Origin of the sequence: Stenotrophomonas sp. GD03877 (assembly GCF_029840555.1) — a bacterium.
In the GTDB taxonomy this organism is placed as follows: Bacteria; Pseudomonadota; Gammaproteobacteria; order Xanthomonadales; family Xanthomonadaceae; genus Stenotrophomonas; species Stenotrophomonas geniculata.
In genome coordinates, this window is sequence record NZ_JAOCCT010000002.1 from 57,672 (window position 1) to 113,643 (window position 55,972).

Sequence of the window (55,972 nt, forward strand, 5' to 3'; positions counted from 1 at the left end):
CGTCAACGCCGCGCTGATGGAACTGCGCGGGCGTGCCGGCGGGCAGGACCATGACAGCCTCGACGAAGTGGACGGAGGGTTGCAGGAACTGGCGGTACACGACCGCTGTGCCGGCACCGAACGCGACCTCGAACGGGCGCTGTCGACGCTGCCGCCACGGGCACGTGCGGTACTGGTACTGCACGACATCGAAGGCTGGAAACACCAGGAAATCGCCGAACAGCTGCAGATGGCCGTCGGCAGTTCCAAGGCACAGTTGCATCGTGCGCGCGGCCTGTTGCGCGCACGGCTGGGAGACATGACATGAATACACACGACCACGATTCCGACCACGATCTACTGGCACGGCTACGCGCGCTGCCAAGCGAGCGCGACGTACCTACCGATGGCTGGGCACGCCTTTCGGCCCAGCTGCCGCCGCGTGGGCCGCAGGCGGCACCTGCACCGGGCGACAACGTGGTGGCCCTGCCGATCCGTTCGCGTCGGCGTTGGTGGTTGCCGGCGGGTGCGGCGTTGGCGGCCAGCCTGGCGGTCTACGCCGTGGCGCCGTGGCGCCATGCGCAGCCGGAGGTACCGGTACCTTCAGCACTGCAGCTGCAGGCGGCGGCGATGACCGAGCAGTACCAGCAGGCCGTTGCTTCGCTGCCCGATGGACGGGCGCCGGAATGGCAGCCGGCCCTGCACGAACTGGATGAAAGCGCGGCGCAGATCCGTGCCGCCCTGGCGCAGGACCCGCGTGCGCCGCACCTGCTTGGCCAGCTCAAGCGCACCTATGCGCTGCGGCTGGAACTGACCCGGCAGGCGGCCTATGCCGCCGAGTCCGGCTTGACGACCTGAGGAGACCCCCATGACCCGAACCCTGATTTCCTGCTGTGTCGCGCTGCTGCTGGCCCCTGCCGTAGCGCTGGCCGACACCCGCATCGACGAGCGCCACACCCTGGCTGCGGGCGGTCGCATCGAGCTGAGCAACGTGGCCGGCAAGGTGACCGTGCGTGGCTGGGACCGCAATGACGTGCAGCTCACCGGCACGCTCAGCGACGGCCTGCAGCTGCGGCAGGAGAAAAGTGCCAACCGTGTGCGCTGGGAGATCGAATATCCGCGCCGCAGCAACAACGGCGGTGCAACTCTGGTGCTGAACGTGCCGCGCTCGGTGGAACTGTTGTTGAGCACGGTCAGCGCCAGCCAGGACATCAGCGGCATCGACGTGCGACGGCTGCAGGCCGATACGGTCAGCGGCAGCCTGAGCGCAGCTGGCCGCAGTGGCGACAGCAAGCTCAACACGGTCAGTGGCAGCGTCAGCGCACGCCTGCAGACGCCGAAGCTGGATGTGAACACCGTCAGTGGCCGGATCGAGGCCGGCGGTGGGGTATCCGGTGATATCGGTGCGCAGACGGTGTCCGGGCGGGTCGAGGTCGACGCCGGGCGCGTGCAGCGGCTGGCGGTGGAGACCGTCTCGGGCAGCATCGACCTGGCAGCAGCCGGATTGGCGCCCGGCGGCCGCATCAATGTCGAATCGGTCAGTGCCTCGGTCACGCTGAGCCTGCCGCGCACGGTGTCGGCACAGCTGTCGGTGAACAGCTTCAGCGGCTCGATCAACAGCGATGCCGGTCAGGTGGAGCGGCCGCGCTATGGGCCGGGCAGCCATCTCGATACGCGTCTGGGCGGCGGTGATGGAGACATCCGCATCCAGTCGCATTCGGGCAGTGTGCGGGTGCGGCTGGACCGTTGAGCACGGTCCTGCAGGCCGCGGCGGCAGCGCCGCCGCGGTCGGAGCTGGGTCAGCTGGCTTTCTTCAGCGCCCAGGTGGTGCCGAGGACTTCGATCTTGCCACCGGCCTTGCGGAACGCTGCCAGGTCCGAAGCGATCGAATCGCTGCTGACCACGGTGCTGGCGGCCGCGCCCTTGCGTTCGCTGCGGATGCTGTTGCTGGCCTTCGCGGGGGTCTTTGCCTTGCGGGGCATGGTTGCTCCTGTCAGGTGGAAGGGGAGGAAAGCGCCCAGGCATCGGCCTGGCGCAGGTAGTCCTGCCGCTCGCGGCGGCAGTCATCGCCGCCCATCGAAAACTGGCGGCAGATCGCCGGGCGCTGCGAATAGATCGTGCAGCGCAGGTGATAGGGATCGATCGCCGCGCACCAGCCTTCCTCGTTGCGCGCCATCACGGCACGGCCGTGGGTGTCGCGTGACAGGAACTGGCCAGGTACGTGGTCGCCGGGCTGCAGCAGCACGGGCAGCCGGCAACAGACCGCGTCACAACGGCGGCAGTCGATGGGTGCAGGTGCTGCGTCAGGTTGTAAGGCCACAGGGGCCTGGCGGGTGCCCAAAGCGGGTCTCGATGGCGGCTCAGGTGCAGCGCGGACCATGAACGAGCCAGGAAGGCATGGCCGCTAGGCCCGCAGGGCGGGCCAGGCTACACCGTGGACACACACCGGCGTGGCCGGTGGAAGGTGCAGCGGAGTTCTAGCCGACCAAGAGTAACTTAGACCGCGTAACGTTTTGTTAATCCTGGCTGGCTGCCGCCAAGGCCAGGCCCTGGACCACGCCCAGTGAGGGCTCGCCGTGGACCATGCGGGCGCCTGGGAAGGCCTCGGCCACGGCCTGGCGCAGGTAGCCGGCGCGGGACATGCCGCCGGTCAGGAACACCGCATCCGGGTCGCCCCCGATGTCGCTGCGGACCTGCGCCAGCAGTTCCCGGATCTGCTCCAGGTAGCTATGGGCGGCGGCGGCCAGGCCATCGGCGCTGCTGTCGGCATGCAGATCGCGGGCGATGTAGTCCAGCGTGCTGCGGTGCTCGCTGGCAGCGCTCAGGGCGATCTTGGCGCGTTCGACATCGCGGTACAGGCGGGCGGTATTGCCGGTGTCCTGCAGCGCCTGCAGGCGGTCGCCCCACGGTGCGTCCACATGGTCGTACTTGTGCAGGCGGAACTCGCGCTGGCGGGTCATGTCCTGCACAGTGGCCGCTTCCACATAGTGGTGGGCCGGCACGCGGGTGATGCCGCGGCCGAACAGCGGCATGTAGCTGGACAGGCTCAGCGCCAGGTCGATGTCGGTACCGCCGCGGGCGATACCCCAGGCACGGTGGATGCGCGGGGCATCGTCGCCGCCGACTTCGGCATGCGCGATGTCGGTGGTACCGCCACCGATGTCGACGATCACCGCCTGGTGCCGCTCGCGGCTTTCGGCGTGGTAATGCATGGCCGCCGCGGCCGGTTCCTCGAGGAAATCGATCTGGTCGAAGCCGGCCTGGGTGGCGGCCTCGCGCAGGATGTCCAGCGCCTGGTCGTTGCCGGCCGCACCGATCGAGCTGCGGAACTGCACCGGGCGGCCGAGCAGGGCGGCACGCAGCGGCTGGCCGAGCTGGGCGCTGGCGGTCAGGCGGATGTGTTCGAGGATGTGCGCGGCGATGCCGGTGATGGTCTGCTTCGCGCGCGGGTGCAGGTTGTAGCCCAGCATCGACTTCGGGCTCTGCACCAGGTTGCCTTCGTGTTCCTCGAAATAGGCTTCCAGCGCGTCATCGCCGTAGACCGCGTTCTGCAGCAGGTCGCTGGCGCTGCGTTCCTTGCCGGCGCGGGCTTCCATCCATTCCCGGCGCAGTGCGCGCAGGGCTTCGCGGCGCAGTGCCTGTGGCGTGCGTTCCTGGCCGGCGGCACGGGCTGCGCGCGCGGCACTGTCGATCATCTGCTGCAGCTGGTGTTCCTGGCCGTCATCGAGCTGGAAGTCGTCCGGATCGGGCACCACGCCGGGGAAGTACACGCTGGTGCGGAACTGCTCGGCATCGCCGAAGCGGATCGGCAGCAGTTTTCCCTCATGCACGATGGCGGCGGCGGAGTTGCTGGTACCGAAGTCGATGCCGAGGCGCATGGGGAGTTCCGGGGGCGATCAGGGGCCGCGCACTCTGCTGCAGTTCGCCGCCGACTGCAAGTTCCAGCGGGCGTGCTGTTCTGGTCCGGGTCCAGTGGGCAGCCGGAGCCTGCCCGGAAAAGGGCCGGGGAAGCCAGCCGGTTACAATGGCGGCTGTTGATTCACTTTGAGGTACTTGCTGATGTCTTCTGCCCCCGCCTGCCCGCAGTGCACCCTGGAAAACACCTACGCCGATGGTGCGCTGTGGATCTGCGCCGACTGCGGTTTCGAATGGACCGCCGAGGAAAGCGCCGGGTCCGCCCTGGTCGTGCGTGACAGCAACGGCAATACCCTGCAGGCCGGCGACACCGTCACCGTGATCAAGGACCTGAAGGTCAAGGGCTCCTCGATCCCGCTCAAGCAGGGCACCGTGATCCGCAACATCCGCCTGGTCGAGGATGATGCCGAGCACATCGAAGGCAACTCGGACAAGATCAAGGGCCTGGTCCTGAAGACCTGCTTCCTCAAGAAGGCCTGACCGCCTTCAGCGCCTGGCCTGCTGCTGCGCGCGCCAGCGGGCCAGGCTGTCCAGCTTGGCCTGGTAGCGCGCCTGCTCCGGCGCGCCCCCCAGTTCCTGTGCACGCAGCAGTTCGCGATCGGCGCGCTTGAGCTGGCCAGCCAGGAAATAGACCCGCGCCAGCCCGAAGTGGAACTGATGCGCGGTGTCATACAGGCGCACGGCCTGCCGGTAATAGCGGATCGCCTGGTCCAGCTGGCCGGCCCGTTCGGCCTTGGCGCCTAACATGTACTGCGCGAACGGGTCTTCCCGCTGCACCGACTTCAACCGGCGCTCAAGTGACTGCGCCTGCGCGGTCAAGCCCAGGCTGCGGAACAGCGCGGAGGCATTGGTCAGTGCGGCATCCTGGCGGCCGTCCAGCTGCAGCGATCGATCCAGCGCCTGCCGCGCCGCCTCGTTGTTGCCTTCGCGGTGGTCGAGCACGCCGAGGTTGTTCCACACCGGAGCGAATCCGCTGTCCTGAGCCAGGGACGCGTCGAAGAATGCACGGGCGCCGCCGAAGTCCCCGTCGGCGAGGCGCTCCGCACCCCGGTTGTTGTAGAAATGCGCCAATGCCCGCGCACGGCTGACGGGAACCGGCCCGCGGCGGTCATAGAGCACATTGCGATCCAGGTCGACGGTACCGAAGCGGCCGCCGACATCGACGCCGGCGTTGACGTGACCAACGCTGTAGACCACGCCCGCGTCCTGGTCCTGGTACCAGGACACCACCTGCCCCACTTCCTGCACGCGGGCCTGGATGCCCGCCTCCCGCGCAAGCGTTACGAACAGCAGGGTGAAGGCCAGGCAGTTGGCGCGGCGGTGCTGCCAGATATCGCTGACGGTGTAGGTCGCATTGGCGTCGTACTGCAGGTCCAGCCCGTGCTGGTCGAAGATCATCTCCACGAGCGCCTGCAGGCGCTGGTCGCGGGAGTAGCTGCGCTGGATCACCTGCTTCTGGAGCATCGCACGCAGGTCCGCGGGAATGGCGAACACTTCTTCCGGGGTCGGCACGCGTGCGGCCGACACGGTGATGGTCGGGGTCGTCACCACATCGGCGGGCGGTGCCTGGCCTGCGCCGAAGGCAGGAGCACAGAAGGCCAGCAGCGAAAGGGTGAGGCAATGGGCGGCAGAACGGTACATGACGGTTCCCGGCAGCGGCGGGCGCTCCCGCCTGTGGCGAGTGTATTCCCATGGATGTCCAGCTGCAGCGACCGTTGGTCGGCGCAGCGTTCATCCACAACCGATGTGGACCAGCGCGCGACAAAGCTGTGGACAACTGGCTCCGGGCCTCGCCTGGCAAGCGTTGTGAGTGCGTGGTGAAAAAACCGCCAGCTTGCCCGGCGCCGGCACAGGCGGGATGATCCGGGCATGGACTTCTCACCGCTGACGCTTGCCCCGGCGCAGTGGCAGGCGCTGCAGGACAGCTATGCCACGCCGCCACGCGCCTACCACCACTTCGGCCATGTGCGCGCGGTGCTGCAGCACTGCCAGGAGGTGGCCGATGGCCCCGGCTGGAAGCAGCCGGCCGAGATCTATCTGGCCGTGCTCTATCACGACGCGATCTACCAGGCGGGGCGCAAGGACAACGAGGCGCGTTCGGCGCAGCTGGCCCTGCAGGCGATCGCACAGGCGCCGGAGCTTGCCGGTGTCGACGCTGCTCGCGTGGAGCAGTTGATCCTGCTGACCGCCCGCCATGGCGCGCTGGGTCCGGAGGATGTGGATGCCGAGGCGGCGCTGTTCCTGGACTGCGACATGGCGATCCTGGCTGCACCGGAGCCGGTGTTCGCCGCCTATGACCGTGGCGTGGCCGAAGAATACAAGGGCGTGGTGCCCGGCTTCCTGTACCGTGCCGGCCGCCGCCGATTCCTGCAGGGCCTGCTGCGCGCACCGCGGATTTTCCTCAGTGAGTTCTTCCATCAGCGCCTGGACGCGGCCGCGCGTGACAACCTGCGTCGCCAACTGGGTGGTTGAGCTGGCCCGTTACACTGGTGGCCTGTTTCCAATGATTGTTGTTTCCGACCGTGTCCGTTCCTGATCCCGATCCCCGCCCGCTGCCACCGGAAGAGCCCGGTCCCAACGAATGCTGCGGCAGTGGCTGCCCGCTGTGCGTGCTGGACCTGTATTCCGATGAGCTGCAGCGCTACCGCAAGGCACTGGCCGAGTGGAAGGCGCGGCATCCCGAGGCCGCACCATGAGCCGTGCGCGCCCGGCGGCGGTGCTGGCACTGGTGGCGCTGCTGCTGTTCGTGGCCACCGCGCTGTGGACCCAGGTCGCGCGCAGTGATCTGGACTGGGTGCGGGCGACCTTGAGCCTGTACCTGCACGGGCCGTGGGGGCTTGCATTGCGTGCTGCCTACTGCCTGCTGGCGCTGGCCATTGCCGCACTTGGCATTGCGCTGTATCGCGGCAGCATCGGCCCGCGGCGCAGTGCGGCCGCCCCCTTGCTGTTCACGGTTTCCGCGCTGGGCCTGGCGACGGTGGCGATCGGCGACAGCTGGCTGCCTGAAGCGACGCCGCTGCTGGCACCGTTCATCCATGGACTGGCAGCCAACACGGCGTTCCTGTGTGCCAGCGTCGGCATGCTGCTGCAGGCCTGGTACCTGCGCCGCGAACCGGGTTGGCAGTCCGCCGCGGGCCTGCTCTGGGGCTGGGCATGGCTGGCCTTCGTGCTGCTGTGGCTGCATGTGCTGTGGCGTGGTGGACCACCGCGTGGGCTGGGACAGAAAGTGGTGATCGCGGTGATCGTTGGCTGGCTGCTGTATCTGGCGATGGCCCTGTACCGTCGCAGCCGCCAGGCCGCGGCCCACTGAATCCCCAACGGCCTGCGCCGGTACGTGCCGTGCACGCGGCGGCGGCGTATCGTGTGCGCATTCCATCGGGGATGCGATATGAAGCGTGCAGGGCTGGGCAGGGCAATGGGTGTGGTACTGGCGCTGGCCGCGCTGCCGGCGACGGCGGCAGTGACCCCGCAGCAGTTCAGCCATGGGCGGTTCGAGCAGATTCCGGTGCACATGCCGGCCGGCACGCCGCAACGGGTGGTGATCTGGTTCCATGAACCCACGGCTGGCGGTGACACCAGCCGCCTGCCGATCGAGGCCCTGCGTGCCGATGGCGCGCTGGTCGCGGCAGTGGACATTGCGCACCTGCGCGGTGTGCTCAAGCGCGAGGGGGACCCGACCTGTTCGTTCGGTTCCGGTGACGTCGAGAATTTCTCACGCTGGTTGCAGGCCTCGCTGCATCTGCCCGGCTACCACCTGCCGCTGGTCGGCGGTGATGGCGAAGGTGCCGAGATGGCCTATTCGCTCGCGGCGCAGGCCGATACCCAGGTGTTCGCCGGTGTACTCACCACCGGCTTCTGCCCGGACCACAACCACCAGCGCATGGTCTGCGGCGATGGTGTGAAGCACAACAAACTTCAGCCTACCGAGCTGAACTTCCCGTGGTTGAGTGCGGCCGGTGACCACGGCTGCAAGGTGGGGGAGGCCAGCCAGTTCGTGCAGCAGGTCGCCATGGCGCGCGAGTTCAAGCGTACAGCGCGCGGTGATGCGTCACCGGGCCTGGTGGCTGCGGCACGGGTGATCGGCGCGCAGGCCGGCGTCAGCCTGGCCCCCCCGCCTGCTGCACTGAAGGGCCTGCCGGTGGTGGAAATGCCGGCGACCGGCAACGGCGATACGCTGGCGGTGTTCGTCTCCGGCGACGGTGGCTGGGCTGGCCTGGACAAGAACGTGGCGTCGTCACTCAACGAGCATGGCGTGGCGGTAGTCGGCATCGATTCGCTGCGCTACTTCTGGAGCGAGCGCACACCGAAGGGCTTTGCGGGCGACCTGCAGAAGATCATCGACCACTACCGCCAGCAGTGGCACCGAGACAAGGTGATGCTGATTGGTTTCTCGCAGGGCGCCGACGTGCTGCCGGCCACGATCAACCAGCTCGACGCCGGTACCCGCGAGGCGCTGGAGCGCATCGTGCTGCTGTCGGTGGGCAGGAAGGCCGACTTCGAATTCCATGTCAGCAACTGGCTGGGCGGTGGCGGCGACGGCCTGCCGATCGCGCCGGAAGTGGCCAGGCTGCCGGCGGAGAAAACGCTGTGCGTGTACGGCGACAAGGATGAGGACGCACTGTGCCCGGACCTGCCGGCCAATGACGGCGTGAGGAAGGTGAAGCTGCCGGGCGATCACCATTTCGGGGGTGACTACGATCGCCTGGCTGAAGTGATCCTCAAGGGCGGCATGTAAACCGGAGCGCGTGCGAACCAACGGTTCGCACCCACCAGAACGAGCCGGGTAGCGTCGAGCCATGCCCGACGCATCGCGGCTTCAATTCCGCCGCGGATCCAGCGAGATCAGGCGCGTGGCATCCAGCAGCGCCGCCGGCAGGTGCATGCCACCCGGTGCGGCCAGGTAACGCGGCCGCCACTGCGGATCGAACTTCGATTTGAAGCGGCGCAGGCCACTGAAGCCATAGAAGCGCTCACCATGCCGCGCGAGCAGGCCGGCCAGCCGGTTCCAGCGACCGGCCAGGCGATGCTGGGCCAGCCCGGACAGCGGCGCCATGCCCAGCGAGAAACGCGCATAACCCTGCGCGCGGCCCCACAGGAACAGTTCGATGAAGAGGAAGTCCATCGTGCCCTTCGGTGCTTCGTTGACGTGGCGCATCAGGTCGACCGACAGCTCGGCGCCGGCCGGTGCCTGCCACAGGTTGGCGAACGCCACGATCTGGCCTTCGGCCTCGACCAGCGCTACCGGGAAGCGCACCAGGTAATCCGGGTCGTAGCTGCCCAGCGAGAAGCCCTTCTCATCGCCGGCCTTGTCTTCCAGCCATGCATTGGAAATTGCGTGCAGGCGCGGCAGCAGGCTGGGAATCTCCTCCACCGGTGCCACGCGGAAGGACAGGCCGCCGCGCTTGCCCCGGTTCCAGGCCTGGCGCAGGTCTGCACGTTCGCGACCTTCCAGGCCGAAGTCGTGCAGAGGCACCATCGCTTCTTCGCCCAGTTTGACCAGGCCCAGGCCCAGGTCGAGATAGGTCTGCCAGTACGTCTCGCCGACCTGGTAGAAGACCGGACGCAGGCCAAGCCGGTCGGCTTCCTCGCGGAAGCGCCAGATCAGTGCACGGGCGACGTCCGGCGGGCCGACTGGATCGCCCATTGCGATCAGCGAGCCACCATAGCGCTGCATCATCACGAAGCCCAGCCTGGCGTCGTCACGCAGCACTGCCTTGTCGGCGGTCAGTACCAGACAGGCCTGGGTGTCCGTAGCACCCGCCAGCACCGGTGCCAGCGATTGCAGCGTGGCTTCGTCGGCGGCCGGCAGTGGGCTGCGCGTGCTATGCAGCAGCCGCGCCAGGCCGAACATCACCAGCGCGATGGCCACCACCAGCAACGCGCGCAGCGCGCGTGGTGCGTTGCCCGACACCGCGAACTGCCACCACAACTCGTTCTGGTATTCGACATGACTGTAGGTGAAGAACAGCAGCCAGGTGACCGCCACCAGCACCAGGCCGAGGTTGCGCAGCCACGGCCACGACCAGGCTTCGTCCAGCAGCGCGCCCTGGCGGTAGAACTCGCGACGTGCGGCCCACAGTGCCATCGCCACCAGCACCGCCGAGAGGGCGATCAACAGTTGGCCACCACGCAGCCACAGCGGCAGCGGGGTGATCACGCACACCGCCATCGCCAGCATCCACGCGGCGTGGCTGCGCCGGGCGAGGCCCTGGCCGATCAGCAGCAGTGCGACGCCGCTGAGACTGCCGATCAGGTGCGAGGTTTCGAGGATCGGCAGCGAGGCGTTGACCAGATGACGGCGCGGCGTCGGCAGCGTGCCGTCGATGACCAGCGCGGCGCCGATGCTGAACACCGCCAGTGCGATGATCTGCGGCAGCCACGGGCGCAGCGCGTTCCAGCCGGCACGGGTTGCCCCGGCGCTGGCCTGCAGCGGCTGACGCAGGGCGGGCGCAAGGGCGAGCAGGGTGGCCAGCACCAGCGGCAGCACGTAGTAGGTGACGCGGTAGATCAGCGCTGCCGCCAGCACCGCTGCCGGTGCCACCTGCGGCAACAGCTTCAGCAGGCTCCACTCGAACACACCCAGGCCTGCGGGCACGGTGGAGACCAGGCCGGCCAGCACTGCCACGAGGTAGAGGCCGACGAAGCCCGGCAGGCCGGTCGGCGTGGAGTCCGGCAGCAGCACGTAGAACGCGGCACTGGCCAGCACCAGCTCGATGACGCTGAGTACGGTGACACCGATCATGGTGCGGCGGTCGGGCAGCCACAAGGCGTGACCGAACACGCTGAACTGCCGTCCCTCGCGGCCGACCAGCAGCACGGTGCCGAGATAGGCGAGCAGGGCGACGATGCCGACGATGCGCACGGCATCGGGATTCAAGGGCAATGCCAACGCTGCCGCCGCCGGTTCCATGCACAGGGCCACGCTGATCAACAGCCATGCACCGAATACGAAACCGAGCGTGCTCATCAGCACCACCTGGCCAATCTGCGCCAGGTCCAGGCCGGCGCTGCGGTAGCCGCGCAGGCGCACCGCGCCACCGGTCAACGCGGCAAAGCCCACGGTCTGGCCCAGCGTGTGCGCAAGGAAAGCGGTGATGCCGACGCGCGCGGGGTGCACACGGATGCCGCTGCGACGCAGGCCGATGGCATCGAAGCCGATCAGGCAGGCGTAACTGGCCAGGCCGAGTACCACGGTGAGCGCGATCTGCGTGCCGCTGAGCTGCCGGAACGCCTGGCGGATCGCACGATAGCCGTGCTCGTCGAACTCATTGGCCAGGCCGTGCAGGGCCAGGGCGAGGATCAGCAGCGGGATGACGATGGTGGCAACCCGCTTCCAGGTTGGCGTGGAAGGGGCAGTGGTGGAATCGACGGGGGCGGTCATCGGCGCAAGGGTGCGGCAGGAGGGGCGAGGGCGGTGTCAACGCGGGCGTGGCGCATCGTGCGCCTGTCATCGTCATTTGACCAGTGGGACCGTCGGAGCCCGGTAGTGACGTGTCGCGGAGGGTACCCGTGCACCCACCGTCGACCGGTTTGGAGGACAATGCAGGCCTGATCAACCGCAGGAGCCACGCCCATGATGGAGCGTTACGACGTCGGACCGCGCATGTCCGAAATGACCGTATACAACAAGGTCGCCTACCTCTCCGGCCAGATTCCGGAAGACACCAGCCAGGACATCACCGGCCAGACCCGGCAGGTGCTGGCGGAGATCGACAAGCTGCTGGCGCTGGTGGCCAGTGATCGCCAGCACGTGCTGCGTGCGGAAGTCTTCCTCGCCGACATCGCCGATTTCGACGGCATGAACAAGGCGTGGGACGAGTGGGTGGTTGAAGGCGCGACCCCGGCACGTGCCACAGTCGAGGCCAAGCTGGCCCACGCTGACTGGAAGGTCGAGATCGTGGTGACGGCGGCAGTACCGTAACGATTGAATGGGGTCAGATCCTTTTCGCTCAGGAAAGGGGATCTGACCCCGTTACAGCGGCACCAGCTCGATGCAGTCCACCGGGCATGGCGGGATGCACAGCTCGCAGCCGGTGCACAGATCGGCGATTACCGTGTGCATGTACTTGGCGCCGCCGACGATGGCGTCCACCGGGCAGGCCTGGATGCACTTGGTACAGCCGATGCAGTCGGCTTCCACGATCAACGCCACCTGCGGCGCCTTGTGCTCGCCGCGCGATCGATCGAAGGGAATGGCAGGTACTCCGAGCACCTGCGCCAGTGCGCGCGCACCGGTATCTCCGCCCGGCGGGCAGTGGTCCACGCCTGCTTCGCCGCGAGCCATGGCCTGCGCGTACGGGCGGCAGCCGTCGTAGCCGCATTGCCCGCATTGGGTCTGCGGCAGCAGGCGGTCGAGGCGTTCGGTCAGGGGCGGGATCAGGCTCATGCGTGGCGAAGGCTGCGCGTTGGGGTCATTTCAGGGGTTTGCCACGGAACCAGCGCTCGTGGGCCAGCGCCAGCATCGGCTTGTCTTCGGCACTGTCGCCGTAGGCGTGGATGCGCACGTAGCGCGACAGATCGAACTGGCGACGGATGTGCTCGACCTTGCGTGGGCCACAGTCGCCACCGGCGTAGCGACCGGTCAGGCGTCCGTCCTGGCTTTCCAGCCGGTTGCAGATCAACTGCAGGCCCAGCTGCTCGCACCACGGCCGCAGGTAGAGATCCAGCGAGCCGGATACGATCACCACGGTGTGCTGCTGCTCCTTGTGCCAGCGGATCTGCTCCAGCATTTCCGGGCGCACGACATCGGGCAGGAACTCACGCGAGAAGCCGGCGGCCAGCGTGGCGATGTCGTCACTGTGGCGGTCGCTGAAGGTCAGGCGGGTGACGCGTGCGCGGATGCGTTCGGCCGAGATCAGCTTCAGCTTGTACGCGAGCAGCCACGGGCCGACCTTCCACCAGGCCTGCGCCAGCTGTTCGGCGGTGGCCACGCGGCGCAGGAAACGGCCGTAGGTATCGCAGGTGGTCACGGTGTGGTCGAAGTCGAACAGCGCCAGTTCCATTCCGTTGCCTCCCATTGCGTTGCCTCCGGTGGCCGGTGCTGCCGGCGGGCGTGGCCGCAACCACGCCCGCTGCGGGCATCAGCGGACCGGCATGCCCGGCTGTGCGCCGCTGTCGGCGTCCAGCAGCGCCAGTGCGCCGCCGTCGAAACCGGCCGACAGGATCATGCCTTCGCTCAGGCCGAAGCGCATCTTGCGCGGGGCCAGGTTGGCGATGAACACCACGCTGCGGCCAACCAGCGTTTCCGGCTCGCCGTAGCTGCCGCGGATGCCGGAGAAGATCTGGCGCTTGCCCAGCTCGCCGGCGTCCAGTTCGAAGCGCAGCAGCTTGTCCGAACCTTCCACGAACTCGCAGACCAGCACCTTGCCGATGCGCAGGTCGAGCTTGGCGAAATCGTCGATGCCGATGTAGGCCGGGGCGTCGGCGCTCTTTGCGTCGTCCTTGGCCGGGGCCGAGGCGGCCGGCTTGACCGCTTCGGTCTTGGCGGCGGGGGCGGCGGCAGCGGCCGGCTGCAGGGTGTCCTTGGAGGCGTCGATCATGGCGTCAATCTTCTTCGGGTCGATACGGGTGAACAGCGGGGTGTAGTCGGTGATGCGGTGGCCCAGCAGCGGCTGCGCCAGTTCGGTCCAGTCGTTGACCGGCGCGGCCAGGAAGGCCTCGGCCTGCGCGGCGGTGGCCGGCAGCACCGGCTTCAATGCGGTGACCAGCACGCGGAACAGGTTCAGGCCCTGGCTGCACACGGCCTGCAGCTGCGCGTCGGCGCCTTCCTGCTTGGCGATGACCCACGGCTTGACGTCGTCGATGTAGCGGTTGGCTTCGTCGGCCAGGGTCATGGTCAGGCGGATCGCCGCGGCTGGGTCGTTGCGCTCGTAGGCCTCACGGATCGGCGCCAGGCCGTCGACGAAGCGCTGGTACTGCGCGGCATCAGGCAGCTGCGCGGCCAGCTGGCCGTCGAAGCGCTTGCTGATGAAGCCGGCGCAGCGGCTGGCCAGGTTGACGAACTTGCCGACCAGGTCGGCGTTGACGCGGGCGATGAAGTCACCCAGGTTCAGGTCGAGATCGTCGACGCCACCGCCGGACTTGGCGGCGTAGTAGTAGCGCAGCGCTTCCGGCTCGAGGCCGGCGTCGAGGAAGGTGCGGGCCATCACGAAGGTGCCGCGCGACTTGCTCATCTTGGCGCCGTCCACGGTCAGGTAGCCGTTGACGTGCAGGCGGGTCGGCGCGCGGTGGCCGGTACCGTGCAGCACCGCCGGCCAGAACAGGCCGTGGAAGTTGACGATGTCCTTGCCGATGAAGTGGTGCAGCTCGGTGGCGGTACCGGCGCGCAGATGCGCTTCGAAGTCCTCGCCGATCCTGCCGCACAGAGTCTGGAAGCTGGACAGGTAGCCGATCGGCGCGTCCAGCCAGACGTAGAAGTACTTGCCCGGCTGGCCGGGAATCTGGAAACCGAAGTACGGTGCATCGCGCGAGATGTCCCACGCGCGCAGGCCACCTTCGGCATTGAGCCACTCACCGAGCTTGGCCTTCACGCCTGGCAGGGCGACGTCGCCGGCCAACCATTCGCGCAGGAACGCGTCGAAGTGGCCCACCTCGAAGAAGAAGTGCTCCGAATCGCGCATTTCCGGCGTGGCACCGGAGATCACCGAACGCGGTTCCTTCAGGTCGGTCGGCGCATAGGTGGCGCCGCAGACTTCGCAGTTGTCGCCGTACTGGTCGGGGCTGCCGCAGTTCGGGCAGATGCCCTTGACGTAGCGGTCGGGCAGGAACATGCCCTTGGCCGGGTCGTAGAACTGCGCCACCGAACGGCGGCTGATGTGGCCGGCCGCTTCCAGCTTCAGGTAGAACTGCTCGGTCAGCGCCTTGTTGGCCGCCGAATTGGTCGAGTCGTAGTGGTCGAAGGCCACGCCGAAGGCGGCGAAGTCACGTTCGTGGCTGGCCTGGATGTTGGCGATGAAGGTTTCCGGGGTGACCCCGGCCTTCTCCGCGGCCAGCATGATCGGCGTGCCGTGGGTGTCGTCGGCGCAGACGAACCAGGCCTTGCCGCCGCTCATTCGCCGTGCACGCACCCAGATGTCGGCCTGGATGTAGCCGACCAGGTGGCCCAGGTGCAGCGGGCCGTTGGCGTAGGGCAGGGCGGTGGTGACGAGCGCGGTACGGGTCATGGTCGCGGGGTGAAGCCGAGGGGAACCGCAGAGTATCGCATGCCCGCAACGAGGTGACCCGGCCGGGGCCGGGTCACGGGGGTGAAGCGGGGGGGCGGGGCGCTTACTCGCGCTGCCAGGTCTGCGCGCGGCAGATGAAGGCGATGCAGCCGGACACGTCAAGCCTGGTGCCGCCGGGCTGCAGTTCCATCTTCGACTTGTAGGTCTTGCCATTGGCCGGATCGAGGATGGTGCCGCCGGACCACTTGTTGGCGCCGTCGGCCTTGAGGTTCCAGAGGATGGTCATGCCCTTCACGGGCTTGTTCTTGTTGGCGCCTTCACAGCCGTCGCAGACCGGGTTCGGGCCCTTGTCCGAGTGCAGGATGTCGACCACCTTGCCGGTCAGCGTGCCGTTGGCGGCCTGGGTGATCTCGACGATCGACTTCACCTTGCCGGTCTTGTCGTCGATGGTCTTCCAGCGGCCGGCGGCGCCATCGGCGGCCTGCGCCGAGAGCGCGGCCAGGCACAGCGGCAGTGCCAGCAGCAGGGTCTTGAAGGTCTTGCGCATGGTCCCCTCCCAGGGTTCATTCCGGCACGGTGCCGGTACGGGTCGACTGTATACCCATTCGGCGGGGTATGGGGAAGGGGGGCGTTGCAGGGCTGCGCCCTGCACCTGCAGAGGCAACGGCAACAGCAACGGCGGGATTCCGTGGGATGGCGGGGCGGGCCCGTTTGCGGGGGGCGCTGCAAGTACGTCCCTGTAAGCTCGGTCGCCGCATCCATGCGGCTCACGCCCCCGCAAACGGACCCGCCCCGCCTTCGACAGAGTCCTGCGATCTGCCGGAATGGAACGGCCTGCTCTTGGTGGGTGTCGATCTTGGTCGACACGTAGATCCATGCCATGCATGGATGAATCTCGATTGAAAAACGCTCAACCGACTTCGTACAGCTCCAGCGGCAGGCCATCCGGGTCGGCGAAGAAGGTGAAACGGCGGCCGGTGTACTCGTCCACGCGGATCGGTTCGCAGGCGACGCCATGCGCGGCCAGGCGCTGGATGAAGGGTTCCAGTGCAGCCACCCGGAACGCGAGGTGGCGCAGGCCCTGGGCTTCGGGGCGGCTGGGGCGCGGTGGTGGTGAGGGGAAGGAGAACAGTTCCAGCTGGCCGCCGTCGGGCAGGGCCAGGTCCAGCTTCCAGGAGTCGCGCGCGGCGCGATGGTTCTCGGCCAGCACGCGCAGGCCGAGGATGCGCACGTAGAAGTCCTTCGAGCGTGCGTAGTCGCTGCAGATCAGCGCAGCGTGGTGGAAACCCAGCAGGGTGTCGGAACCGGGGGTCATTGCAGGGTGTCCAGCCAGCGCTGGGCGATCTTCTGCGCCAGCGGATAGGGTTCGGGATCGTTACGGTTGGTCAACACGATCACGGTCAGGTGCTTTTCCGGGTGGCGCACTATCACGTTGCGGAAGCCGATGCTCTCGCCGCTGTGCCATTGCACCTGGCCGTTCAGGCGCCAGCCGAAACCGTAATGCGGCACGTCCGGTTCCGATGTGGTCGTGGCCGGGCTGAACATCGCCCGGCGCGAGGCCTTCGACAGCAGGCGGTCGTCGTACAGCGACGCATCCCAGCGGGCGAGGTCGTCCAGCGAGGAATAGATCCCGCCGTCTCCCAGTACGGCGCTGGTGGTGCTCTGGTCGGTGCGCTGCCAGCGGCCATCGATCCGGCTGTAGCCATAGGCGCGTGCGGCGACCGTGTCCACGCCGTCCTGGTGGGCCACGGTATGCGCCATGCCCAGCGGGCGGAAGATGCGCTGCTGCAGGAACGTGGCGAAATCCTGGCCGGAAGCACGGCCGACGATCAGTGCCAACAGCGCGTAGCCGCTGTTGCTGTAGCGGTACTGCGTGCCGGGTGCGAAATTCAGGCGGTCCTCGTGCGACAGGAGGGTCAGCACGTCGGCGTCGTGCACCTGCCGAGTGTCAGCCGGATTCATCAGGTCTTCGTAGTCGAGCAGGCCGCTGGTATGCGACAGGAGCTGGCGCAGGGTGATGGCCGCCGCTGCCGGCGGCAGCTCGGGCAGCCACTGGCGGGCGGGCTGCTCCAGCCCGAGCCGGCCGTCTTCCACCAGCAGCAGCACTGCCGCAGCGGTGAACTGCTTGCTGACCGAGGCCAGCCGGAAGTTGCTGGCCGCGGTGACCGCAGTACCGTCTTCCACTACCGCCAGGCCGTAGCCGCGGCGGAATACCGGTTGCCCGTCGTGCAGTACCAGTACCGCAGCGCCGGGTACCTGACCGTCGTAGGCCTGCATCAGGCCGTCGACGCCCGCATCTGGTGGGGGCAGCACCGGTGCGGCGGAGCCCGCCACTGGCAGCAGGCCCAGCACGACGGCGAGCAGGGCGACGGCAGGGCGCATGGCGGCTCCGGAAGGGTCAGGGTGAAGGGGCAGGTGTGGTGCTGGCGGGCTGCGCCATCCAGCGTTCCATCTTGCGGTCCAGCACGTCCAGCGGCATCGAGCCGTCCTTCAGCAGTTCGGCGTGGAAGCGGCGCAGGTCGAAGGCGGCGCCCTGGCGTGCCTTGGCCTTGTCGCGCAGGGCGACAATGGTGGTCAGGCCGGCCACGTTGGACAGCGCCTGGCCGGGCTGGGCCATGATCCGCTCGACTTCGGCGTTGGCGTCGTCACTGCTCATGTCCACGGTCTTCTGCAGGTAGGCCACGCCCTGCTGCTTGCTCCAGCCCTGGGCGTTCACGCCGGTGTCGGCCACCACGCGGGCAGCGCGCAGCAGGCGCGAATACAGGTAGCCGATGCGGTCGTAGGGATCGGTGTAGATGCCGAGGTTCTCACCCAGCGTTTCGGCATACAGGCCCCAGCCTTCGACGAAGGCGAGGTCGCCACCGAGGCGGCGGAAGCGCGGCAGCTTGGCCAGCTCCTGCTGCAGGCCCAGCTGCACGTGGTGGCCGGGGATTGCTTCATGCAGGTACTGCACCGGCACGTTCCAGCGCTTGCGGCTGGGCAGGTCGCGGGTGTTTACGTACAGCACGCCCGGTTGCCCGGCCGCAGACGGCTGGTAGGCCGCTGCTGCAGCGGTCAGCGCACGCTCCGGTTCCACTGCGCGCACGTCCAGCGTGGACTTGGGCAGGGTATCGAGCACCTGCGGCAGGCGTGCGTTGACCTGCTGCTGCACCTGGCGGTAGCGGTTGATCAATGCGTTGGCGTCACCGTACTGGAACTGGCGATCGTTGCGCATGCTGCGCAACAGCTTGGACGGCGTGCCACGCAGCTTGGCATCCTTCATCACGGTGGCGATCTGCGCCTGCAGCTCCTGCACGCGCTGTTCGCCCAGTGCGTGCAGCTGCGCGGCGGTCTGGTCGCTGGCAGTGGTCTGCACGATCAGGTTGGCGTACCAGGCCTGGCCATCGGGCAGTGCGCCCAGGCCGCTGCTGGTGCGCGTGGCCGGCAGGTATTCGGTGGCGATGAAACCGCGCAGGGCGCGATAGGCTGGCATGATGCGGAGCTCGATCATGCGCTTGTACTCGGCGCTGATGCGCGCCTTGTCCTCGGCCGCGATGGTGTTGGGCATGGTGCGGATCGGCGACCAGAAGATGCTCTCTTCAGCAGTCGGCTTGATGACCGCATCCAGCTGCGGCAGCACCTTCTCCATCAGGTCGCGCGGCTGCACCACGCCGGCCTTCATGCCCTGGCGCATGTTGTCGATGGCCTGGTCGAACAGCTCGGGAATGCCCAGCGAGCGACGCGACCAGGTGTCGTAGTCCTGCACGGTGTTGAACGGCTGTGCGCCGGCGCCCGCGCCGAGGATCGCCATGATGCTGCCGACGTTGTAGTACTGGCTGATCGGCATCATCCAGCTCGGATAGCGTTCGGCGGCCAGCGAGGCGCGCGCATCGCGCACGAAGATCTCGTAGCTGAGCAGGTCCTGGCCCTGCAGGCCGTCGCTGCCGAGTTTCTCGACCTTGCCCAGCCACTCGGTGGTGAAGTCGTGCGATTGCTGGCGCCACGCGGCGGACAGGATGTTGGGCAGCTGGTCGTTGTAGCGGGCCTCGCCCTGGAAGGTTGCCTGCAGCGGATTCAACCGCATCGAGGCATCCCAGTATTCGTCGTACAGGCGCTCCAGCTGCACCTGCTTGGGCACGGCCCGGGCCGCTGCGACCGGACGCGGCGCGGCGCGGCGCGCCGAACTGCCACGGGCCGGCGCGGTGGCGCGGGCGGGCCGGGCCTTGGGCTTGGCGGCCTGGCGGGTCTGCGCGGCGGCAGGGCGGCTGGCCTTCTTTTTCGCTGCTTCGGCCGACGGTACGGCGCTGAACAGGAACAACGCGGCAATGGCGGCGGCCAGGACGCGGGGGGAATACGGCATCAAGAAGCTTCCGTGGAACACAGACCCTGGAGCTTGCACGATCCGCGCGCGTACGGCCAGCGTGAAGGCGCAGTCAGCTTTCCGCTGCTGGGGCTTCAGTCAGCCGCAGCTGCAGCCCGCAACGATGCGGCCCGCTCGGCACCCAGGTAGCGGGTGATGGCACGCCGCATCAGGTACAGCAACGGAATCAGTGCGATCGCAAAACCCATCTTGTAGATGTAGTTGACGCTGCTGACCGCCAGGAACAGCGAGGTCGGCCAGTGTTGCGGGCCCAGCACGAAGGCGATCCAGATCACCACGAAGCTGTCCACCACCTGCGAGATCGCGGTCGATCCGGTCGCACGCAGCCACACGTGGCGCTCACCGGTCGCCTGGCGGATGCGATGGAACACGGCCACGTCGATCAGCTGGCCGAGCAGGAAGGCCACCAGCGAACCGGCGATGGTCCACATGCCCTGGCCGAACACGGCTGCGAACGCGGCCTGGTAATCGGGCACGCCGTGGCCATCCATCGACGTGACCCACCAGCTGGCCGGCGCCAGTGAAATGGCGGCGAAGGCGAACAGGAAGCCGTAGCCGATCAGCACCACCGCCAGCCACGAGATGAAGCGCACGCCGCGCTTGCCGAAGAACTCGTTGATGGTGTCGGTCATGATGAACACCACCGGCCAAAGCAGGGTGCCGGCGGTGAAGCTGAGCGAGCCGGTCTGGCCGAACAGGTTCCAGTTCAGCGGAGCGATGCCGAGGGTGTCTTCCAGCGCGAAGATCTTCACCCCGATCAGCTCGGCCAGCACCGCATTGCCGCAGAAGAACGCGGCCAGCACGATGAACAACAGGACCGCGCGGTCCTGCAGCGGGCGCTCGATCGGCGCCGGGGTCATTCGGTGCGTTCGCCGGTGCGTTCGCCGGCGCGGGTGAACGGCACGCTGGACGGCGCCACGGCTCCGCCGGAAATGATGAAGCTCATGGCCTGGTCGACGGTCCAGTCGGTCGGGGTCAGCAGTTCCACCGGCACGATTTCCAGGTAGCCCGAGGTCGGGTTCGGCGTGGTGGGCACGTACACCGCGGCCAGCTCACGGTCGGTGCCGTGTTCCTTGATCACGCGGGTGACCAGGCCGACCGATTTCATGTCGCGGTGCGGGAAGTCGATCAGCACCACGCGCTGGGTGCTGCCCGGCTCGGTCTGCAGCATGTCCAGCAGCTTCTTGGCGCTGTCGTAGATGATGCTGGCCAGCGGAATGCGCTTGATGACCGCGCCGACCCAGCGCAGCAGGCGCTGGCCGAGCACGCGGCGGCTGGCCACGCCCACCGCCAGGATCACCAGCAGGGTGGCCAGCAGGGCGATGGTGTCCTGGATCCACTCGGCGCGGACCCAGCCCAGATAGTGCGGGAAGCTGGTTGCGATCTGTTCGGACAGCGGCACCACCAGCGGGCTGGAAATGCCCGACAGCAGCACGAACACGAACTTGACCACGACCCAGGTCAGCCAGATCGGCAGCAGGGTGAGCAGGCCGGTCAGGAACAGGCGCTGCAGGGAGGGGCGGGGGACCAGGGCGGGGGCTTCGAGCGACATGCGCGCATTGTAGCGGTCACTGCAGGTCGATTACGCTGGGAAATCGACTGCGGCAACGGCACATGGAAGGGAAGCTGTGTTGAAGATTCTGCGCGGACTGGGCTGGACCCTGGCAGGCCTGCTGGTGCTGGCCATCGTGGTGTGGTGCGCCTCGCGCATGTGGCCGGTACCCGAATCGCGGCTGCAGGCGCAGCAGCGACTGGAAGCACGCCTGCCGGCGACCGGGCACAACGGTTATGCCTTGTTGTGGACGCTGCCATTCGACGACCTGGATGCCCAGCAGCGCGAGCAGGCGCTGGCCGAGGATGTACGGCGCTGGGAGGCCGACCCACACGGTGAAGGCGGCGGCCGGACACACCTGGTGGCCAACCATGCCGAGCTGCACTCGCGGCCCGGTGCCAGTTGCGGGCCGGCCGCCAGCGGCTGCCTCGCCCAGGTCCGCGCGGACCCGCAACGCTTCGTGGAGGCCCACGCCGGCCACCAGCAGTTGCATGCGCGGCTGGATCAGCTGGCCGAAGCGGACTACTTCATGTCGCCGTTTCCGCCGAAGGGCGAGGGCATTCTGGTCCCGTTGCCGGCCTATGGCGTGGTGATGGACGCCACCAGTGCACGCGCGCTGGCGTACGTGCAGGGCGATATCGACGGTGCCCTGCGTGGCGCCTGCCGTGGCCTGCAGCTGGGCCGGCGGCTGGTGCCCGGCAGCAGTTATCTGGTCGAGAGCATCATCGGTGCCAGCCTGGTGCAGGCCAATGCCCAGCTGCTGGCCGACATGCTGGTCGAACTGCCTGCCGGCCATCCGTTGCCCGCGGAATGCGAACAGGCCATGCAGCCGCTGCGGGCCGAGGAACAGAGCCTGTGCCGTGCCATGCAAGGCGAGTATGCGATGAGCCGGGCGGCGATCGAGTCTTCGGCCCAGGAATTTGGCGGCGTCCTGGTACTGGATCGGAGCAGCACGTTGGCGCGCGCGGCCGGCAATCTTGGCTGGGCCTGTGGCGCAGCCGCGATGGCGGCGCTGGAGGCTGATCGGCCGCTGCCGGTACAGGCGCCGCCGCAGCGGGATTTCGGTTGCCTGTCCAATGTGATGGGGTGCGTGCTGACCGAGATCGCCGCGCCGGTCTATCCCGCGTATTCGTCACGGTCCCAGGATGCGGCGGCAATGCTGCGCCTGCTGGGTGCACAGCGCTGGTTGCGGCAGCAGGCGGAAGATCCGGCTGAGGCGCTGCAGCGGTTGCCGGCGCAGTTCCGCTCGCCGGTGCGGTCGCCGCAGCTGTCCGCCGATGGCCGCCATCTGCAGGTGCCGCGTCGTTCGCCGCCGCGTGGCAACGCTGAGAGCCCGTGGTTGTCCGTACCGCTGGTGGCTGGCGCCGGCGCAACCGCCGCTGCCCGCGACTGAGCTGTGGCTCAGTCGGTGCCGGCCTGCGGATCGAATGCCCAGCCATCGCCGACCGTCTGCAGCGTCCAGCGACGGGTGCCGTGCAGTGGCTGCCAGCGCACGCTGTCCTTGTCGTTCTCGATGCTGCCTTCGGCGCGCCTTACCTTGCGCGTGGAGAAGTTCACGCTCAGCGATTCGGTCTTTCCGGAATTGCGCATCACCGAATCCTCGTCGTAGCCGATCAGCGCGAACGCGCCGTCCTGCCAGCGGAAAGTGAAGGCGGTGGTACCCATCGACCAGCTTCCGGCGCTGGCGAATGAAAACAGCGCGACCTTCAACGTGCCACGCTGGATGCTGACACCCCCTTCTTCAAGCGGATCGCTCATCACCGGGTTCTCCGGGCGCGGAATCAGCTGATGGTCCTGCACCGCCAGCACATAGCCGGTTGGCCGTGACCATGCCACGGCGAGAATGCGCGGGTTGCTGTCATGCGGCGAGGGGCCGAAGCCATCGTGTTCGATGACGTTGCGCGGGTCCTGCTGGCGCAGTACCAGGACCAGATCAGCGCGGCCATCCTGGTCGAGATCGCCTTCGATGCTGGATTCAAGCGTCCAGCCGTTGGGCACGAACCCGGCGGCAGTGGCAGCCTGTGCCGGCAGCGTCGGGTACTGCACCGGCGGCAGGTCCAGCGCATGGGCCGCGCACGGCAGGGTGCTCAGCAGTGCAGCAAGGGTGTACGGGCGCATCGGGGCCTCCATGGCAGAGGCCAGAGGATAGCGTCCCAGCGATGATCAGCGTGCGTGTGGCTTCAGGCGCAGATAGACCTGCTTGCGGACCTGGGCGACCACCTCGCCGCTCTCATCGATCACGTCGTTGCTGAACCAGCGCAGCACCTTCTCGCCACTGGCCGCTTCCGCGCGCAGTTCGTCCAGCAGCGCGTCGTCGATGCGGAACGACGTCCGCACGATGCCACGGCCCGGCTTGAGGAAGTCGATGGCGCCGGCGCGGTCCCACACGTAGTAGTCGCGGCCGAGGATGTGCAGCAGGCCGAGCATCCAGAACGGATCGGTCATCGCGAACAGGCTGCCACCGAAGTGGGTACCGACGTAGTTGCGGTTCCATGGTCGCAGGCGCAGTTCGACATCGATCTGCCGGTAGTCCGGCGTGATGCGGGTGACGTGGATGCCGGTGAACAGGAACGGCGGCCAGAGATTGATGCCGAAGCGGAACAGGCGGGCGTTCATGCGGGTCCGGGGGCGCAGGGCGAGGCGCCCAGTCTAACCATTCGCATGCGTATGTTGCACCCCGGGCGGCGAGGGTCATGCCTCGCCGTCGATCACATACCCGTCGCGGCCGTTGGCCTTGGCCTGGTACAACGCGGTGTCGGCGCCTTCGACGAAATGGTGCGGTTGCAGCGTGCCGTCGGGTACGCGGGTGAACACGCCGATGGTGAGGGTGACGCCTGCTTCGCTGCCGTCACCGGGCGCCGGTAGTGCACGCACGCAGGCGATCAGGTCCTCGATGACCTGGCGTGCGCCTTCGGCCGGGGTATCCGGCAGCACCAGTGCGAACTCATCGCCACCGTAGCGCGCGGCCATGTCGCGTGGACGTCGCGCATGTGCACCGATCAGGCGGGCGACATCGCGCAGCACGCGGTCACCGACCTGATGCCCGTGGCGGTCGTTGTGGCGCTTGAAATGGTCAACGTCGATCAGCGCGAGGCTCAGGGATTTGCCACTGCGTCGCGCGGCATCGCATTCCTGTTGCAGCGACTGCTCGAAGCGCAGGCGATTGCCGAGACCGGTCAGCGCATCGCGATTGGCCAGGCGGTGCCAGGCCGAGACCCGCCAGGTCGCCCAGGCCAGCAGCACCAGCAGGATGCCCAGCATTGCGCTGGCCGGTGCCCACCACAGGTCACCGGCGCGCAACAGCAACCAGCTCAGCAGCGGTGGGAGCGGCAGCGAGCACAGCGCAGCAAGCCATGGCAGGCGCAGGCCGAGCAGGATCACGCACAGCGCCACCAGCACGCCGCTGATGGCGTGCTGCCAGAGGCGGGGCAGCAGATCGATCTGCTTGTGCTGCAGCAGCATCGACGCGATGTTGGCCTGGTACTCACTGCCGCTCATCCAGAACTCGCGGGTGGTCGGGGTCAGCAGCCGCGGTGCGATGCCGCTGGCGGTCATGCCTACCACGATGCGGCGGCCATGCAGCATCGCCATGTCCACGTGACCATCCAGCACGTCGGCATAGGACACCTGTGGCAGGCGCTCGGGCGGCCCGGCATAGCGCACGCGCACGTAGTCGTTGCGCCGCCATTGGTAGGGCGAACCGATCTCCGGATCAGGGTCAGGCAGGCCGTGCACCGCGCCCGGCGGCAGGGCGGCCAGCGCCAGGCCCAGTGCCGGCCAGTGAGCCTGGCCGATGCCCGCATGCAGATACACACCGCGCGCGACGCCATCGCCATCCACTTCCACGTCGGTATGGCCGATCGCCGCGGCACTGGCCGCGATCTGCGGTACCGGCAGCATTTCCTCCGCCATGCGATCACCGGCCGCGGGCGCGGCCAGCACCGGCAGCACCACCCGGCCATTGCGGCGGATCGCCGCGGCCAGCGCTTCGTCCTGGCGGCTGTCGCGTCGATCAGGTTCGGACAGCATCAGGTCCAATGCGACGCGCTCGGCACCGGCGTCGGTCAGCCGGTCCAGCAGGCGGGCATGGATCGAGCGGGGCCAGGGCCATTGGCCGATGCGCTGCAGGCTGCCCTCGTCGATGGCCACGATCAGCACGCTGGGGTCGGGGCGGTAGTCCCAGTTGCCGACCATGGCGTCATAGGCGGCTTCGTCCTGCCGCCACAGCCACTGGCCCTGGCTGGCGATCACCGTCAGCACGCCGGCCAGCAGTGCCAGCAGGATCCGCTTCGACCACGGCAGCGGCGAGCGCCTCATAACAACAGCAACAGCAGCAGGGCGCCACCACCGGCGCCGTAGCACAGGCGGCAGGGCAGCTTGATCTGCTGGGCCGGTGAGTACTCGCCCGCATGACCGTCGTCGTCGATGTACTGCACACGCACATGCAGGGTGCCGCTCCACGGCCGCTTGAAGCTGACCTGCGGCTCGCTCACGGTCTGGTCGACCAGGGGCGTCCTGAAATCGCCACGACGGTCCACCTGCACCCTGTAGCGCTGGCCTTCGCTGCCGGCCTGCCAGCGCAGGGTCAGCTCGCCATGCGCGGCTTCAGGCGGCTGCAGGGCAGGGTCGACCGGTTCATTGCTCAGCTGCAGGGGCAGGGCCTGGCCGTAGCGGCCCTGGTGGCCGTTGCCATCGCGCGACGCCACCCGCCAGAAGTACTCGCCGGGCGGCAGCGGCTGCGCCAGGCGCAGGTCGGTGCCTTGGGTGCTCTGTTCCTGCAGCGGCTGCACGAAGCTCGGCTCGGCGGCGATCTGCAGCACGCTGCTGCGCGCGCCCGGCGCCTGGCTCCAACGGAAGCGCGGGCGGTCGCTGTTGACGGTCTGCCCATGCAGGGGGGCCACGGTGAGCGGCGGTGGGGGCTGGTCGCTGAGCTCGAAATCGGCGCTGGCGTCGAGGCCTTCCACGCCCTGCGCGTCGACGGCGCGCAACAGCATGCGGAGCTGACCGGGTGGCAGGTCGCCGATCGCCAGCCGGGTGTCGGCGGTGGTGGCGGCAAACAGCAGGATTTCCGGCGTCGCTGCCTGCACCACTTCAACGCGGTAGCGCGCGGCGCCGTCGACAGGGTCCCACGCGAGCAGGGTCGGCAGGGGCGCCAGGCGCACATCGTCGCTGCGCAGCTGCGGCGCTGGAAGAAGGGCGGAGACAGCGTCCGGTGCGGCATCGGCGCTGATGCTGCGGCTGGCCTGCCCAGGCTGGACCAGGCGTTTGCCGTGGGTGTTGCCGACCTGCACCTTGCCCTGCAGTACCTCGGTGGCAGCTACGTGGCCGGTGTCACCGGCGCTGACCCGGAATACGGTACCGCGCACGCTGCTGGTCGCCGTAGGTGCGTCGATGATGTAGCGGGACGCCGGGCCACGGGCAGGTGTCACCCGGTTGCTGGCGCGGCCCTGCTGCAGGCGCAGACGGGTATCGACCATGCCGGTGTGGCCGTAGCGGCTCAGCTGGTCCAGGCGCAGCCGGGAATACTCGCGCAGCTGCAGGCGCGAGGCGTCGGCGAATTCAAGCGTGACGCTGGAGTCGCCTTCGGTCTGCACGGTGTCACCGATGCGAAGTTGTTCCCCGGCGAGTATCGCGCGCGTGGCGCTGCCATCGGCGCCGGACAATTCGACCTTGCCGCGCACCGACAGCACGCGGGCAGGTGCCGGTTCGATGCGCAGCCAGCTGATCGGGAAGCGCAGCAGCTGGCCCGGCGGCAGCTGGTAGGGGTTGTCGATGCGGTTGTGCTGTTGCAGCTGCTGCCAGCGCACCGAGGGCTTGAGGTACAGGCCTCCCAGATCCCACAGGGTATCGCCGGGACGGACCCGGTAGTTCCAGTCCTGGGCGGCGGCGATGGCCGGCAGGAAGAGAAGAGCGCAGAGCAGCGCGCCCTGGAAGCGCATGGCGAACGACAGCGAGCGGACGAAGGTCACAGTTTGCAATCCCGGCAATGCGGGGGCGCAGCTGCAAGACCCCATGGCCCCGACCTCATCCCCCCGAACGGATCGTGGCGGCCGTACGGCCGCCATCCCGCGCATTATTGCCCGCGTTCAGTGCAGGGATTCTGAACGAACCCGGCTCCCGTTCAGAACAGCAGGGAAGCCATCCGGCGACGGTACTGGCCGACCAGGTCCTCGTCGGAGATCACATTGAAGGCGTCGATCAGGGCCTTGCGCGGCAGTCCGTCCTCGAATGTGCGGTCGATCCGCAGCATTTCCAGGAACTGGGCCAGCGCGGCTTCGTCGTGGCCACCGAGCAGCAGCTGTACGCCGCGCAGGTGGCGCGCCTTGAGGTCCTTGCCATCGGCAGCGATGCGGGCGTCCAGCACTTCAGCCGCCGGGGCGTCCTTCAGGGCCGAGGTGAAGGCCAGCCGGGCGCGTGCACGCACGGCCCGGTCGTCGGTGGACAGGTTGGCGGGCAGGCCGTCAATCAGCAGGCTGGCTTCATCGACGCCACCGATCTGCAGCAGGGCCAGCGCCAGGTCGAGCTTCAGCTCGTCCTTGTCCGGCTCGGCGGCGATCTGCGCGCGCAGCACGTCCACCTGCGCCTGCGGGTCCAGCGGGGTTTCGTCTTCGGCGACGGCGTCGCCGATGTCGACCGGCACGATGCCGTGCTGGGCCAGGAATTCACGCAGCTGGCCTTCCGGAATGGCACCCGGGAAGCCGTCCACCAGCTGGCCGCCCTTGACCAGGAACACGGTCGGCACCGAGCGGATCTGGAAGGCGGCCGCGATCTGCTGTTCCTTGTCGACATCGACCTTGGCCAGCTCGAAGGCGCCGTTGTATTCGGCGGCCAGCTTTTCCAGCATCGGCCCCAGGGTCTTGCACGGCCCGCACCAGGTGGCCCAGAAGTCGACCAGTACCGGCGTCTGCAGCGACTTCTGCAGGACTTCGGCCTCGAAGGTCGCAGTGGTGGCGTCGAATACGTAGGTCGTCTCGGTCATGGGGGGAAGCATCGTTTGGCGTCTGGAGACCGATTCTATGGTGACGATCGATGCCGGTCTCAACCCGGGTTGTAGTAAATGCCTGACAATGCAGCCTTCCTGTCGCTGTTCTTTCCGGAGCCTGCATGTCGTCCCTGTCCCCGTTGCTGCGCCTGTCCGGCCTGGTCGCCGCGCTGCTGTTCGTGCTGGCGGTGCTCGGTTTCGGCGCTGGCCTGGACGGCTACGCGCAGGCCCGCCACCCGGTAGCGCTGCTGGGGGCACAGGGGGTGCCGCATGCGCTGGCCTTCAATCTGCTGGGCTTCGTGCTGCCAGGGCTGCTGGCGGTGGTTGTGGCCGAGTGCCTGCGCCGCGGGCTGCCGGCAACCGCCGGCTGGGCGCCGCGGGTGGGTAGCCAGATGCTGCTGCTGGCCGGGTTGGCGTTCGCAGCGATGGGGCTGCTGCCGCTGGATGTGGACGACCTGCACGGGCCAGCCAGCCAGCTGCATGCCAGCGCCTGGATGATCTGGGTGCTGGGTTTTGTCGCCGGGACCCTGTTGCTGGGCACGTCGCAGGTGCGCCAGGCGCATGGCCGCGCGCTGGGCGCAGTGGCGCTCGCCTGTGGCGTGCTGGCCGCGCTGGCGGCGTTTGCCCTTCAGGGCGTGCTGCCGGCGCCACTGGCACAACGGCTTGCGTTCGCCTGCTGGGCGGGCTGGCTCGCCCTGGCCCTGCCGTTGTCGCGGCCGCGCTGAGACTGGCTCCGCGCGCAATCGGCGCCGGCGGTCGACGGGCAGGATTGGAGCCATTTGCCGCACTGCGGTACGCTGTACCGCTTTGCCGCCGCAACCGCGTGTTACATGACCAGCGTCGAACCCAACGTTTACGATCCGCAGCAGGTTGAATCCGCCGCCCAGAAGTACTGGGACGCTACCCGTGCCTTCGAGGTCGATGAAGCCTCGGACAAGCCGAAGTACTACTGCCTGTCGATGCTTCCGTATCCGTCCGGTGCGCTGCACATGGGCCACGTGCGCAACTACACCATTGGCGACGTGATCAGCCGCTACAAGCGCATGACCGGCCACAACGTGCTGCAGCCGATGGGCTGGGACGCGTTCGGCCTGCCGGCGGAAAACGCGGCGATCAAGAACAAGACCGCGCCGGCGGCGTGGACCTACAAGAACATCGACCACATGCGCAGCCAGCTGCAGTCGCTGGGCTATGCCATTGACTGGTCGCGCGAGTTCGCCACCTGCCGCCCGGACTATTACGTCCATGAGCAGCGCATGTTCACCCGCCTGATGCGCAAGGGCTTGGCTTACCGCCGCAACGCGGTGGTGAACTGGGATCCGGTCGACCAGACCGTGCTGGCCAACGAGCAGGTCATCGACGGCCGCGGCTGGCGCTCCGGCGCGCTGGTCGAGAAGCGCGAGATCCCGCAGTGGTTCCTGCGCATCACCGACTACGCCCAGGAGCTGCTGGACGGCCTGGATGAGCTGGACGGCTGGCCGGAATCGGTCAAGACCATGCAGCGCAACTGGATCGGCCGTTCCGAGGGTCTGGAAATCCAGTTCGACGTGCGCGATGTCGACGGCAGCGCGCTGGACCCGCTGCGCGTGTTCACCACCCGCCCGGACACGGTGATGGGTGTGACCTTCGTGTCGATCGCCGCCGAACATCCGCTGGCGCTGCATGCGGCGAAGAACAACCCGGAGCTGGCGGCGATGCTGGCCGACCTGAAGCAGGGCGGCGTGTCCGAGGCCGAGCTGGAAACCCAGGAAAAGCGCGGCATGGATACCGGCCTGCGCGCGCTGCATCCGGTCACCGGCGAGCCGGTGCCGGTCTGGGTCGCCAACTTCGTGCTGATGGGCTACGGCACCGGCGCGGTGATGGCCGTGCCGGGCCATGACCAGCGCGACAACGAAGTGGCCAACAAGTACGGCCTGCCGATCAAGCAGGTGATCGCGCTGAAGGATGCGCGCACCGAAGAAGAGCGCACCTGGGATGGCAGCCGCTGGCAGGACTGGTACAGCGACAAGAGCCGTGCCTTCGAGCTCGTCAACTCGGCCGAGTTCGACGGCCTGGACTTCCAGGGCGCCTTCGAAGCGCTGGCTGAACGTTTCGAGCGCAAGGCCCAGGGCCAGCGCCGCGTCAACTACCGCCTGCGCGACTGGGGCGTGAGCCGCCAGCGTTACTGGGGCTGCCCGATTCCGGTGATCTACTGCGCCAAGTGCGGTGCGGTGCCGGTGCCGGAAGAGCAGCTGCCGGTGGTGCTGCCGGAGGACGTGGCGTTCTCGGGTACCGGTTCGCCGATCAAGACCGATCCGGAATGGCGCAAGACCACCTGCCCGGACTGCGGCGGTGCGGCCGAGCGCGAGACCGATACCTTCGACACCTTCATGGAGTCGAGCTGGTACTACGCCCGCTACACCTCGCCGGGTGCCCGTGACGCCGTCGACAAGCGCGGCAACTACTGGCTGCCGGTGGACCAGTACATCGGTGGTATCGAGCACGCGATCCTGCACCTGATGTATTTCCGCTTCTATCACAAGCTGCTGCGCGACGCGCGGATGGTGGACAGCAACGAACCGGCGCGCAATCTGCTGTGCCAGGGCATGGTGATTGCTGAAACCTATTACCGCCCGAACCCGGATGGCTCGAAGGACTGGATCAATCCGGCCGATGTGGAAGTGCAGCGCGACGAGCGCGGCCGCATCACCGGCGCCACCCTGATCGCCGACGGCCAGCCGGTGGTGGTTGGCGGCACCGAGAAGATGTCCAAGTCGAAGAACAACGGCGTGGACCCGCAGGCGATGGTCGGCAAGTACGGCGCCGACACCGTCCGCCTGTTCTCGATGTTCGCCGCGCCGCCGGAACAGTCGCTGGAGTGGAACGAAGCCGGCGTGGACGGCATGGCTCGTTTCCTGCGCCGCCTGTGGGCCCAGGTGCAGAAGCACGCTGCCGACGGTGCCGCCCCGGCGCTGGACGTGGCCGCGCTGGACGCCAATCAGAAGGCATTGCGCCGCAAGACCCACGAGACCATCGGCAAGGTCGGTGACGACTATGGCCGCCGCCACAGCTTCAACACCGCCATTGCCGCGGTGATGGAACTGATGAACGCGCTGGCCAAGTTCGAGGATGGCAGCGAGCAGGGCCGTGCGGTGCGCCAGGAAGCGCTGCAGGCCATCGTGCTGCTGCTCAACCCGATCACCCCGCATGCCAGCCATGCCCTGTGGCAGGTGCTGGGCCATGGCGAGACCCTTCTGGAAGACCAGCCGTTCCCGCAGGCCGATGCCGGTGCACTGGTACGCGACGCGCTGACCCTGGCCGTGCAGGTCAACGGCAAGCTGCGTGGCACCATCGACGTGGCGGCCGACGCCGCGCGCGAGCAGGTCGAGGCACTGGCCCTGGCCGAGCCCAACGCGGCCAAGTTCATGGAAGGCCTGACGGTGCGCAAGATCATCATCGTGCCCGGCAAGATCGTGAACATCGTTGCCGCCTGATGTACCCCGCACCGGCCACCCGTGTGGTGGCCGGTGCCATTCCGGTGCAGGGCCAGGCGTTTGATGGCCCTGCATTCACGCGGCTTCGGGCACGCTGTGTGTTGCCGTGATCGCCCGGCTCCGCCAGACTGTCTCCATGACCCGAATCCTGCTTGCCCTCGTTCTTGTCCTCGGCCTTGCCGGCTGCGGTTTCCATCTGCGCAACAAGCTGATGCTGCCGACCGACACGGCACCGGTGAAGGTGGTTTCCACTGCGCCGTACAGCGAACTGGTCAAGCTGCTCAACCGCAGCCTGCTGGCCTCCGGCGCCAGGCTGGCCGATGAGGACAGCAAGGAACCCAGTACCCAGCTGCAGGTGCTGTCCGAACGCTGGGGCGACCTGCCGATCGCCATCGACTCGCAGGGCCGTGCGCAGGAATACAGCCTGCGCTACGCGGTGATCTTCATTTTCCGTCGCGAAGACGGCAGCGAGCTGGTGCCGCAGCAGGTGATCGAGCTGTCGCGCGACTACGTGTCGCCGCCGACCGACGCCACCGGTACCACCACCGAACGTGAAATCCTGGCCAATGAACTGCGCCGGGAAATGTCCGCCTCGATCATCCGCCGCATCGACAGCGTGGTGCGTGCCGAGATCGAGAAGGGCGGTAGCCTGTCGGCGCCGAAGGACAAGCCGGTTGAAGGTGCGGAGCCGGCCGAACCGGTCCCCGCAGCCAAGCACTGAGCCGCGACGATGGAACTGCGTCCGGAGCAGCTGGCCAGCCAGGGCGCTGATACCGCGCTGGCGCCGGTCTACCTGATTGCCGGCCCGGAAACCCTGCGCGTGCTTGAGGCGGCCGACGCCATCCGCGCGCGCGCGCGCGCCGCCGGCATCGGCGAGCGGGAAGTGTTCGACGCCGATGGCCGTGATTTCGACTGGAACCAGCTCGACGCCAGCTTCAACGCGCCCAGCCTGTTCAGCGCCCGCCGCCTGGTCGAGGTGCGCCTGCCCAGCGGCAAGCCGGGCAAGGACGGGGCCGAGGTGATCAGCCAGTTCTGCGCCAATCCGGCGCCGGACGTGGTGCTGATGATTACCGCCAACGAATGGAGCAAGGCCCACCAGGGCAAGTGGGCCGAGGCGGTCAACCGCATCGGCGTGCTGTCGGTGGCCTGGGCGATCAAGCCGCACGAATTGCCGGACTGGATCGAGCGCCGCCTGCGTGGCAAGGGCCTGCGCGCGGACCCGGCCGCTGTGCAGCGCCTGGCCGAGCGGGTGGAAGGCAATCTGCTGGCTGCCGCCCAGGAAATCGACAAGCTGGCGCTGTTGGCCGACGGCCAGCCGCTGGACGTGGAACGGATGGAATCGCTGGTGGCCGACGCCGCGCGCTATGACGTGTTCCGGCTGGTGGAGGCGACGTTCTCCGGGCAACCGCCGGCGGTGCTGCGCATGCTGGCCGGCCTGCGCGGCGAGGGTGAGGCGGTGGCTGCACTGATGCCGATGGTGATCCGCGAACTGCTGGCTGGTGCAGGCCTGGCCCGGGTGCAGGCCCGTGGCGGCAACCTGGCCGCCGAAATGAAATCGCGCGGCATCTGGGAATCGCGGCAGGCGCCGTACAAGCGCGCGCTGCAGCGGCATCCGGAAAGCAAGCGCTGGGAGCGCTTCGTGGCTGAAGCCGGGCTGGTCGACCGCATCGCCAAGGGGCGCGCCGACGGTGATGCCTGGCTGGCGCTGGAGCGCCTGCTGGTGGCCGTGGCCGAACCGCGTGCCGTGCGTCTGCTGGCGCGGGCCTGAGCAATGAGTCTGCGGATCTATTACGGGGGCACCTTTGATCCGGTGCACCTCGGGCACCTGGCGATCGCGCGGGCTGCCCGCGACGAACTGCAGGTTGCCGTGCGCATGCTGCCGGCCGCCGATCCGCCACACCGTGCGGTGCCCGGTGCAACGGCCGAGCAGCGCTGCAGCATGCTGTCTCTGGCCATCGGCGACGAACCCGGCCTGCTGCTGGACCGGCGCGAGCTGGACCGCGCTGCCCGCTATCCCGGTCGTCCTTCCTATACCGTCGATACCCTGCGCGAACTGCGTGGCGAACTCGGTCCGAGCCGGCCGCTGGCCTGGCTGGTCGGTGCCGACAGTCTGCTGGGCCTGTCCAGCTGGCACGAATGGGAGGCGCTGTTCGGGCTGGCTCATTTCGTGGTGGCGGAGCGCCCGGGCAGCCCGTTGCAGGCTGCGGTGGATGGCGAGCTGGGCCGGGCGCTGGAAGGGCGCTGGGCCGACACCGAGCAGGCCCTGTTCGCCAGCCCGGCCGGGCGCATCCTGCGCCTGCACCACCCGCTGCGCGAGGAATCGGCCAGCGCCGTGCGTTCGCAGATCGCCGGCGGCGGCCCCTGGCGCGCCCTGCTGCCACCCGGCGTGGCGGACTATGTGGCTGCACACGGGCTGTACCGCCCGGCCACAGCGTGAATGGCGTAGCGGCGCCATCCCCGTATAATCGCCCCCACGTTTATCGAGTCGATCCACTTTGAGCAACCAGACCCAGCCCCAGACCATCAAGGTCGATCTGCCCAGCCCGCCGCCGTCCGTGCCGGAACTGCTGGCGAGCGTCCGCCAAGCCACCGAAGACCTGAAGGCCAAGGACCTGGTCGAGATCGACGTGCGCGGCCGGTCCAGCGTTGCCGACTACATGATTGTCGTTTCGGGCACCTCGACCCGCCACGTCAAGTCGATTGCCGATGAAGTGGTGCGCTTCGCCAAGAACATCGACGTGATGCCGCTGGGCGTGGAAGGCGAGCGTGAAGCCGAGTGGGTGCTGGTCGATCTGGGCGACGTGATCGTCCATGTGATGCTGCCGCGCGTGCGTGAGTTCTACGCCCTCGAGCGCCTGTGGACCGTCGGTGACCAGCCGCCGTCCAGCGACGACGAAGTGGCTTGAGCCACGCGTTGATGCATCCCTTCGACGGCGCCGATGGCACCGTCGACGTTTTGGAGGACCATTGATGAAAGCCCGCCTGATCGCCACCGGTGAACGCGCCCCCAGCTGGGTGGCGCAGGGCTTCGCCGAGTACCAGAAGCGGCTGTCGCACTGGCTGCCGTTCGAGCTGGTGGAAATCGAGCCCGGCCTGCGCGGCAAAGGCCGTGATCCGCGCCGCGCCACTGAAGATGAAGGCAAGCGGGTGATCGCTGCGCTGCCGAAGAATGCCTATGTAGTGGCGCTGGATGTGCCGGGTCGCCAGCTCAGTTCCGAACAGCTGGCACAGCGCCTGGAACACTGGCGCGGGCAGGGCAGGGACCTGGCGTTCCTGATCGGTGGCCCGGAAGGGCATTCGCCGGAAGTCTCCGCGCTGGCCGACGAGAAGTGGTCGATCGGACCGCTGACGCTGCCACACATGCTGGTACGCCTGGTGGTGGCTGAGCAGCTGTATCGGGCTGCCGCAATGATCGCCAATCACCCCTACCATCGCGCGTGAAGAGTGGTTATACTAGTCGTCTGCCCGAATAGCTCAGCCGGTTAGAGCACTTGACTGTTAATCAGGGGGTCGTTGGTTCGAGTCCAACTTCGGGCGCCACCTTGAGAAACCTGCATCGCGAGATGCAGGTTTTTTTTTGCGTCTTTGTGGAGTCGAGCTTGCTCGACTGCTGTTGTGGAGCCGAGCCGTGCTCGGCTGCCTGTGCGAAGCCGAGCGTGGGCTCGGCTCTACAGTGGCAGCGCTCCTCGCCAGAACGCCACCAGCGTGGTGATCGCCACGACCAGGATCGCGCCGAACAGCACCCACTCCCAACGCGTGAATACCCGCTCGCCGCGTTGGCGCCGGGTCAGTGCGAACAACACCACGCCGGGCACGTACAGCAATACCGACAGCAGCAGGTTGTCCAGGCCACCGGCATACACCAGCCACAGCGCATACGCACTGGCCAGCAGTGCCACCCCGAAATCACGCCAGCGCACACCCGGCTCACCGGCGTAGGCCTGCCCGCGCCAGGCCAGCTGCACGCCGAATGCCGTGGACAGGAAGTAGGGCACCAGGCTCATCGACGCGGCCAGCAGCACCAGCCCGGTGTAGCTGCCGGAACTGACCAGCACCAGCAGCAGGAACAACTGGATCAGGCCGTTGCTCAACCACAGTGCATTGGCCGGCACGCCGCGCGCGTTCTCACGGCCAAGGAAGGCGTGCATGGTGCCGTCACCTGCGGCGGCATAGAGCACTTCGGCGCACAGCAGCACCCAGGCCAACAATGCACCGAGAACGGAGATGATCGAGCCGATGATGATCACCGTCGCGCCCCATTCGCCGACAATGGCGCGCAGCACATAGGCCATCGACGGATTGGGCAGTCCGGCCAGTTCCGCCTGCGACAGCACGCCCATCGACAACAGGCTGACCAGCACCAGCAGCAGCCACACGCCAAGGAAGCCGATCACCGTGGCGCGACCCACGTCGGTGCGGCGTGCCGCGCGTCGCGAATAGATGCTGGCCCCTTCGATGCCGATGAACACCCACACGGTCACCAGCATCATGCCGCGCAGCTGCTGGCCAAGGTCGCCGAGTGCAGGCGTGCCGAGGAAATCGGCGCGGAACACGTCCATGCGGAACGCGCCGGCGGCCAGGATCAGGAACAGCGCGATCGGCAGCAGCTTGGCCACGGTCACCAGGCCGTTGACGATGGCTGCGGTGCGCAGGCCACGCAGCACCAACAGGTGCACCGTCCACAACAGCAATGACGATGCGGTCACGGCGGCCGGGGTATTGCCTTCGCCGAACACGGGCATGAAGTGGCCGAGGCCACTGAAGATCAGCACGAAGAAGCTGGCGTTGCCAAGCACCGAGGCAACCCAGTAACCCCACGCAGCGGAGAAGCCGATGTAATTGCCGAAGCCTTCGCGCGCGTATGCGTAGATGCCGGTATCGAGATCAGGCCGGCGGTTGGCCAGCGCCTGGAACACGAAGGCCAGCATCAGCATGCCCGCGCCGCTCACCGCCCAGCCGATCAGCGCGGCGGCCGGACCGGCGCTGCGCGCTACGTTCTGCGGCAATGAAAAGATACCGGCGCCGACCATCGAGCCGACCACCAGTGCGGTCAACGCGGGCAGGCCCAAGCGCTGCGATGTCGCGGCCATGGAGATCCCCTGCGGCGGTGATGCCGCGTGCACACGGTAGCCCTGTGCCCGTGAACATGCCTGCAAGGGGCAGAACGACGAAGGCCCGGGCAGCTGCCCGGGCCTTCGAAGTTGCTGCGTTGAAGCGTGTGCCTGTATTACTTGAAGGTGTACTTGGCACCGACGGTGAAGTAGCGACCGATGGCACCACTGAAGTGCATCGGGTTGTAGTTCACGCCGCCATAGGTCAGCGGATCCAGCGGAGCAATGCGGTCGAAGACGTTCTCGACCGAAGCATTCAGCTCGAACGCTTCGGTGATTGCCCAACGGCCGGAAAGGTCGAAGGTGGTGAACGAAGAGATCTTCTTCACCGGCGATCCATCGGCATAGAAGAACTGGTACTTGCCGCCGCGCTTGTCAGTGTTTTCCATGCTGGAGATGTAGTTGGCCACGCCGCTGACACTCCACGGGCCCTGCTTCCAGGTGGTACCGAAGTTGATGCGGTCCTTCGGCGTGCCGATGCAGTTGGTCACGTCGCAGTTGCCGTGCGTGCCCAGGAAGTCATCGGTGCTGGTACCGCTGGTGCGCTCGAACTTCAGCAGGTGGCTCCACTGCAGATCCATCTCCAGCTGGCCCGGGCCGATGTCGAAGGTCTGGCGGATGTCGGTGTCGATACCGCGAACGCGCGAGGAACTGGCGTTGATGTAGGCGGTGTTGACGGCCAGGATGCTGCCGGTACCGGCGACGCCGTTGAGCAGGTTGTTGTCGCGCAGGACGTTGCCAGCCCGGATCGCGTCATCGGTATCGCCCTGGGCGATCTCGTTGGTGCGCTTGATTTCCCAGGCATCGACGGTCAACGAGGTGGAGCGGGTGGGCTGCAGCACGATACCGACCGAGTAGCTCTTCGACTCTTCCGGTTTCAGGTCCTTGTTCGGGCGGGTGATGATCGCAACCGACTGCGAGCCGCAGTCGTCCGGCGAAGCACCCGGGGCCGGGTTTTCACCGTCCGGGCAACGGATCGGATCCGAGGCAGTGGAGAAGGCGGCCAGGCCACCATCGCCGTTCTCGGCCGGGTTCGGCGCGCGGAAGCCTTCGGCGTAGCTGGCGCGCAGGGCGATCCAGTCGGCCGGCGTCCACTTCACACCCAGCTTCGGCGTGGCCTTGCCTTCACCGCTCTCATACTTGTCGTAGCGCAGTGCAGCGGACAGTTCCAACTGCTCCAGCACCGGTGCCGACAGTTCGACGTAGCCGGCGTACACGTTCTGCGTGCCGTCATAGGCCGAGTAGCCCAGGCCGATGATGTCACCCGTGTCGGTGTAGGTCTGCGGGGTCAGGCTGTTGCTGGTCTTGCGCCACTCGGTACCGATCGCCAGGCCCAGCGGGCCACCCTTCAGGTCCATCAGGCTGCGCGACACGGTGAAGTCGAACATGTCCAGGCTGGACTTGGCACGTGCGCTGATCTTCGGCGAGATGTAGTCGTACAGCGCCTGGGAGTTCAGATTGGCGTTGTCGCCAATGCGCCATACGCCACCGGCACAGTTCGCGTCACCCAGTGCACACTTCACGGCGCTGTAGCGCAGGAAGCCGGTGCGCTCGTTGACCAGGTCGGTGCCCGAGTGCAGGTAGGCGGTGTCGTAGCTCCAGTCACCCCAGTTGCCCTTGATGCCGACCAGGAAACGATTGAACTCGTTTGTGTTGTCGGTCACGCGGGGGCCGACGTCCCAAGCGCTGTAGCGCAGGCGCAACGGGCCAGTACCGAGGCCGGCAGGCCGGTCAGGATGATTGGGGCCAAGCACCACAGCGCCCGGACCGCTGTTGCCGTTGACCGGGCCGCCGGGATAACCCCAGCCGCCGGACGCGGCGGACGGCGTGTTGCTGAAGGTGGTTTCCTTCTTCGAGTAGCCGATCTCGGTGTAGATTTCGCCACCTTCACCGAACGCGAAGCTGGCGCGGCCGAACACATTGACGTACTTCTCTTCCGGCGAGATGTCGCGATACAGCTGTGCCGGATCCCACAGGCAGCCCTGCGCGGCGACCGAGGCGTCGGTCTGGCCACCGATGGTGGTCAGGCCCTGGCAGCCAGGCAGTGGCACGAGGGTGGCCGGATTCGTGTCGGTGACATTGCGGTCGTCGTACACCGAGCCATTGGGACCAACGCCGCCGCGGGTCTTGCCGCTGAGGAAGGCGCCACCCAGGAACTGGGCATTGTTGCCATAGCCCCACTGGCGGGTGTCGCCGGTACCGATCCACTTGCGGTTCTTGCGGTCGCTGATCTTGATCGCGTCGCTCTTGCCGACATCCAGGCTGAAGAAGGCGTTCCATCCGTCGGTGGCCATGTCGCCGGTACCGGCGGTCAGGGTCGCTTTCTTGGTATCGCCATCGCTGTCGCCGGACAGGCCGTAGGAGCCGCGAAGGATCGCGCCCTGGAAGTCGCTGCGCAGGATGATGTTGACCACGCCAGCGATGGCGTCGGAGCCATAGATCGCCGAGGCGCCGTCCTTCAGCACTTCCACGCGTTCAACGGCGTCGAGCGGAATGGTGCTCAGGTCGGTGAAGACCTTCTGGCCGTCGTCGGCCAGGCCGTAGGTGGCCATGCGGCGACCATTCAACAGGACAAGGGTCGAGCCCGCGCCCAGGCCACGCAGCGAAATGCCGGCGCCACCGCCGGCGAAGCCGTTGCCGAACGATTTGGGAATCGAGCCGGCGCCATTGGCGGTGATGGTCTGCAGGTACTCGGCAACCGTGGTCTTGCCGGTGCGGTCGATTTCCTGGCGGGTCACCACCTGCACCGGGGACGGTGTTTCAGTGTTGGTGCGCGGGATGTTCGAACCGGTGACCGTGATGCGGTCCAGGTTGGTGGCCTTCTCCTGCGCGAAAGCGGAGGTGGACGCCACGGCGCCAACCAGCAGCAGGGTGCCGCCGGTAAGGATATGGGTGATGGACGATGCCAGGGTGGTGCGGCGGCGGCTGGCGGGCCGTTGGATCAGGTGTTTCACAGCTTCTCTCCTAACTGGAAAACCGTAGCGTTGAGGGCTGTCTCCGGTAGATTCCGGGACGGACCAATCTAGGTTTCCGGCAGGTGACGAAGTCGTGAATTTTTGCTTAATTGATAACAGTTGATCCTGTTCCGTCCGTACCCGCCCTGACGGAAGGGCCGGCCCGGCAGATGGCCGGGCCGGCGATCACCTCAGTCCGGCAGCGAGAACTGCACCGGCACCATGCCGATGGCCGGCACGGCCACGCCATCACGCTGGGCCGGCTCGAAGCGCCAGTGCTTGAGCACCTGCTGGCGTGCAGCCTGGTCCAGGCTGCGCGAGCCACTGCTGCGCTCGATGCTGACCACCGCTGGCTGCCCGTGGGTGTCCACCTCTACCCGCAACAGCACCGTACCCTGCTCGCGGTTGCGCAGTGCCGCCAGCGGGTAGGCCGGCGGCGGGGCGCTGCGGTATTGCAGCTGGGCGCCGGCCAGTGGTGTGGCGGTATCGATGCTCGGTACGGGCTGGGGCGGGGCCGGTTCGGCGGCCGGCAGTGCGATGCCCTGGGTTTCCTCTACGGTCGCGGTGGGGGCGGGCAGCGGCGGTGCTACCGGTTGCGTCCGGGGTTTGGGCACCACCTGGACGATTTCTTTCGGCGGGATCGGAACCGGCGGCGTGGGCGGTGGCGGGATCTTCTCGATCAGCCTGACCGCAGTCTTGTCACGCGGGACCTGCACAGCCTGGTAGGTCGCCGGGATCAGCAGCAACAGGAAGGCCAGCAGATGCAGGGCGATGGCCGCGCTCCAGGCGGCAACGCGGGCGGGGTCGAAGTGCGGGGATGCAACGGGATACGTACGAACCATGGTCCACCTCCATGCCAGTGACGAAGTCCTCAACGCACCAGGGCCCGTGGCGGGGTTGCCGCACGCGGCTGGCAGTCCATCAGTAGCGCGACATGGCGGCTACTGCCTAGAGGCAGGGGGGCGATCGTTGGGCTGGCCTTCAGCCAGTGCCGGCTGCGGGCATGAAAAAAGGCGGATCCCCTGCGGGATCCGCCTTTGCCGGCAATGATGAACGGGATCAGCGACCGAGTTCGAACACCACGTCCAGGTTGACCGAGACCGTCGATTCACCTGGTGCGACCGGGGTGGCCTTGTCCATCGCCGCGCCGGCCGACATGGCCCGCATCATCGGCATCGGGCGGTAGCCGCCGCCGGCGTTCTCGGAAATGCTGACGATGCGGCGCACCTGCAGGCCCAGCGACTTCGCATAGGTCTGGGCGCGGGCCTGGGCCTTCTTCAGTGCAGCCAGGCGGGCTTCGTCATAGACCGGTTCCGGCTGGTCGATCTCGAAGCTGGGGCCATTGATCTGGTTGGCGCCCTGCGCAGCCAGTGCGTCCAGCACCTTGCCCAGCTTGGCGATGTCGCGCACCTTCAGGCTGACCGTGTTGCTGGCCTGGTAGCCGGTGATCTTCGGTGCTTCGTTGTCGGCATAGCGGTACTGCGGGTTGAGGCTGACGCCACTGGTCTGCACGTCGCGCTCGGCGATGCCGGCGGCCTTGATCGCAGCCAGTACCTTGTCCATCTGCTGGGCGTTCTGGCGCATGGCGCTGTTGCCATCGGCGGCCTGGGTGACCACACCGGCCGACAGGGTGGCCACGTCCGGCACGCGGGTCGCCTCGGCGTTGGCCGAGATGTTCAGCAGGGTGCCTTCGGCCGGAGCGGCGATCGACGGCGACGACGGGGCAGCATGGGCGGTCATCGAGGTTCCAAGGGCGAGGGACAGGGCGAGCAGCAGCGGGGTGGCGGTCAGGCGCATGGAGAACTCCTTGTTGTGCCGTTGAGGGTGGTGTCGTAGCGATGAACGCGCTGTGAGCCCGTTCGGGGTTGAACGCGTTCCGGAACGGGTTGCCGACGATTCAGGTGGCAGCCTCAGGTTATGCTGTGCCGATGCTCTACCTTGCTTCCCGCTCCCCCCGACGCAACCAGCTGCTGGCCCGACTCGGACGCCCCTTCCAGGCCTTGGACCTGGAGGTCGTCGAGCAGCGCGCGCCCGCTGAAAGCGCCGAACAGTATGTCTGCCGGGTCGCCGCCGACAAGGCGCGCGCTGGCCTGGCCCGGGTGCTGGCCGATGACCCGCAGGCGCGGGTGCTCGGTTCGGACACCGAGGTGGTGCTGGACGGCGACGTGTTCGGAAAGCCCACCGACGCCGCCGATGCGCGGGCGATGCTGGCACGTCTTGCCGGGCGTACCCATCAGGTGATGACCGCCGTGGTGGTGGTCGGCGCGGACGGGCTGGACAGCGAGCTGGTCATTTCCGAAGTGACCTTCGCCCCGATCGACGACGCCGACATCGCCGCCTACGTGGCCACCGGCGAACCGCTGGACAAGGCGGGTGCCTACGCCATCCAGGGCGGGGCCGAGCGCTGGATCGAGCACCTGTCCGGGAGTTACTCCGGGGTGATGGGGCTGCCGTTGCTGCACACCGATCGTCTGCTGGCGCGCTGTGGCGTGCCGGCCCCCACTGCCGATGCCGCCAGGGAGGCTGCCGATGTCTGAGGAAATCCTGGTCAATGTGACCCCGCGCGAGACCCGGGTCGCGGTGATCGAAAATGGCATGCTGCAGGAACTGCACATCGAGCGCGGCTGGCGCAGGGGTGTGGTCGGCAACATCTACAAGGGCAAGGTACAGCGGGTGATGCCCGGCATGCAGGCGGCCTTCGTCGAAGTCGGGCTGGAGCGCGCCGCGTTCCTGCACGCCAACGACGTGGTGCGGCCGGCGCCGGTAGCCAGTGCCGACACCGAGAACACCACGCTGCCGCCGCCGTCCAGCGTGCCGATCGTCGAGCTGCTGCGCGACGGCCAGGACATCGTGGTGCAGGTGGTGAAGGACCCGATCGGGACCAAGGGCGCCCGCCTGACCACCCAGATCAGCATTCCCTCGCGCTACATGGTGCTGCTGCCGCAGTCGAAAGTGGTGGGCGTATCGGCACGCATCGAGGATGAAACCGAGCGCGCGCGCCTGAAGGCGCTGGTGACCGAACTGTCGGCGCAGCACGGGGGCTACGGCTACATCGTGCGTACCAATGCCGAGGGCCAGCCGGCCGAGGCCATCGCCGAGGACATCGCCTACCTGTCGCGCGTATGGAACGTGGTCGAGCGCCGAGGCCGCGAAGCCCCCTCGTGCAGCAACATCTATGAAGACCTGAGCCTGCCGCTGCGTTCGGTGCGCGACCTGATCCGCAAGGACGTGGACAAGGTGAAGGTGGATTCGAAGGAGACCTTCGCCCAGCTGCAGGCCTTCGTCGCCAAGTACATGCCGGTGCTGGCCGAGAAGATCGAGCTGTATTCCGGCGATCGTCCGATCTTCGACATGTTCGGGGTGGAGGACGAGATCGGCCGCGCGCTGGACAAGCAGGTGCCGCTGAAATCCGGTGGTTACCTGGTGATCGACCAGACCGAGGCGATGACCACCATCGACGTCAACACCGGTTCGTTCCTCGGCCAGCGCAACCTGGAAGAGACGGTGTTCCGCACCAACCTGGAAGCGGCACAGGCGGTGGCACGGCAGCTGCGGCTGCGCAACCTGGGCGGCATCATCATCATCGACTTCATCGACATGGATGATGCCGAGCACCGCCGCCAGGTATTGCGTACGCTGGAAAAGGCGCTGGCCCGTGACCATGCCAAGACCACGGTGTACGACTTCTCGCCGCTGGGCCTGGTGGAGATGACCCGCAAGCGCACGGTGGAAAGCCTGGAGCGCCAGCTGTCGGAAACCTGCCCGCAGTGCAGCGGCCGCGGCAGCATCAAGACCACCGAGACGGTGACCTACGAGATCTTCCGCGAGATCACCCGTGCCGTGCGCCAGTTCGATGCCGCGCGCCTGCTGGTGATCGCTTCGACCAAGGTGGTCGCGCGCATCACCGACGAGGAATCCGCGGCAGTGGCCGAACTGGAGGAATTCCTCGGCAAGAGCATCCGCTTCCAGGCGGACGAGCAGTACCTGCAGGAGCAATTCGATGTTGTTCTGCTCTGATCCTCGCCGGCCGCAGGCCGGCGGTGGCCGATGAGCGCGCCGCCGCGCCTGCGACTGCGAAGGATCCGCCGTCATTTCATTGCCGCCTGCGCGGTGGGCCTGGTCGGGCTGGCACTGCTGGTGGGCACTCTCAGCCAGCTGTTGCCGCTGGCCGAGCGCCATCCCGACAGGATTGCCGCCTGGTTGAGTGAACGCGCCGGCCAGCCGGTGCGTTTCGACCAGCTGCAGACGGCCTGGACCCGTCGTGGTCCGCTGCTGCAGCTGAAGGGCCTGCGCATTGGCGCCGGCCAGGGCCTGGCGATCGGCGAGGCCGAGGTGCTGGTGTCGATGTACAGCGGGCTGCTGCCCGGCCGCTCGCTGACCGAACTGCGCCTGCGTGGCCTGGCACTGGACCTGCAGCAGGGCGAGGACGGCCGCTGGTCGGTGCGTGGCCTGCCGCAGGCCGCCAATGGCGGGGACCCGCTGGATGCGCTGCGCCGGCTGGGCGAACTGCAGGTGATCGGTGGCCGCCTGGGCGTGCATGCGCCGGGGCTGGGGATCGATACCACGCTGCCACGCATCGACGTGCGCCTGCGGGTCAACGGCGACCGCCTGCGTGTAGGCGTGCGCGCCTGGGCCCAGGCCGAAGCGCTGCCGTTGACTGCGGTGCTGGACGTGGACCGCGTTCGCGGCAACGGCCAGGCCTGGCTGGGCGCCGATCCGGTCGATTTCCATGCCTGGTCGCCATTGCTGGCGGCCGGCGGTGTGCGCCTGCGCGGAGGCAAGGGCGAACTCAACCTGTGGCTGACCCTGCGCGATTTCGCGCCGGTGGCGGTGACCACCGATTCGGACCTGCGTGATGTCCGCATCGATGGCGCACCGATGCCCGCGATGGCGGCTCCGCAGCTGCAGCTGCAGCGGTTGCAGGCACGCCTGCGCTGGCAGCGCCAGGTCGACGGCTGGGCGTTGCAGGTGCCGCGCCTGCGCCTGAAAACCGAAGAAGGCGAGCAGCAGCTCGATGGCCTGCAGCTGCAGCTCGGCAAGCAGCTGCGGGTCAGTTCTGGCGAAGTGCAGGCCGGCATCGCGCTGCGTGCGCTGGCCCTGAGCGATCGTCTTGAACCGGGCCTGCGTCGCTGGCTGTTCCTGTCCAGGCCGCAGCTGGACGTGCGCGAACTGCAGCTGGCGGGCGAACGCGATGGCCCGCTGTGGGCGCAGGGCGAACTGCAGTCGCTGGGCTTCGCCAGCGTGGGCAATTCGCCCGGCCTGCGCGGCCTGGGCGGACGCTTCGAAGGCGACGCGGATGGCTTCAGCCTGCAGCTGCAGCCGCAACGCCAGCTGCAGTTCGATTGGCCGACCGGCTTCGGCGTGCGCCACGATCTGCACCTGGCGGGCCAGGTGGTGGGCTGGCGCGATGAAGGCGGTGGCTGGCGCATCGGCACGGCAGCGATGCGCGTGGAAGGCACCGATTATGCGGCGGACGTGCGCGGTGGTGTCTGGTTCCAGGGCGACGGTACGCGGCCGTGGCTGCAGCTGGCAGCCAAGCTGGACGACGTGCCGATGACCGCGGCCAAGCGCTTCTGGATCCACTCCAAGATGAGCAAGGGCGCCACCGACTGGCTGGACATGGCGCTGGCCGGTGGGCAGGTGCGCAACGGCATCGGCCTGGTCAGTGGCGACCTGGACGACTGGCCGTTCGACAACAACGATGGCCGCTTCGAGGCGACCGGCCATATCACCAATGGTGACATCCGCTTCCAGCACGACTGGCCGTTGATGCGCCAGGTCGACGCCGATATCGCCTTCATCGGCCCCGGCTTCGACATGCACGGTCGCGGCGATCTGGCCGGCGTGGCGGTGCAGAAATTCGAGGCGGGCATCCAGGATTTCGGGCAGCAGCCGCTGTACGTGCGTGCCGATGCGCAGAGCGAGGCCGGCAGGCTGCTGGCCATGCTGCGGCAGAGCCCGCTGCACAAGGATTATGGCGACACCCTGGACAACCTCACCGCTGCGGGCCCGGCGCATGTGACCTTCGATCTGCTGCAGCCGCTGCACCACGATGAAGGGGGCGGCCACCTGCAGGGCACGGTCGACCTCAACGGTGTGAAGCTGGTGGACAAGCGCTTCCAGTTGGCCTTTGACAACATGCACGGGCAGGCGCGCTACAGCAACGGCGGTTTCGGCGCCGAGGAACTGGCGGTGCGCCACCTCGGCCAGGACGGCCGCCTGAGCCTGCGTGCCGGTGGCTACGTGCACGACAGCAAGCTGGCCTTTGAATCGCAGTTGTCGGCCAACCTCGATGCTGGCGTGCTGATCGACCGCGCACCAGAAATGGCGTGGCTGAAGCCCTACATCGCCGGCACCTCGCCGTGGACCATCGCGGTCAATCTGCCCAAGGTCGCTCCGGGGGCGCCTGCGCCGCCCAGCGAGCTGCGGTTGAGCTCCGATCTGGTCGGGACCCGGCTGGATCTGCCGGCGCCGCTGGACAAACCAGCTGCCGAGCCGTTGGCGACCACCGTGGCTGCACAGCTGCCGATGGGGGCCGGCCGCATCGACGTGGCGTTCGGCCAGCGCCTGGCGCTGGCTGCGCGCAGCCACAACAACCAGACGGGTGTGCAGGTGACGCTGGGCAGCGACCATGCCGATCGCGAGCCGCCGCCGAGCGGACTGTCCGTGAATGGCCGCAGCCCGACCCTGGACGCGCTGGAGTGGATCGGCCTGGCCCGTGGTGGCAACGACGATGACGGCATGCCGCTGCGTGCGGTGGATGTGCAGGTCGGCAAGCTGATGCTGATCGGTGGCGTGTTCGAGCAGACCCGGTTGCAGCTGCGCCCGGGAGCGCAGGCACTGGATGTGCGCCTGGACGGCCCGTCGCTGGCCGGGCGCCTGACCGTCCCCAATGCAGACGGCGGCACCATCAGTGGCCAGCTCGACCGCGTGCACTGGCAGTCATTGCCGGCGGCTCCAGGTGCACCGGCCGCGCCGGCACGGGTACAGGCCGGCGCCAACGACATGGACCCGGCCAAGCTGCCGCCGTTCGCGCTGGACATCGCCGACCTGAAGTTCGGCAAGGTGGTGCTGGGCCAGGCGGTGCTGCTTACGCGGCCGCTGGCCAATGGCCTGAACGTGGATGAGCTGCGCTTCCGTGCGCCTGACCAGGAGATCGACATCAGCGGTCGTTGGCTGGGCCGCACCGGTGGTGCCCGCACCGAGCTGACCGCTCAGGTGCGCAGCGAGGATCTGGGCGGACTGATGCAGAACCTCGACTACGGCGGCCAGCTGCGTGGCGGTTCCGGCCAGGCGCAGCTGCAGGCCACGTGGAGTGGGGGGCCGTCGGACTTCCAGCTGGGCAACCTGCAGGGCCGCCTGGACCTGCACGCACGCAACGGCCAGCTGCTGGAGCTGGAACCCGGCGCCGGCCGCGTGCTGGGCCTGCTCAGCGTGACCCAGCTGCCGCGGCGCCTGATGTTCGACTTCCGCGACTTCTTCTCCAAGGGCTTCGCGTTCAACCAGATCGACGGCAGCATGCAGTTCGGCCAAGGCATGGCGCGCACAGACAAGGTGCTGATCGAAGGCCCGGCAGCCAACATCACCATCCGCGGCCAGGCCGACCTGCGCAACCAGCAGTTCGACCAGACCATCGACGTCAACCCGCGCGCAGGCAATCTGCTGACCGTGGTGGGGGCGGTGGCCGGTGGCCCGGTGGGGGCGGCGCTGGGCGCGGCCACCAATGCGGTATTGTCCAAACCATTGGGCGAGATTGGCGCCCGTACCTACAAGGTGACCGGTCCATGGAAGGAACCGAAGGTGGAAGTGATCGAGCGCAGCCGCGACAAGGCTCCGCCACCCGCGCCGGCACCGGCACCGGCCATTCCGCCGACCGTCACCGGCCTGCCGCGCGCGCGTTGAGCGCGGCTTTCCTGTTCACGGGGCTTGCCTGAGCGCCCCCGCATCCCCAGATCGAGAACCATGACTGATATCGCCCTGACGCTTGCCCAAGACCGCCTGCTGCGCCCTGGTGGCCTGGATACCGCTGGCCTGGAGCGCACCTTCGGGCAGTTGCTCGGCCCCGGTGTGGACTTTGGTGACCTTTACTTCCAGCACGCCCGCCGCGAGAGCTGGAGCGTGGAAGACGGCATCGTCAAGGACGGCGCGCATTCCATCGAGCAGGGCGTAGGCGTGCGGGCGATTTCCGGCGAGAAGACCGGTTTCGCCTATTCCGATGACATCCATGCCGATGCGCTGCGGGTGGCGGCGCAATCGGCACGTGCGATCTCGCGCGAAGGTGGTGCCCAGACCGGGCGCTCGCTGCTGCGTGGCAACGCGCGCGCGCTTTACCCGGCGCTGGACCCGATCGACGGCATCGGCAACGAGGCCAAGGTCGAGGTGCTCAAGCGCCTGGACGGCTACCTGCGTGCCGCCGACCCGCGCGTGAAGCAGGTGATGGTCAGCCTGTCCGGCGGCGTCGATACGGTGCTGATCGCCCGCAGCGACGGTGTGCTGGGCGCTGACGTGCGCCCGCTGGTGCGCCTGAACGTGCAGGTGATCGTCGAGCACAACGGCCGTCGCGAGTCCGGCTATGCCGGTGGCGGAGGTCGCTATGGCTATGAGGAGCTGTTCGCCGACGGCCGCCCGGAAGCCTTCGCCCGTGAGGCGCTGCGCCAAGCGCTGGTGAATCTTGAAGCGGTACCGGCACCGGCCGGCGTGATGCCGGTGGTGCTGGGCCCGGGCTGGCCCGGTGTGCTGCTGCATGAAGCGGTCGGCCATGGCCTGGAGGGCGACTTCAACCGCAAGGGCACCAGCGTCTACGCGGGGCGCATCGGCGAGCGCGTTGCCGCCCCGGGCGTGACGATCGTCGATGACGGCACGCTGGATGGACGCCGTGGTTCGTTGAACATCGACGACGAGGGTCATCCCAGCCAGTGCACCACGCTGATCGAGGACGGCATCCTGGTCGGCTACATGCAGGACAGCCTCAACGCGCGCCTGATGGGCGTGGCGCCGACCGGCAATGGTCGCCGCGAATCGTTCGCGCACATGACCATGCCGCGCATGACCAATACCTACATGCGTGCCGGCCAGCATGACCCGCAGGAAATGATCCGTTCGGTGAAGAAGGGCCTGTACGCGGTCAACTTCGGCGGCGGCCAGGTCGACATCACCAGCGGCAAGTACGTGTTCTCGGCCACCGAGGCGTACCTGATCGAGGATGGCCGCATCACCACGCCGGTGAAGGGCGCGACCCTGATCGGCAACGGTCCGGAAACCATGCAGAAGGTGCGCATGGTCGGCAACGACCTGGCCCTGGACGAGGGCGTGGGCATCTGCGGCAAGGATGGGCAGAGCGTGCCCGTGGGTGTCGGCCAGCCTTCGCTGTTGATCGAGGGCATCACCGTCGGCGGTACCCAGGCCTGAGCCGGGCGATGGCCAGCGCCACCGCCCCGACCGACGGGGACTCAGTCCTCGTCGGCTTCGTCGTTCTCGATGGGGTCGGCGTCTTCGGCGTTGGCCTTCAGGCCCAGCGCGGCCGGCAGCATCAGCGCGCGCAGCACCTGGTAGATCTCGCGGTAGGCGCGCGGCGGCTTGTTCTTCGCCTTCTCGGCCTGCGCGTTGCGCACCAGCGTGCGCAGCTGCTGGCGGTCGGCCTGCGGGTAATCGTCCAGCAGGGCGGCCAGCGCCTTGTCACCTTCGGCCAGCAGGCGCTCGCGCCAGTCTTCCACGCGGTGCATCATCGCCACTTCGCGGCGGCCGGTTTCGCTGTTGGCGTCCAGCGCATCGCGGATCGCATCCAGCGTGGCGTCTTCTTCGCGGCGCATGTGCTTGGCCAGGAACGCCAGCTGGCGCTTGTGGGCGATGTGGGCGGTGATGCGCTTGCACTCGGCGATGTGCGGCAGCAGGTCTTCCGGAATCGGCAGGCGCGCCAGCTGGGCCGGGGTCAACGACACCAGCTTCTCGCCCAGGGCCAGGACGTCGAGCGCATCGCGCCGGTTCTGGCTGCGGCTCTTGTCGTGGAATTCACCGGTTTCTTCGTCGCGTCCGCGCATCGTTCCTACCTGATCTCAAAAAAAGTCGCCCGGCGTGATGCCGGGCCCAACCCGTACAGGATAAAGCATTGAACGTGATCGCCCCTGAAGTCGCTGTCGGCGACGACAGCCCGGCCCGGCTGGAACGGCTGGCCGACCTTTCCCAGCAGCTGCTCGACCGTGCCCGGGCGCTGGGCGCCAGCCAGGCCGAGGTCAGCTGCAGCGAGGACCGTGGCCTGGAGGTCAATGTCCGCCTTGGCGAGGTTGAGACCGTGCAGTCCACCCGTGACCGCGGTATCGCCGTCACCGTCTATTTCGGCCAACGCAAGGGCAGCGCCAGCACCGGCGACCTGAACGAGGCCAGCCTTGCCGCCACGGTCGAGCAGGCCTGCGCGATCGCCCGCCATACCGAGGACGACCCGGCCGCCGGCCTGGCCGAGGCGGCGCTGATGGCGACCGACTTCCCCGACCTGGACAGCTGGCATCCCTGGGCGCTGCAGGCCGACGAGGCGGTGGACCTGGCCCTGGCCTGCGAGAACGCAGGTCGTGAGGCCGATGCGCAGATCCGCAACTCCGACGGCGCCTCGGTGTCGAGCATGCAGAGCCTGTCGGTGTACGCCAATTCGCATGGCTTTTTCGGCCGTGAGCGTGGCACCCATCATTCGGTGGGCTGTGCGCTGATCGCCGGCCAGGGCGATGGCATGCAGCGCGATGGCTGGTACACCAGCGCGCTGGCCCGCGAGGACCTTGAGGAGGTGGGCCTGGTCGGTCGTCGTGCCGCCGAGCGTACCGTCGCCCGCCTGCAGCCTCGCTCGATGGCCACCGGCAGCATGCCGGTGCTGTTCGCCCCGGAAGTCGCGCGCAGCCTGGTCGGTCACCTGCTGTCGGCGGTGTCCGGCGGTGCCCTGTACCGCCAGGCCAGCTTCCTGCTGGACAGCGTTGGCAAGCAGCTGTTCCCGGACTGGATGCAGATCGAGGAACTGCCCCACCTGCGCCGTGGCCTGCGCTCGGCCGCCTTCGACGGTGACGGCGTGGCCACCCGTGCTTCGGCCCTGGTCCGTGACGGCGTGCTGCAGCGCTATGTGCTGGGCAGCTACTCGGCGCGCAAGCTGGGCCTGCAGACCACCGCCAATGCCGGTGGCGTGCACAACCTGCAACTGGCCGCCAACGCGGGCTCCCTGCAGGAGATCGCCCGCCAGATGGGCGATGGCCTGCTGGTGACCGAGCTGATGGGGCAGGGCGTGAACGGGGTGACCGGCGACTACTCGCGCGGTGCCGGCGGCTTCCGCGTCGAGAATGGCGAGATCCAGTACCCGGTGGATGGCATCACCATCGCCGGCAACCTGCGCGAGATGTTCAGCAGCATCGAAGCGGTTGGCAGCGACGTCGACCCGCGCTCGCACATCCGGACCGGTTCGATCCTGCTGGGGCGGATGACCATCGCCGGTAATGATTGATGGCGTCGATGGCGTAAGCTATGCCCGCCTGACGCAACCAGCTTGGTGCTGGTGGGTCAAGACCACCCAATGAAAAGGAGTTTTGTCGTGAGCGAATTCGATAACGTCCCGCCGCCGCCGGCCACCACCGACGTGCCGGCCGACCAGCGCACCATGGCCCTGGCTGCCCACCTGCTGGGCATCTTCACCGGCTTCATCGGCGCGCTGATCATCTGGCTGATCAACAAGGACGATGCTGGCAAGGCCTTCGTGACCGACCAGGCCAAGGAAGCCCTGAACTTCCAGATCACCGTGACCATCGCCATGGTGATCAGCATGATCCTGACCATCGTGATCATCGGCGTCTTCCTGGCCCCGATCGTCGGCATCATCAGCCTGGTGTTCAGCATCATCGCAGCGGTCAAGGCCAACAACGGCGAAGCCTATCGCTACCCGTTCGCGCTGCGCCTGATCAAGTAATACCGGCTGCGTGCGGAACTGAAAACGCCCGGCATTGCCGGGCGTTTTCGTGTGCGGGAAATGCCCGGCCGTGTATAGCGATCAGTGATCGCGTTCCACCGCCAGCGTCGCCAGCGCACGCAGCGCATCGGCTTCCTCGCCATACCCGGCCAGGATCGACTGCATGCGTGCAGCGAGTTCGTGCAGCTGGGCCTTTGCGCCGTCCATGCCAAGCAGGGCGGGGAAGGTGCTCTTGTCCTGCGCCTGGTCCTTGCCGGCGGTCTTGCCCAGCTGCTCGGAACTGGCTTCGACATCGAGGATGTCGTCGCGTACCTGGAAGGCCAGGCCGAGTGCATCGGCGAAGCTGTCCAGCTGGGCCAGCTGCGGTTCGTGGGCCTGGCCGCACAGCGCGCCCATGCGCACTGCCGCACGGATCAGCGCGCCGGTCTTCAGCGCGTGCATGCGGGTCAATGCCGCCAGCGTCTGCTGCTGGCCGGTGGCATCGATATCCAGCGCCTGGCCGCCGCACATGCCGGACGCGCCGGAGGCGTGGGCCAGGGTCTGCAGGCAGGCCACGCGCAAGGTGGCTGGCAGCGGAGCATCGGCGAGCAGGCCAAAGGCACGGGTCTGCAGCGCGTCGCCTGCCAGGATCGCGGTGGCTTCATCGAAGGCGATGTGGGTGGTCGGCTTGCCGCGGCGCAACGCGTCGTCATCCATCGCCGGCAGGTCGTCATGCACCAGCGAGTAGGCGTGGATGAGTTCGACGGACATGGCCGCCGCATCCAGGCTTTCCGGCTGCGCACCGAACAGGTGGCCACTGGCGTAGACCAGCAGAGGGCGCATGCGCTTGCCACCGCCCAGCACCGAATAGCGCATGGCCTGGTGCAGGCGCTGCGGTGCTTCGGCAGGCGAGGGCAGAGCGGCGTCGAGCTGGCTTTCGATACGGTCGCGCCAGCGCGCGAACAGAACCTCAGCCGTCATGGCTGGGTGGATCGAAGGGTTCGGCTGCTTCCGGCTGCGCCGGATCGCTGAGCAGGCGCACGCGCAGTTCGGCCTGCTCCAGCGCCTGCTGGCACTGGCGATACAGACCGACGCCACGTTCGTAAGCACTGAGCGAGGCTTCCAGGCTCAGCTCGCCGGTTTCCATCTGCTCCACCAGCTGTTCCAGCGATTCGAGCGACTGCTCGAACTGGGCGACCGGGGAGGCGTTTTCGGGGGACTTCTTGGCCATGTGGCAAGTGTGGACGGGCCGCGCGCGGGGGTCAATTCACCAGCCGCCGGGACGCCACTGCAGCTGTGCCTGGTGGGCCTGCAACCAGGCCTGCAGTGGCGCGGAGATGACCACGTCGGCGGCTGCCAGCAACTGCGGGCCATCAAAGATCAGCGGCAGCTGCGCGCGTCGCCAGGGGGCGAGATGTTCGCGTTGCAGGCAGTCCTTCAATGCGTGCGAATGCTGGCGACCGGGCAGCAGGATGCGCTCACCGCCCACGCGTGCACGGACCTGCAGTGGGCGCTCGAAGGCGGCGGCGCCCTGCAGCCGCAGCTGGCCGCCATCGGGCAGCGGCAGGGGGGCATGCCCATCCCATTCGGCCTGCCACGCGCGGGGCAGCGATGGCAGCTGCGCGGGTAGCAGGTAGGCGTGGTCGCGCCATTGCTGGATCGCGTGATCGTGCCAGCGTACCCGCGCCTGGCGATCGTTGCCGGCCGGCAGCAGTTCGTCCAGGCCCTGCTGCAGCACCGTGGCCGGCAGTGGGGCGGCACCATGGCCGATCACCCAGGCGCGCAGCACGCGCGCGGCGCGTCCCGGTGACACCTGACGCAGCAACTGCAGCGACAGCACGCGCGGTGCCACTTCCAGGTGCGCGATCAGTTCGGCATCTTCCTCATCCAGCAGTTCGCGGGTCTGCCGGCAATGCAGGGCGCTGCCGGCCAACGCGGCGGCGGCGTGCGGCCAGCGCTGGCGCAACAGTGGCAGTACCTGCAGGCGCAGGAAGTTGCGATCGGCGTGGTCTTCGGCGTTGCTGGGATCCTCGATCCAACGCAGCGCGTGTTGCCGGGCATAGTCGAGCAGTGCGGTGCGCGGTGCGTGCAGCAAGGGACGCCACAGGCGGTGCGTACCGAGCTGACTGTCATCGGCCATCGCGGCAAGGCCATCGACACCGGAGCCGCGCAGCGCGCGGAGCAGGAAGGTCTCGGCCTGATCGTCCTGGTGCTGTGCCAGTGCCAGTGTTTCGCCTTCGCGCAGTTCAGCAGCGAACGCTGCACGTCGTGCTTCGCGCGCTGCGCCTTCGAGGCCCAGGCCTGTGGAGTCGTCGATCTGTACGTGGTGCACGGCCAGCTCGACGCCCAGCGCGGCGCACTGCTGCTGGCAATGCCGCACCCAGTCGTCGGCTGCTGGCTGCAGGCCGTGGTGTACGTGCACCGCACGCAGCGCCGTGCCGGAAGCCTGGGCGCAGCGCCACAGCCAGTGCAGCAGCACGGTGGAGTCGACACCGCCGCTGTAGCCCACCAGCAGCGGCGCATCCAGCGGAACGAGGGCAGGGAAGGCAGTCACGTCGGCAAGTATAGGGTGGGGTTTACGTGGCAGGGCTGCGCCCTGCACCTGCAGAGGCCACGGCCACGGCAAGAGCCGAAGCAACAGCAGAAGCTGGTTTCCTGAGGGATGGCGGGGTGGGTCCGGTTGCGGGGGACGTTGCAAGTACGTCCATGTAAGCTCGGTCGCCGCATCCATGCGGCTCACGCCCCCGCAACCGGACCCACCCGCCTTCGACAGTTGGCCGCGTTCTGTTGTTCCGGGGTGAGATATTCCAAGGGAGCACAGCGGGATAATTGATGGCGGACTACCCGGGATGTGGCGGGATTACCCCGTGCAGATCCGACAGCGTTGCGTCAGCGGCAACCCATGCCAGGTGGCGCCAAATGGTGCGCCGGCGCAACATTTGAGCCAGCCTCACCCCCAACCCAAATGCCTCGGATCCGAGGCATTTGCCCGAGTGAAATGCGTCGGCGCCGACGCATTTCGGACTCAAGGTCCGTTTTGACGTAGCGGAGTGACTGTGCCGCTGGCCCGACCCGGACTCTGGCCGTCCCGTCCGCCATGCACCCAAAAGCGACACTGTGTCGCTTTTGGAGCTTTCGCATTCGATGAGCCAGATCCAAATGCCGCGGCGCCGCGGCATTTGATCACACCCAACCCTGGTTGTTGCTGCCACCTGCAAATCCCGAACGCGTTCGGGATTTGACAAGCCGCCCCTCACCTGACCCGAATAGGTCAAATTCCTCGCATGCGAGGAGTTTGGGTCGAGGGTGAGGCTGGTTCAAATGTTGCGACGTCGCAACATTTGGCCCGCCCCCAAGAACAGTAAAATCGTGCGACATCGCACGATTTGACCTGGTCTGCAAAAGTGACAACGTGTCACTTTTCCCCTTGCCTACCCACGGTCTCAGCTCCCAAATCATGCGAATTCGCATGATTCTCCTCCCGTGGCCGTAGGGGGCAAAACGCTCAGCGCCGAGCGTTTTGAGCGAAACCTCATTTCTAGAAACTGGTTTCGGAGACTTGCTCTTACGTCATCGGGATACTCCCATCGCCCGGACAGCTGTCCGGGTGAATCGCCTGGCCATGCGCTATTCGGTGGAACGATACCGCTTCCCTGAGCGTTCAACCGGCGACTGTCATGAACACCGTCTGGAGCAAAGCGTGTCGGCCAACAGAACCTTTTTCGAAGAGGTCACGGACGTTATCTGTCTGATCCTCAGTAGTGCGGACGTCCCGCACGCCGACACCCTCGCGGTATCCAGGCAATTGTGCCGCCGAATCAAGGCCCAGTTCGGAGGCAGCACGATCTACCTTCCGACGAACCGGTCAAAGGCAGGAGGGCACGCAAGCAAATTGGGCATGGAGCTCCTCGACCTGGTTGAGGATGAGGTCTGCCATCAACTTCGCCAGGCGGGCTTGCTGGATGAACTGGAGCGAGCCGTTGCGGCAGATGACATTCGCCAGGAACTGCTGACTCGATGCCGCTCTCTCTGCATCTACGTGCCCAGCGGTCAGAGCGATGCCGCATTGGCAAGGGCGCTACAGGCCCATTCTCATCTCCAGAACAACAAGAGCCGCAGTGAAATAGCGACCATGCTGAATGTATCGACCCAAGCGGTCTGCAAGATGATCCGGCGCGCAGAGAGACACCTCCAAACGACGAAAAAGATAAAGGGCGGTGAGCATCATAAAGAAAGCCAGGCATGACGCCACTTGGCGCCGACTGGACAAGATCCGAAATGTTTCGCATGCGAAACATTTGCCTCCCGCCATAGAGGGAAAAGCGCCGTTAACACGCCTTCCATACCACGCGCACCCGGACCCGGGTCCGTATGAGACAGCTGTCCGATTTTGATCCAATGCACTCACCAGCGGTGAGGTGCTAAATGCAGAACTGCTGGTCTCCGTCTCGCTGGTGACCTTCTATCCCTTTTACGGCCAAAACCTGCCGGTTTGCCAAGATAAATTCAACGGTTCGCCTAGTTACGGCGGCCAGCACAAAATCCCGCCGAAGCGGCCCTTCGGCATTGATCG

Annotated in this window: 51 protein-coding genes and 1 tRNA gene (1 of these 52 running past the window's edge); 25 read left to right on the top strand and 27 right to left on the bottom strand. The window is 67.5% G+C overall.

Annotated elements, in window-relative coordinates; translation table 11 throughout:
* The 3 genes in view from N5D20_RS01475 to N5D20_RS01485 are tightly spaced (at most 10 nt apart) and all read left to right on the top strand, a layout consistent with a single transcriptional unit that may run on beyond the window.
* Positions 1 to 307 carry the 3' portion of an RNA polymerase sigma factor gene (locus N5D20_RS01475; RefSeq protein WP_010482872.1) on the top strand. Its footprint begins 272 nt before the window's first position, so 307 of the gene's 579 nt are visible here — the last part of the coding sequence; its start codon lies beyond the left edge, outside the window; the stop codon is at positions 305 to 307.
* The gene (locus N5D20_RS01480) at positions 304 to 837 is read left to right on the top strand and encodes a hypothetical protein (protein WP_054172282.1); all 534 of its coding nucleotides are present in this window, start codon (positions 304 to 306) and stop codon (positions 835 to 837) included. Before N5D20_RS01475 ends, N5D20_RS01480 begins: the two co-directional genes overlap by 4 nt.
* Positions 838 to 847: 10 nt before the next feature.
* On the top strand, positions 848 to 1,729 hold the full coding sequence (locus N5D20_RS01485) for a DUF4097 family beta strand repeat-containing protein (RefSeq protein ID WP_005414223.1): 882 nt from the start codon (positions 848 to 850) through the stop codon (positions 1,727 to 1,729).
* A gap of 49 nt (positions 1,730 to 1,778) precedes the next feature.
* On the opposite strand, the gene N5D20_RS01490 is transcribed toward N5D20_RS01485, so the two are convergent.
* The 3 genes from N5D20_RS01490 to N5D20_RS01500 all read right to left on the bottom strand — a co-directional run bounded on the left by N5D20_RS01490 (position 1,779) and on the right by N5D20_RS01500 (position 3,857).
* Complete coding sequence (locus N5D20_RS01490; protein ID WP_005410566.1) at positions 1,779 to 1,961, bottom strand: hypothetical protein; 183 nt, start codon at positions 1,959 to 1,961, stop codon at positions 1,779 to 1,781.
* An 11-nt stretch (positions 1,962 to 1,972) separates the two neighbouring features.
* The gene (locus N5D20_RS01495; RefSeq protein ID WP_053462562.1) at positions 1,973 to 2,266 is read right to left on the bottom strand and encodes a YkgJ family cysteine cluster protein; all 294 of its coding nucleotides are present in this window, start codon (positions 2,264 to 2,266) and stop codon (positions 1,973 to 1,975) included.
* Positions 2,267 to 2,495: 229 nt separating this feature from the next.
* Positions 2,496 to 3,857: an Hsp70 family protein gene (locus N5D20_RS01500; protein ID WP_197579154.1), complete on the bottom strand. Its 1,362-nt coding sequence runs from the start codon at positions 3,855 to 3,857 to the stop codon at positions 2,496 to 2,498.
* Positions 3,858 to 4,038: 181 nt separating this feature from the next.
* On the opposite strand from N5D20_RS01500, the gene N5D20_RS01505 reads away from it, so the two are divergent.
* Positions 4,039 to 4,374 (top strand): zinc ribbon domain-containing protein YjdM, encoded by a 336-nt coding sequence (locus N5D20_RS01505; RefSeq protein WP_019337002.1) that lies wholly within the window; start codon positions 4,039 to 4,041, stop codon positions 4,372 to 4,374.
* A gap of 6 nt (positions 4,375 to 4,380) precedes the next feature.
* Here N5D20_RS01505 and N5D20_RS01510 read toward each other — a convergent pair whose 3' ends face one another.
* Complete coding sequence (locus N5D20_RS01510) at positions 4,381 to 5,535, bottom strand: tetratricopeptide repeat protein (RefSeq protein ID WP_049434158.1); 1,155 nt, start codon at positions 5,533 to 5,535, stop codon at positions 4,381 to 4,383.
* A gap of 228 nt (positions 5,536 to 5,763) precedes the next feature.
* Between N5D20_RS01510 and N5D20_RS01515 the strand changes: the two genes are divergently transcribed.
* From N5D20_RS01515 to N5D20_RS01530, 4 genes are all read left to right on the top strand, one after another.
* A complete protein-coding gene (locus N5D20_RS01515) occupies positions 5,764 to 6,366 on the top strand; it encodes a hypothetical protein (protein WP_049434156.1) in 603 nt (200 codons plus the stop codon).
* Positions 6,367 to 6,416: 50 nt separating this feature from the next.
* On the top strand, positions 6,417 to 6,590 hold the full coding sequence (locus N5D20_RS01520) for an oxidoreductase-like domain-containing protein (protein WP_049411906.1): 174 nt from the start codon (positions 6,417 to 6,419) through the stop codon (positions 6,588 to 6,590).
* Positions 6,587 to 7,204, top strand: coding sequence for a DUF998 domain-containing protein (locus N5D20_RS01525; RefSeq protein WP_010482890.1), 618 nt, complete (start codon positions 6,587 to 6,589; stop codon positions 7,202 to 7,204). The genes N5D20_RS01520 and N5D20_RS01525 overlap by 4 nt, the downstream gene beginning before the upstream one ends.
* A 78-nt stretch (positions 7,205 to 7,282) precedes the next feature.
* Positions 7,283 to 8,629, top strand: coding sequence for an AcvB/VirJ family lysyl-phosphatidylglycerol hydrolase (locus tag N5D20_RS01530; protein ID WP_043402748.1), 1,347 nt, complete (start codon positions 7,283 to 7,285; stop codon positions 8,627 to 8,629).
* A gap of 81 nt (positions 8,630 to 8,710) precedes the next feature.
* Here the strand turns inward: N5D20_RS01530 and mprF are convergent, their stop codons facing one another.
* Positions 8,711 to 11,275, bottom strand: coding sequence for a bifunctional lysylphosphatidylglycerol flippase/synthetase MprF (mprF, locus tag N5D20_RS01535; RefSeq protein WP_197579155.1), 2,565 nt, complete (start codon positions 11,273 to 11,275; stop codon positions 8,711 to 8,713).
* 192 nt (positions 11,276 to 11,467) lie between these two features.
* Here mprF and N5D20_RS01540 point away from each other — a divergent pair, with 192 nt between their 5' ends.
* On the top strand, positions 11,468 to 11,815 hold the full coding sequence (locus N5D20_RS01540; RefSeq protein ID WP_197579156.1) for a RidA family protein: 348 nt from the start codon (positions 11,468 to 11,470) through the stop codon (positions 11,813 to 11,815).
* Between the two features lie 51 nt (positions 11,816 to 11,866).
* On the opposite strand, the gene rnfB is transcribed toward N5D20_RS01540, so the two are convergent.
* The 9 genes from rnfB to N5D20_RS01585 form a co-directional block, all read right to left on the bottom strand.
* The gene (gene rnfB / locus N5D20_RS01545) at positions 11,867 to 12,280 is read right to left on the bottom strand and encodes an Rnf electron transport complex subunit RnfB (protein WP_053091869.1); all 414 of its coding nucleotides are present in this window, start codon (positions 12,278 to 12,280) and stop codon (positions 11,867 to 11,869) included.
* A gap of 25 nt (positions 12,281 to 12,305) precedes the next feature.
* Positions 12,306 to 12,896, bottom strand: a complete 591-nt coding sequence (locus N5D20_RS01550) for an HAD-IB family hydrolase (protein ID WP_197579171.1) — start codon at positions 12,894 to 12,896, stop codon at positions 12,306 to 12,308.
* A gap of 78 nt (positions 12,897 to 12,974) precedes the next feature.
* Positions 12,975 to 15,056 (bottom strand): methionine--tRNA ligase, encoded by a 2,082-nt coding sequence (metG, locus tag N5D20_RS01555; RefSeq protein WP_010482901.1) that lies wholly within the window; start codon positions 15,054 to 15,056, stop codon positions 12,975 to 12,977.
* Between the two features lie 103 nt (positions 15,057 to 15,159).
* Positions 15,160 to 15,603, bottom strand: a complete 444-nt coding sequence (locus N5D20_RS01560; protein ID WP_049426799.1) for a DUF2147 domain-containing protein — start codon at positions 15,601 to 15,603, stop codon at positions 15,160 to 15,162.
* Between the two features lie 363 nt (positions 15,604 to 15,966).
* On the bottom strand, positions 15,967 to 16,371 hold the full coding sequence (locus N5D20_RS01565; RefSeq protein WP_049482191.1) for a VOC family protein: 405 nt from the start codon (positions 16,369 to 16,371) through the stop codon (positions 15,967 to 15,969).
* Positions 16,368 to 17,438, bottom strand: coding sequence for a serine hydrolase domain-containing protein (locus N5D20_RS01570; RefSeq protein WP_197579157.1), 1,071 nt, complete (start codon positions 17,436 to 17,438; stop codon positions 16,368 to 16,370). Before N5D20_RS01570 ends, N5D20_RS01565 begins: the two co-directional genes overlap by 4 nt.
* Before the next feature lie 16 nt (positions 17,439 to 17,454).
* Positions 17,455 to 19,395, bottom strand: coding sequence for a DUF885 family protein (locus N5D20_RS01575; RefSeq protein WP_197579158.1), 1,941 nt, complete (start codon positions 19,393 to 19,395; stop codon positions 17,455 to 17,457).
* A gap of 95 nt (positions 19,396 to 19,490) precedes the next feature.
* Positions 19,491 to 20,276, bottom strand: a complete 786-nt coding sequence (locus tag N5D20_RS01580; RefSeq protein WP_049437362.1) for a queuosine precursor transporter — start codon at positions 20,274 to 20,276, stop codon at positions 19,491 to 19,493.
* Positions 20,273 to 20,968 carry a DUF502 domain-containing protein gene (locus N5D20_RS01585; protein ID WP_005414135.1) on the bottom strand — a complete coding sequence of 232 codons (696 nt, stop codon included), beginning with the start codon at positions 20,966 to 20,968 and terminating at the stop codon, positions 20,273 to 20,275. Before N5D20_RS01585 ends, N5D20_RS01580 begins: the two co-directional genes overlap by 4 nt.
* A 76-nt stretch (positions 20,969 to 21,044) precedes the next feature.
* On the opposite strand from N5D20_RS01585, the gene N5D20_RS01590 reads away from it, so the two are divergent.
* Complete coding sequence (locus N5D20_RS01590; RefSeq protein ID WP_197579159.1) at positions 21,045 to 22,361, top strand: hypothetical protein; 1,317 nt, start codon at positions 21,045 to 21,047, stop codon at positions 22,359 to 22,361.
* 8 nt (positions 22,362 to 22,369) lie between these two features.
* On the opposite strand, the gene N5D20_RS01595 is transcribed toward N5D20_RS01590, so the two are convergent.
* The 5 genes from N5D20_RS01595 to trxA all read right to left on the bottom strand — a co-directional run bounded on the left by N5D20_RS01595 (position 22,370) and on the right by trxA (position 27,947).
* Complete coding sequence (locus tag N5D20_RS01595; RefSeq protein ID WP_197579160.1) at positions 22,370 to 23,086, bottom strand: hypothetical protein; 717 nt, start codon at positions 23,084 to 23,086, stop codon at positions 22,370 to 22,372.
* Positions 23,087 to 23,131: 45 nt separating this feature from the next.
* Positions 23,132 to 23,584 (bottom strand): DUF4442 domain-containing protein, encoded by a 453-nt coding sequence (locus N5D20_RS01600; RefSeq protein ID WP_010482929.1) that lies wholly within the window; start codon positions 23,582 to 23,584, stop codon positions 23,132 to 23,134.
* Positions 23,585 to 23,659: 75 nt separating this feature from the next.
* A complete protein-coding gene (locus tag N5D20_RS01605) occupies positions 23,660 to 25,285 on the bottom strand; it encodes a CHASE2 domain-containing protein (RefSeq protein ID WP_049437357.1) in 1,626 nt (541 codons plus the stop codon).
* A complete protein-coding gene (locus N5D20_RS01610) occupies positions 25,282 to 26,982 on the bottom strand; it encodes a FecR domain-containing protein (RefSeq protein ID WP_197579161.1) in 1,701 nt (566 codons plus the stop codon). The genes N5D20_RS01605 and N5D20_RS01610 overlap by 4 nt, the downstream gene beginning before the upstream one ends.
* A gap of 107 nt (positions 26,983 to 27,089) precedes the next feature.
* Positions 27,090 to 27,947 carry a thioredoxin gene (trxA, locus tag N5D20_RS01615; protein WP_197579162.1) on the bottom strand — a complete coding sequence of 286 codons (858 nt, stop codon included), beginning with the start codon at positions 27,945 to 27,947 and terminating at the stop codon, positions 27,090 to 27,092.
* A 125-nt stretch (positions 27,948 to 28,072) separates the two neighbouring features.
* On the opposite strand from trxA, the gene N5D20_RS01620 reads away from it, so the two are divergent.
* From N5D20_RS01620 to N5D20_RS01655, 8 genes are all read left to right on the top strand, one after another.
* Positions 28,073 to 28,675 (top strand): DUF998 domain-containing protein, encoded by a 603-nt coding sequence (locus tag N5D20_RS01620; RefSeq protein ID WP_049437352.1) that lies wholly within the window; start codon positions 28,073 to 28,075, stop codon positions 28,673 to 28,675.
* 105 nt (positions 28,676 to 28,780) lie between these two features.
* The gene (gene leuS / locus N5D20_RS01625) at positions 28,781 to 31,423 is read left to right on the top strand and encodes a leucine--tRNA ligase (RefSeq protein WP_049437364.1); all 2,643 of its coding nucleotides are present in this window, start codon (positions 28,781 to 28,783) and stop codon (positions 31,421 to 31,423) included.
* Between the two features lie 136 nt (positions 31,424 to 31,559).
* Positions 31,560 to 32,144: an LPS assembly lipoprotein LptE gene (gene lptE / locus N5D20_RS01630; RefSeq protein WP_010482940.1), complete on the top strand. Its 585-nt coding sequence runs from the start codon at positions 31,560 to 31,562 to the stop codon at positions 32,142 to 32,144.
* A 9-nt stretch (positions 32,145 to 32,153) separates the two neighbouring features.
* Positions 32,154 to 33,191, top strand: a complete 1,038-nt coding sequence (gene holA / locus N5D20_RS01635) for a DNA polymerase III subunit delta (RefSeq protein WP_043402706.1) — start codon at positions 32,154 to 32,156, stop codon at positions 33,189 to 33,191.
* Positions 33,192 to 33,194: 3 nt separating this feature from the next.
* The gene (gene nadD / locus N5D20_RS01640) at positions 33,195 to 33,860 is read left to right on the top strand and encodes a nicotinate-nucleotide adenylyltransferase (protein ID WP_197579163.1); all 666 of its coding nucleotides are present in this window, start codon (positions 33,195 to 33,197) and stop codon (positions 33,858 to 33,860) included.
* Positions 33,861 to 33,918: 58 nt separating this feature from the next.
* Entirely contained in the window at positions 33,919 to 34,329 is a 411-nt protein-coding gene (gene rsfS, locus N5D20_RS01645; RefSeq protein WP_005418109.1) for a ribosome silencing factor, read from the top strand.
* A 64-nt stretch (positions 34,330 to 34,393) separates the two neighbouring features.
* On the top strand, positions 34,394 to 34,864 hold the full coding sequence (gene rlmH, locus N5D20_RS01650; protein WP_005418108.1) for a 23S rRNA (pseudouridine(1915)-N(3))-methyltransferase RlmH: 471 nt from the start codon (positions 34,394 to 34,396) through the stop codon (positions 34,862 to 34,864).
* Positions 34,865 to 34,886: 22 nt separating this feature from the next.
* Positions 34,887 to 34,963, top strand: a tRNA-Asn gene (locus N5D20_RS01655).
* Positions 34,964 to 35,091: 128 nt separating this feature from the next.
* Here the strand turns inward: N5D20_RS01655 and N5D20_RS01660 are convergent.
* From N5D20_RS01660 to N5D20_RS01675, 4 genes are all read right to left on the bottom strand, one after another.
* On the bottom strand, positions 35,092 to 36,513 hold the full coding sequence (locus N5D20_RS01660) for a basic amino acid/polyamine antiporter (protein WP_197579164.1): 1,422 nt from the start codon (positions 36,511 to 36,513) through the stop codon (positions 35,092 to 35,094).
* Between the two features lie 137 nt (positions 36,514 to 36,650).
* Positions 36,651 to 39,488, bottom strand: a complete 2,838-nt coding sequence (locus tag N5D20_RS01665; RefSeq protein ID WP_197579165.1) for a TonB-dependent receptor — start codon at positions 39,486 to 39,488, stop codon at positions 36,651 to 36,653.
* Between the two features lie 191 nt (positions 39,489 to 39,679).
* Positions 39,680 to 40,330: an energy transducer TonB gene (locus N5D20_RS01670; protein ID WP_197579166.1), complete on the bottom strand. Its 651-nt coding sequence runs from the start codon at positions 40,328 to 40,330 to the stop codon at positions 39,680 to 39,682.
* 217 nt (positions 40,331 to 40,547) lie between these two features.
* Positions 40,548 to 41,285 (bottom strand): SIMPL domain-containing protein, encoded by a 738-nt coding sequence (locus N5D20_RS01675; RefSeq protein ID WP_006382138.1) that lies wholly within the window; start codon positions 41,283 to 41,285, stop codon positions 40,548 to 40,550.
* 131 nt (positions 41,286 to 41,416) lie between these two features.
* On the opposite strand from N5D20_RS01675, the gene N5D20_RS01680 reads away from it, so the two are divergent.
* The 4 genes from N5D20_RS01680 to tldD are packed head-to-tail and all read left to right on the top strand — an operon-like array spanning position 41,417 to position 48,896.
* Entirely contained in the window at positions 41,417 to 42,025 is a 609-nt protein-coding gene (locus N5D20_RS01680; RefSeq protein ID WP_197579167.1) for a Maf family nucleotide pyrophosphatase, read from the top strand.
* Positions 42,018 to 43,505, top strand: coding sequence for a ribonuclease G (gene rng, locus N5D20_RS01685; RefSeq protein ID WP_049437343.1), 1,488 nt, complete (start codon positions 42,018 to 42,020; stop codon positions 43,503 to 43,505). The genes N5D20_RS01680 and rng overlap by 8 nt, the downstream gene beginning before the upstream one ends.
* Before the next feature lie 30 nt (positions 43,506 to 43,535).
* Positions 43,536 to 47,390: a YhdP family protein gene (locus tag N5D20_RS01690; protein ID WP_279915230.1), complete on the top strand. Its 3,855-nt coding sequence runs from the start codon at positions 43,536 to 43,538 to the stop codon at positions 47,388 to 47,390.
* Between the two features lie 60 nt (positions 47,391 to 47,450).
* Positions 47,451 to 48,896, top strand: coding sequence for a metalloprotease TldD (gene tldD, locus N5D20_RS01695; protein ID WP_159360420.1), 1,446 nt, complete (start codon positions 47,451 to 47,453; stop codon positions 48,894 to 48,896).
* Positions 48,897 to 48,937: 41 nt separating this feature from the next.
* On the opposite strand, the gene yjgA is transcribed toward tldD, so the two are convergent.
* Entirely contained in the window at positions 48,938 to 49,525 is a 588-nt protein-coding gene (yjgA, locus tag N5D20_RS01700; protein WP_099560502.1) for a ribosome biogenesis factor YjgA, read from the bottom strand.
* A gap of 68 nt (positions 49,526 to 49,593) precedes the next feature.
* On the opposite strand from yjgA, the gene pmbA reads away from it, so the two are divergent.
* Together pmbA and N5D20_RS01710 are read left to right on the top strand one after the other, a co-directional pair.
* Positions 49,594 to 50,961, top strand: coding sequence for a metalloprotease PmbA (pmbA, locus tag N5D20_RS01705; protein ID WP_197579169.1), 1,368 nt, complete (start codon positions 49,594 to 49,596; stop codon positions 50,959 to 50,961).
* A gap of 87 nt (positions 50,962 to 51,048) precedes the next feature.
* Positions 51,049 to 51,420 (top strand): DUF4870 domain-containing protein, encoded by a 372-nt coding sequence (locus tag N5D20_RS01710; RefSeq protein WP_010482972.1) that lies wholly within the window; start codon positions 51,049 to 51,051, stop codon positions 51,418 to 51,420.
* A gap of 81 nt (positions 51,421 to 51,501) precedes the next feature.
* Here the strand turns inward: N5D20_RS01710 and N5D20_RS01715 are convergent, their stop codons facing one another.
* The 3 genes from N5D20_RS01715 to tilS are packed head-to-tail and all read right to left on the bottom strand — an operon-like array spanning position 51,502 to position 53,953.
* Positions 51,502 to 52,380, bottom strand: a complete 879-nt coding sequence (locus tag N5D20_RS01715) for a farnesyl diphosphate synthase (RefSeq protein ID WP_005410523.1) — start codon at positions 52,378 to 52,380, stop codon at positions 51,502 to 51,504.
* Complete coding sequence (locus N5D20_RS01720; RefSeq protein ID WP_010482975.1) at positions 52,370 to 52,630, bottom strand: exodeoxyribonuclease VII small subunit; 261 nt, start codon at positions 52,628 to 52,630, stop codon at positions 52,370 to 52,372. Before N5D20_RS01720 ends, N5D20_RS01715 begins: the two co-directional genes overlap by 11 nt.
* Positions 52,631 to 52,666: 36 nt before the next feature.
* Complete coding sequence (tilS, locus tag N5D20_RS01725) at positions 52,667 to 53,953, bottom strand: tRNA lysidine(34) synthetase TilS (RefSeq protein ID WP_197579170.1); 1,287 nt, start codon at positions 53,951 to 53,953, stop codon at positions 52,667 to 52,669.
* Between the two features lie 1,053 nt (positions 53,954 to 55,006).
* Here tilS and N5D20_RS01730 point away from each other — a divergent pair.
* Positions 55,007 to 55,645, top strand: coding sequence for a hypothetical protein (locus N5D20_RS01730; protein WP_152911129.1), 639 nt, complete (start codon positions 55,007 to 55,009; stop codon positions 55,643 to 55,645).
* The last annotated feature ends 327 nt before the right edge of the window (positions 55,646 to 55,972 follow it).

Excerpts from the sequence above, each read along its gene's own strand:
- N5D20_RS01480 (WP_054172282.1), top strand. The coding sequence starts at position 304 with ATGAATACACACGACCACGATTCCGACCACGATCTACTGGCACGGCTA.
- N5D20_RS01485 (WP_005414223.1), top strand. The coding sequence starts at position 848 with ATGACCCGAACCCTGATTTCCTGCTGTGTCGCGCTGCTGCTGGCCCCT.
- N5D20_RS01490 (WP_005410566.1), bottom strand. The coding sequence starts at position 1,961 with ATGCCCCGCAAGGCAAAGACCCCCGCGAAGGCCAGCAACAGCATCCGC.
- N5D20_RS01500 (WP_197579154.1), bottom strand. The coding sequence starts at position 3,857 with ATGCGCCTCGGCATCGACTTCGGTACCAGCAACTCCGCCGCCGCCATC.
- N5D20_RS01505 (WP_019337002.1), top strand. The coding sequence starts at position 4,039 with ATGTCTTCTGCCCCCGCCTGCCCGCAGTGCACCCTGGAAAACACCTAC.
- N5D20_RS01510 (WP_049434158.1), bottom strand. The coding sequence starts at position 5,535 with ATGTACCGTTCTGCCGCCCATTGCCTCACCCTTTCGCTGCTGGCCTTC.
- N5D20_RS01515 (WP_049434156.1), top strand. The coding sequence starts at position 5,764 with ATGGACTTCTCACCGCTGACGCTTGCCCCGGCGCAGTGGCAGGCGCTG.
- N5D20_RS01525 (WP_010482890.1), top strand. The coding sequence starts at position 6,587 with ATGAGCCGTGCGCGCCCGGCGGCGGTGCTGGCACTGGTGGCGCTGCTG.
- N5D20_RS01530 (WP_043402748.1), top strand. The coding sequence starts at position 7,283 with ATGAAGCGTGCAGGGCTGGGCAGGGCAATGGGTGTGGTACTGGCGCTG.
- mprF (WP_197579155.1), bottom strand. The coding sequence starts at position 11,275 with ATGACCGCCCCCGTCGATTCCACCACTGCCCCTTCCACGCCAACCTGG.
- N5D20_RS01540 (WP_197579156.1), top strand. The coding sequence starts at position 11,468 with ATGATGGAGCGTTACGACGTCGGACCGCGCATGTCCGAAATGACCGTA.
- rnfB (WP_053091869.1), bottom strand. The coding sequence starts at position 12,280 with ATGAGCCTGATCCCGCCCCTGACCGAACGCCTCGACCGCCTGCTGCCG.
- N5D20_RS01550 (WP_197579171.1), bottom strand. The coding sequence starts at position 12,896 with ATGGAACTGGCGCTGTTCGACTTCGACCACACCGTGACCACCTGCGAT.
- metG (WP_010482901.1), bottom strand. The coding sequence starts at position 15,056 with ATGACCCGTACCGCGCTCGTCACCACCGCCCTGCCCTACGCCAACGGC.
- N5D20_RS01560 (WP_049426799.1), bottom strand. The coding sequence starts at position 15,603 with ATGCGCAAGACCTTCAAGACCCTGCTGCTGGCACTGCCGCTGTGCCTG.
- N5D20_RS01565 (WP_049482191.1), bottom strand. The coding sequence starts at position 16,371 with ATGACCCCCGGTTCCGACACCCTGCTGGGTTTCCACCACGCTGCGCTG.
- N5D20_RS01570 (WP_197579157.1), bottom strand. The coding sequence starts at position 17,438 with ATGCGCCCTGCCGTCGCCCTGCTCGCCGTCGTGCTGGGCCTGCTGCCA.
- N5D20_RS01575 (WP_197579158.1), bottom strand. The coding sequence starts at position 19,395 with ATGCCGTATTCCCCCCGCGTCCTGGCCGCCGCCATTGCCGCGTTGTTC.
- N5D20_RS01580 (WP_049437362.1), bottom strand. The coding sequence starts at position 20,276 with ATGACCCCGGCGCCGATCGAGCGCCCGCTGCAGGACCGCGCGGTCCTG.
- N5D20_RS01585 (WP_005414135.1), bottom strand. The coding sequence starts at position 20,968 with ATGTCGCTCGAAGCCCCCGCCCTGGTCCCCCGCCCCTCCCTGCAGCGC.
- N5D20_RS01595 (WP_197579160.1), bottom strand. The coding sequence starts at position 23,086 with ATGCGCCCGTACACCCTTGCTGCACTGCTGAGCACCCTGCCGTGCGCG.
- N5D20_RS01600 (WP_010482929.1), bottom strand. The coding sequence starts at position 23,584 with ATGAACGCCCGCCTGTTCCGCTTCGGCATCAATCTCTGGCCGCCGTTC.
- N5D20_RS01605 (WP_049437357.1), bottom strand. The coding sequence starts at position 25,285 with ATGAGGCGCTCGCCGCTGCCGTGGTCGAAGCGGATCCTGCTGGCACTG.
- N5D20_RS01610 (WP_197579161.1), bottom strand. The coding sequence starts at position 26,982 with ATGGGGTCTTGCAGCTGCGCCCCCGCATTGCCGGGATTGCAAACTGTG.
- trxA (WP_197579162.1), bottom strand. The coding sequence starts at position 27,947 with ATGACCGAGACGACCTACGTATTCGACGCCACCACTGCGACCTTCGAG.
- N5D20_RS01620 (WP_049437352.1), top strand. The coding sequence starts at position 28,073 with ATGTCGTCCCTGTCCCCGTTGCTGCGCCTGTCCGGCCTGGTCGCCGCG.
- leuS (WP_049437364.1), top strand. The coding sequence starts at position 28,781 with ATGACCAGCGTCGAACCCAACGTTTACGATCCGCAGCAGGTTGAATCC.
- lptE (WP_010482940.1), top strand. The coding sequence starts at position 31,560 with ATGACCCGAATCCTGCTTGCCCTCGTTCTTGTCCTCGGCCTTGCCGGC.
- holA (WP_043402706.1), top strand. The coding sequence starts at position 32,154 with ATGGAACTGCGTCCGGAGCAGCTGGCCAGCCAGGGCGCTGATACCGCG.
- nadD (WP_197579163.1), top strand. The coding sequence starts at position 33,195 with ATGAGTCTGCGGATCTATTACGGGGGCACCTTTGATCCGGTGCACCTC.
- rlmH (WP_005418108.1), top strand. The coding sequence starts at position 34,394 with ATGAAAGCCCGCCTGATCGCCACCGGTGAACGCGCCCCCAGCTGGGTG.
- N5D20_RS01660 (WP_197579164.1), bottom strand. The coding sequence starts at position 36,513 with ATGGCCGCGACATCGCAGCGCTTGGGCCTGCCCGCGTTGACCGCACTG.
- N5D20_RS01670 (WP_197579166.1), bottom strand. The coding sequence starts at position 40,330 with ATGGTTCGTACGTATCCCGTTGCATCCCCGCACTTCGACCCCGCCCGC.
- N5D20_RS01675 (WP_006382138.1), bottom strand. The coding sequence starts at position 41,285 with ATGCGCCTGACCGCCACCCCGCTGCTGCTCGCCCTGTCCCTCGCCCTT.
- N5D20_RS01680 (WP_197579167.1), top strand. The coding sequence starts at position 41,417 with ATGCTCTACCTTGCTTCCCGCTCCCCCCGACGCAACCAGCTGCTGGCC.
- rng (WP_049437343.1), top strand. The coding sequence starts at position 42,018 with ATGTCTGAGGAAATCCTGGTCAATGTGACCCCGCGCGAGACCCGGGTC.
- N5D20_RS01690 (WP_279915230.1), top strand. The coding sequence starts at position 43,536 with ATGAGCGCGCCGCCGCGCCTGCGACTGCGAAGGATCCGCCGTCATTTC.
- tldD (WP_159360420.1), top strand. The coding sequence starts at position 47,451 with ATGACTGATATCGCCCTGACGCTTGCCCAAGACCGCCTGCTGCGCCCT.
- yjgA (WP_099560502.1), bottom strand. The coding sequence starts at position 49,525 with ATGCGCGGACGCGACGAAGAAACCGGTGAATTCCACGACAAGAGCCGC.
- N5D20_RS01715 (WP_005410523.1), bottom strand. The coding sequence starts at position 52,380 with ATGACGGCTGAGGTTCTGTTCGCGCGCTGGCGCGACCGTATCGAAAGC.
- N5D20_RS01720 (WP_010482975.1), bottom strand. The coding sequence starts at position 52,630 with ATGGCCAAGAAGTCCCCCGAAAACGCCTCCCCGGTCGCCCAGTTCGAG.